This window comes from uncultured Chitinophaga sp., assembly GCF_902168175.1.
Classification (GTDB): domain Bacteria; phylum Bacteroidota; class Bacteroidia; order Chitinophagales; family Chitinophagaceae; genus Chitinophaga.
In genome coordinates, this window is sequence record NZ_CABHOU010000097.1 from 1 (window position 1) to 56,181 (window position 56,181).

39 protein-coding genes are annotated in these 56,181 nt (G+C 48.2%); 23 read left to right on the forward strand and 16 right to left on the reverse strand.

Translation table 11 applies throughout. The features are described 5' to 3' along the window. From QZT80_RS23460 to QZT80_RS23490, 7 genes are all read right to left on the reverse strand, one after another. Window positions 1–547, reverse strand: a 547-nt coding sequence (locus tag QZT80_RS23460; protein WP_295128138.1) for a hypothetical protein, incomplete at its 3' end; no start/stop codon positions are given. A 70-nt stretch (window positions 548–617) separates the two neighbouring features. Further along, window positions 618–1,775, reverse strand: a complete 1,158-nt coding sequence (locus QZT80_RS23465; RefSeq protein ID WP_295128141.1) for an NAD(P)/FAD-dependent oxidoreductase — start codon at window positions 1,773–1,775, stop codon at window positions 618–620. Window positions 1,776–1,789: 14 nt separating this feature from the next. Next, window positions 1,790–2,386, reverse strand: coding sequence for a TetR/AcrR family transcriptional regulator (locus tag QZT80_RS23470; RefSeq protein WP_295128144.1), 597 nt, complete (start codon window positions 2,384–2,386; stop codon window positions 1,790–1,792). Between the two features lie 153 nt (window positions 2,387–2,539). Then, the gene (gene xth / locus QZT80_RS23475; RefSeq protein WP_295128146.1) at window positions 2,540–3,313 is read right to left on the reverse strand and encodes an exodeoxyribonuclease III; all 774 of its coding nucleotides are present in this window, start codon (window positions 3,311–3,313) and stop codon (window positions 2,540–2,542) included. Then, window positions 3,313–3,894 carry an O-methyltransferase gene (locus QZT80_RS23480; protein ID WP_295128149.1) on the reverse strand — a complete coding sequence of 194 codons (582 nt, stop codon included), beginning with the start codon at window positions 3,892–3,894 and terminating at the stop codon, window positions 3,313–3,315. Before QZT80_RS23480 ends, xth begins: the two co-directional genes overlap by 1 nt. Window positions 3,895–4,020: 126 nt before the next feature. Continuing rightward, complete coding sequence (locus tag QZT80_RS23485; RefSeq protein WP_295128152.1) at window positions 4,021–4,557, reverse strand: pyridoxamine 5'-phosphate oxidase family protein; 537 nt, start codon at window positions 4,555–4,557, stop codon at window positions 4,021–4,023. 117 nt (window positions 4,558–4,674) lie between these two features. Continuing rightward, window positions 4,675–7,155, reverse strand: coding sequence for a DNRLRE domain-containing protein (locus tag QZT80_RS23490; RefSeq protein WP_295128154.1), 2,481 nt, complete (start codon window positions 7,153–7,155; stop codon window positions 4,675–4,677). 338 nt (window positions 7,156–7,493) lie between these two features. On the opposite strand from QZT80_RS23490, the gene QZT80_RS23495 reads away from it, so the two are divergent. The 9 genes from QZT80_RS23495 (at window position 7,494) to QZT80_RS23535 (ending at window position 20,609) form a co-directional block, all read left to right on the forward strand. Further along, a complete protein-coding gene (locus QZT80_RS23495; RefSeq protein ID WP_295128157.1) occupies window positions 7,494–8,270 on the forward strand; it encodes an alpha/beta hydrolase in 777 nt (258 codons plus the stop codon). A gap of 79 nt (window positions 8,271–8,349) precedes the next feature. Beyond that, complete coding sequence (locus QZT80_RS23500; protein WP_295128159.1) at window positions 8,350–9,090, forward strand: SDR family oxidoreductase; 741 nt, start codon at window positions 8,350–8,352, stop codon at window positions 9,088–9,090. 713 nt (window positions 9,091–9,803) lie between these two features. Next, window positions 9,804–13,145 (forward strand): SusC/RagA family TonB-linked outer membrane protein, encoded by a 3,342-nt coding sequence (locus QZT80_RS23505; RefSeq protein ID WP_367112889.1) that lies wholly within the window; start codon window positions 9,804–9,806, stop codon window positions 13,143–13,145. Between the two features lie 11 nt (window positions 13,146–13,156). Next, on the forward strand, window positions 13,157–14,611 hold the full coding sequence (locus QZT80_RS23510) for a RagB/SusD family nutrient uptake outer membrane protein (protein WP_295128163.1): 1,455 nt from the start codon (window positions 13,157–13,159) through the stop codon (window positions 14,609–14,611). Between the two features lie 21 nt (window positions 14,612–14,632). Beyond that, entirely contained in the window at window positions 14,633–15,541 is a 909-nt protein-coding gene (locus tag QZT80_RS23515) for a putative zinc-binding metallopeptidase (protein ID WP_295128166.1), read from the forward strand. An 18-nt stretch (window positions 15,542–15,559) separates the two neighbouring features. Continuing rightward, window positions 15,560–16,867, forward strand: a complete 1,308-nt coding sequence (locus QZT80_RS23520; protein ID WP_295128169.1) for a DUF4302 domain-containing protein — start codon at window positions 15,560–15,562, stop codon at window positions 16,865–16,867. A 44-nt stretch (window positions 16,868–16,911) separates the two neighbouring features. Then, window positions 16,912–17,502: a hypothetical protein gene (locus QZT80_RS23525; protein WP_295128172.1), complete on the forward strand. Its 591-nt coding sequence runs from the start codon at window positions 16,912–16,914 to the stop codon at window positions 17,500–17,502. A 226-nt stretch (window positions 17,503–17,728) separates the two neighbouring features. Beyond that, window positions 17,729–20,071, forward strand: a complete 2,343-nt coding sequence (locus QZT80_RS23530) for a mechanosensitive ion channel domain-containing protein (RefSeq protein ID WP_295128174.1) — start codon at window positions 17,729–17,731, stop codon at window positions 20,069–20,071. 85 nt (window positions 20,072–20,156) lie between these two features. Beyond that, complete coding sequence (locus tag QZT80_RS23535; protein WP_295128177.1) at window positions 20,157–20,609, forward strand: GNAT family N-acetyltransferase; 453 nt, start codon at window positions 20,157–20,159, stop codon at window positions 20,607–20,609. Window positions 20,610–20,710: 101 nt separating this feature from the next. Here QZT80_RS23535 and QZT80_RS23540 read toward each other — a convergent pair whose 3' ends face one another. From QZT80_RS23540 to QZT80_RS23550, 3 genes are all read right to left on the reverse strand, one after another. Further along, complete coding sequence (locus QZT80_RS23540; RefSeq protein WP_295128180.1) at window positions 20,711–21,073, reverse strand: hypothetical protein; 363 nt, start codon at window positions 21,071–21,073, stop codon at window positions 20,711–20,713. Then, complete coding sequence (locus QZT80_RS23545) at window positions 21,070–21,687, reverse strand: dienelactone hydrolase family protein (RefSeq protein ID WP_295128183.1); 618 nt, start codon at window positions 21,685–21,687, stop codon at window positions 21,070–21,072. The genes QZT80_RS23540 and QZT80_RS23545 overlap by 4 nt, the downstream gene beginning before the upstream one ends. A gap of 547 nt (window positions 21,688–22,234) precedes the next feature. Continuing rightward, entirely contained in the window at window positions 22,235–22,648 is a 414-nt protein-coding gene (locus QZT80_RS23550) for a response regulator (RefSeq protein WP_295128187.1), read from the reverse strand. A 173-nt stretch (window positions 22,649–22,821) separates the two neighbouring features. Between QZT80_RS23550 and QZT80_RS23555 the strand changes: the two genes are divergently transcribed. Continuing rightward, a complete protein-coding gene (locus tag QZT80_RS23555; RefSeq protein WP_295128189.1) occupies window positions 22,822–28,917 on the forward strand; it encodes a HAMP domain-containing protein in 6,096 nt (2,031 codons plus the stop codon). 37 nt (window positions 28,918–28,954) lie between these two features. Further along, window positions 28,955–30,214 carry a response regulator gene (locus QZT80_RS23560; RefSeq protein ID WP_295128192.1) on the forward strand — a complete coding sequence of 420 codons (1,260 nt, stop codon included), beginning with the start codon at window positions 28,955–28,957 and terminating at the stop codon, window positions 30,212–30,214. On the opposite strand, the gene QZT80_RS23565 is transcribed toward QZT80_RS23560, so the two are convergent. The 3 genes from QZT80_RS23565 to QZT80_RS23575 form a co-directional block, all read right to left on the reverse strand. After that, window positions 30,211–34,245 (reverse strand): DEAD/DEAH box helicase, encoded by a 4,035-nt coding sequence (locus QZT80_RS23565; protein ID WP_295128195.1) that lies wholly within the window; start codon window positions 34,243–34,245, stop codon window positions 30,211–30,213. The genes QZT80_RS23560 and QZT80_RS23565 overlap by 4 nt on opposite strands. A 165-nt stretch (window positions 34,246–34,410) precedes the next feature. Further along, window positions 34,411–35,190, reverse strand: coding sequence for a response regulator (locus QZT80_RS23570; RefSeq protein WP_295128198.1), 780 nt, complete (start codon window positions 35,188–35,190; stop codon window positions 34,411–34,413). A gap of 10 nt (window positions 35,191–35,200) precedes the next feature. Continuing rightward, window positions 35,201–38,347, reverse strand: a complete 3,147-nt coding sequence (locus QZT80_RS23575; protein WP_295128201.1) for a two-component regulator propeller domain-containing protein — start codon at window positions 38,345–38,347, stop codon at window positions 35,201–35,203. A 159-nt stretch (window positions 38,348–38,506) separates the two neighbouring features. On the opposite strand from QZT80_RS23575, the gene QZT80_RS23580 reads away from it, so the two are divergent. From QZT80_RS23580 to QZT80_RS23615, 8 genes are all read left to right on the forward strand, one after another. Beyond that, window positions 38,507–41,683: a SusC/RagA family TonB-linked outer membrane protein gene (locus QZT80_RS23580; protein ID WP_295128204.1), complete on the forward strand. Its 3,177-nt coding sequence runs from the start codon at window positions 38,507–38,509 to the stop codon at window positions 41,681–41,683. 23 nt (window positions 41,684–41,706) lie between these two features. Beyond that, window positions 41,707–43,614, forward strand: coding sequence for a RagB/SusD family nutrient uptake outer membrane protein (locus tag QZT80_RS23585; RefSeq protein WP_295128208.1), 1,908 nt, complete (start codon window positions 41,707–41,709; stop codon window positions 43,612–43,614). 25 nt (window positions 43,615–43,639) lie between these two features. After that, a complete protein-coding gene (locus QZT80_RS23590; RefSeq protein WP_295128211.1) occupies window positions 43,640–44,344 on the forward strand; it encodes a DUF3823 domain-containing protein in 705 nt (234 codons plus the stop codon). Between the two features lie 65 nt (window positions 44,345–44,409). Continuing rightward, on the forward strand, window positions 44,410–46,848 hold the full coding sequence (locus QZT80_RS23595) for a glutaminase family protein (RefSeq protein WP_295128214.1): 2,439 nt from the start codon (window positions 44,410–44,412) through the stop codon (window positions 46,846–46,848). A gap of 22 nt (window positions 46,849–46,870) precedes the next feature. Continuing rightward, entirely contained in the window at window positions 46,871–47,902 is a 1,032-nt protein-coding gene (locus QZT80_RS23600) for a LacI family DNA-binding transcriptional regulator (protein WP_295128217.1), read from the forward strand. An 86-nt stretch (window positions 47,903–47,988) separates the two neighbouring features. Next, window positions 47,989–48,753 (forward strand): patatin-like phospholipase family protein, encoded by a 765-nt coding sequence (locus QZT80_RS23605; RefSeq protein WP_295128219.1) that lies wholly within the window; start codon window positions 47,989–47,991, stop codon window positions 48,751–48,753. Window positions 48,754–48,774: 21 nt separating this feature from the next. Further along, entirely contained in the window at window positions 48,775–49,605 is an 831-nt protein-coding gene (locus tag QZT80_RS23610; protein ID WP_295128223.1) for an MBL fold metallo-hydrolase, read from the forward strand. Window positions 49,606–49,649: 44 nt separating this feature from the next. After that, complete coding sequence (locus QZT80_RS23615; protein ID WP_295128226.1) at window positions 49,650–50,567, forward strand: carbon-nitrogen hydrolase family protein; 918 nt, start codon at window positions 49,650–49,652, stop codon at window positions 50,565–50,567. Between the two features lie 61 nt (window positions 50,568–50,628). Here QZT80_RS23615 and QZT80_RS23620 read toward each other — a convergent pair whose 3' ends face one another. Together QZT80_RS23620 and QZT80_RS23625 are read right to left on the reverse strand one after the other, a co-directional pair. Further along, a complete protein-coding gene (locus QZT80_RS23620) occupies window positions 50,629–50,964 on the reverse strand; it encodes a hypothetical protein (RefSeq protein WP_295128229.1) in 336 nt (111 codons plus the stop codon). A 45-nt stretch (window positions 50,965–51,009) separates the two neighbouring features. Further along, window positions 51,010–51,342: a hypothetical protein gene (locus tag QZT80_RS23625; RefSeq protein WP_295128232.1), complete on the reverse strand. Its 333-nt coding sequence runs from the start codon at window positions 51,340–51,342 to the stop codon at window positions 51,010–51,012. A gap of 681 nt (window positions 51,343–52,023) precedes the next feature. Here QZT80_RS23625 and QZT80_RS23630 point away from each other — a divergent pair. The 4 genes from QZT80_RS23630 (at window position 52,024) to QZT80_RS23645 (ending at window position 55,136) form a co-directional block, all read left to right on the forward strand. Further along, window positions 52,024–53,952, forward strand: a complete 1,929-nt coding sequence (locus tag QZT80_RS23630; protein WP_295128234.1) for a TonB-dependent siderophore receptor — start codon at window positions 52,024–52,026, stop codon at window positions 53,950–53,952. A 168-nt stretch (window positions 53,953–54,120) separates the two neighbouring features. Next, window positions 54,121–54,354: a hexameric tyrosine-coordinated heme protein gene (locus QZT80_RS23635; protein WP_295128237.1), complete on the forward strand. Its 234-nt coding sequence runs from the start codon at window positions 54,121–54,123 to the stop codon at window positions 54,352–54,354. A 38-nt stretch (window positions 54,355–54,392) separates the two neighbouring features. Beyond that, window positions 54,393–54,683, forward strand: coding sequence for an antibiotic biosynthesis monooxygenase (locus tag QZT80_RS23640; RefSeq protein ID WP_295128239.1), 291 nt, complete (start codon window positions 54,393–54,395; stop codon window positions 54,681–54,683). Window positions 54,684–54,758: 75 nt separating this feature from the next. Next, window positions 54,759–55,136 carry a DUF1801 domain-containing protein gene (locus QZT80_RS23645; protein WP_295128242.1) on the forward strand — a complete coding sequence of 126 codons (378 nt, stop codon included), beginning with the start codon at window positions 54,759–54,761 and terminating at the stop codon, window positions 55,134–55,136. Window positions 55,137–55,213: 77 nt separating this feature from the next. Here the strand turns inward: QZT80_RS23645 and QZT80_RS23650 are convergent. Beyond that, window positions 55,214–56,181 (reverse strand): SusD/RagB family nutrient-binding outer membrane lipoprotein (locus QZT80_RS23650; protein WP_295128245.1); only part of this gene is annotated, 968 nt, incomplete at its 5' end.

Below are 56,181 nucleotides of genomic sequence, written 5' to 3' on the forward strand. Positions count from 1 at the left end.
CATTGTGTACCTGCACCATCCAGTCGTCGGCCGCATTATCGTCGGCCCCGTCCGAAATATATTTAAGGCACAGGAAAGGAATGTTCTCTTTCTTGGCGATGAGCGCCAGCGGATACGCTTCCATGTCAAGCACATCGTATTCTACCGTACTATGGCCCATTTCGAAACTGTCGCCTGTACCGCAGATGCCTTCTGGTAAGCCCGGCAGTTGAATGCCATACGATAAAACAGGCTCCTGGCCCGAAAGTGGTGTTTCGTACTTCTGATAACCAAGTCCCGTAACATCCATATCGCGCTGGATGAACTTTGTACAGCACACTACATCGCCGCGGTTAAATTTGGTACTGCCTGCAGAGCCAATATTAACGATCAACCGGGGTCTCTTCTCATAAATCTTTTTAGTGAGATGATAGGCCGCACTCACTTTGCCAATGCCTACTACAACAGAGTTGTATTCATCAAACTCACCTGCCGCTTCGGAGTCGAGCGCAAACACGAGTAATGTCCCTTCTTCCAGTATTTTGGCCGCTGTTATTTTCTCTATCATCTTTTATTATTTGATACAGGTTTGAGCTGGCAAATGTAAAACATCATCTTTAAATACCGATGCTAAATCGCTATTCCTGTGGCCGCACGCCACTGAACATCGCCAGCAGGTTTTCCAGGCCTTCGTTGCAGTGCATCGATTCTGTTTGAATCAGTGTCATTTGGGCGGTTGCGGATGCCCGTGACAACATTTGCAGCTCGTAGACGGCTATGGCAGCGGCGGCATCGTGGAAATTATTGCCGGTAAGGGCTTTGGCTAACTCCAGCGCGTCCAGCATCGCCATATTTACCCCTTCCCCGGCATACGGAGGCATCAGGTGAGCGGCATCGCCCAGCAGGGTGAGGTTGGGTAGGGACGGCCAGTGTTGGTCGGTGGGCATACAATATTGCGGTCTGGGTATAAAATTGGGTTCAGCTTTGTCGAACAGCTCTTGCCAAATGTTGCTCCAGCCTGCAAACTCCTGCTTAAACCAGTTACGCACCTGCTCGCGGTCGGAGAAGTTGATGCCGCTTTCTTTTACCCAGTTTTCAGTTGTTTTACACCCTGTATAAAATACCAGGCTACCGTCACCTTTAGAACTTACGATCAGTGATTTCGCATCTCCCAAAGCAAAAATTTTACCACCAGCCAGCAGTGTATGTATGGCTGGTGCATTGTTGGCGGAATCGTAAACGGCCCCTTCAACAATGGTCATGCCTGCAAAAAAGGGCTTAATAGGGGTAATGTAAGGGCGTAGTTTGGAATTGGCACCATCCGCCGCAATCACGATATCAGCCAAGGCTGCACTGCCACTATGGAATTCGAGTTTCCAGCGGTCGTCCTCCTGTACCAGTTGTTTGAAGTGACTATCCCATACTACCGTGCCTTCTGCGAGTGATTCCAGCAATATTTTACGTAGGGGGCCACGATCTATCTCCGGGCGAAACAGTTCACCGGCTTCTACTTCTTCATCCAGTAATATAGCGCCGTGTTTATCTACTACGCGCGTTTTATCTGCACCCGGACGATAGTTCGCTTTAAATGCGTCCATAAGGCCCGCTTCCTGCAAGGCTTTTAAACCCGAATCTTCATGAAGGTCAAGCGTAGCGCCCTGTACACGTACGTCTTTGTTTATATCGCGCTCGTATACCTTTACCTCAGCGCCTTTCATTTGTAACAGGCGTGCCAGCGTTAATCCGCCGGGGCCTCCGCCTACTATGGCTATTTTTTTTTCGTGGATGGGTTTCATTGATACCTGTTTTATTATTTAATCATTCCTTTAATCACCGCCTCGCAACACTCCGTGAGTACTTTCGCAGTAATCACCTGTTTGGGACGATCGGTGTGTTCAAAGTATTCATTCACTAAGTCAAATAAGGGTGCGAACAGCATGGCACGCAGCGCCTGGTTTGGGAGTTTAGGAATAAGGCCTGCCCTTACATGGCTTTTCAGAAAAAGCCGGATCGGCGAAAAGTACTGCCCTTCCTGTATATTTTTTTCCCGGTAAGCATTATTCAGTAGGGGCGATGATTTACCATACTGCATCAGTGAAAACGCATGCTGGTTGTTTTTGAAGTACTGGAATGTATTCTTCCAGATCAGCTTCACACCTTCCGCAAATTCCATATCCTCGGAAAAATTCAGTAACACAGCGGCTTCGTAAGCACCTAACACTTCGTCAATAAACAGTTTTACCAGGAAGTCTTCTTTGTTCTCATACTTCAGGTAAATGGTGCGGGGCGATATGTTCGCTGCCTTCGCCAGCTTCTGCATGCTCAGGTTCTCCAGGCCTTCCGCCGCAATAATTTGCAAGGCTACGCTACGGATAGCTTCCTCTTTTTCTAAGCTTTTGGGTCGCATATAGATGGTTTGATGGCACAAAGTAAGTAAATGTTCATTTACTTACCAAATTTTATGTGCTAGCTAAAAACAGAACAGGCATCACCGTAGTCAAACGACGGTGATGCCTGTTCTTGTAAGAATTATAATGAAAGACCTGGGGTTATTTGGGCCTTACTCCGCCACCTCAATCCAAACCGGCCCATGATCGCTCGACTTCTCCCAACCCCTCACATGCCTGTCTACCCCGGCGGCCAGCAAACGTTTATCCATTTCTGCATTCAGTAAAAAGTGATCAATGCGTAAACCTGCGTTGCGTTCGTAAGCATTCCTGAAATAGTCCCAGAATGTGTAAATCGTTTCTTCGGGGTATAGTTTGCGGATGGCGTCTGTCCAGCCTTGGGCCATTAGCTTTTCAAAGGCGGCACGGGTTTCGGGGCGGAATAATGCATCCTCCGTCCAGCGCTCTGGTTTGTATACGTCTTTGCCTGTGGGGATTACATTGTAGTCCCCCAGTAGCACTACGGGCTTTTTGGAAGCTATCAGTCCGGCGGCGTGTGTAGTAAACCGCTCGAACCAGCCCAGCTTATAATCGAATTTAGGGCCGGGGGCGGGATTGCCGTTAGGCAGGTACAAACAGCCAACATGAATACCATCGATGATGGCTTCTATATAGCGGCTGTGTACATCTTCAGGATCGCCGGGCAGGCCGCGGCCTACTTCCTGTATTTCCCTGTTCTTCGCAAGTATAGCTACCCCGTTCCAGCTTTTCTGGCCATGCCATATAGCGTTATAACCTGCATCCCGTATGGCCTGCTCCGGAAATTTTTCCTGGGGGGCCTTTAGTTCCTGGAGGCAGGCAATGTCGGGAGCCGATTCTTCCAGCCAGCGAAGTAGTACGGGCAGGCGGCCATTCACGCCATTCACATTATAAGTAGCTATTTTCATTATTTAGTTTTTTTACTGGCGATGATTATTCCTGTAGCCCAGCATTGTTTGGTAATATTGATATCATCCCTGCTTTCGAGATCTTTTATCAACTTTAATGCCTTTTCCTCATGGCCATCGGGCCAGTTAGTTTGCGGTAGCATGTCGTCAATGATATACAAACCGCCGGGCGCCAACATCGACAAAGCTTCGTCGAGCATCAGGTATTTTCCATGCCAGGTATCTGCAAATATATAGTCAAATTGCAAATCACGGTGTGCGGTAATCCATTCGCCTCCGTCTGCCTGTACCAGTTCCAGGCGCATATCTGTTAAATGTTGTTGGGCGATAGTCAGGAAAGTAGGGTCGTTGTCTACGGATATCAGGGTAGACGAAGCATCCATGCCATCTAATATCCACGCAGCAGAGAGGCCGGTTCCTGTACCCAGTTCAAGGAATTTACCACCGGGCTTCAAACCCGCCAGTGTGCGTAACAATGAACAAGTCGTTACATCAGAGGCCATCGTAAATCCCGATTGTTTAGTGGCTTCATCAATAGTGCGGTAGGCGGCGGGGTATCGGGTTACTACTTCGTCAATCATCTCGTGGTGTTTTTAATGTATCTAATATTAAGCAGAAATTTCGGGGTATGCAAGCTGGCCGCTGCCAAAAGAGGAAGGGATGCACATCAGTACATCCCTCGTAACTATCTGATTTAAATTTGCGGGTTACACCTTTAACTTACCTTCAATGGAATCGTCGAGCGTCTTGCCGATGGCAGCACCAATCAGCGTTTTCGCGAAAGCCACTATTTGCCCGTGTTTAGTGTCCCAATAATAGCCGTCGCGTGGACTCACCCTGATAACTGTAATACGCGGATCATTTTCTCCTTCCGTGAACCAGGTTTTAAGTATCGGGTTCCATAACTCTTTTATCTGCGCCTTATCCCGGCTGATCGAAGCATGTCCGTACAGCGTCATAAAATCGGAGTGGGGGCTACCCTGGAACAGTAACTGTACGTTAGGGTCGGCCTGAATGTGTTTGTTCTTATAACTATCTGCGGCGCTGAGGAATAAAAGATCGCCCTTGTCATCTACTTTTTGTACCGACATCGGGCGGGTAGAAAACTGCTCGCCACCAATAATGCGTGTACAGAAAAAGCAGCTCTGGGCTTTATCTACCAGTATCTTTAGCTTTTTAACCGCTTCACTGCCCTGCAGGTCTTCGTGGTTTTCCTCCGGTTGTTGTTTGTTGATGCTGTCCATGGTGTATGATGTTTCCTGATACGGCCATAAAATCATGCCTGAACCAATAAACTCTGCCATAACAGAAAGGAGCGGCCCCATTGCTGGAAGCCGCTCCCGGTTTTACTAATAAACTGCTTACTTCACCACGGAAATAGTGAGCGCTGTTCCGCCTCCTTTCTCCATTTTGAGGTAGTAAATACCCGCAGGCAGGTGTTTTACATCGACTTCATTGTTCCCGTTTTTATCGAGCATTACCTGCAATACAGGTGTGCCGGACGAATTGTACAATATGGCTTTACCCGCAATACCTGAGCGTACATACACTACGGAGCTGCTGGGGTTAGGGTAGATGGTGGCTGCCAGCGGTGCTTTTCTTACTACTGCCAATGGCCCGGAAAGCAGGCTACTGCCTTCTGTAAGCATAAGTGATGGCCTGTTGCCTGCACTGGCCTCACTGCTTGCAAATGACAGGTCGGAGGTGCCTGCACCGGAGCCGCTGTAAACGCCGGAAATGTGAATGGTTATAGCCGTATCACCACGCTGGATACTGCTTAATAAAGTGTCGCGGCTCAGGTCCCATATCATCCAGCCGCCGCCGTAATAATAATTGGAGTACAGCGAGTCTACATGACTGCTGTCGGCAATGTAACTGTTCCAGGTAAGAGGATGGCTGCTGTTATCCCAGTTGGTTTTATTTAGCCAGCGTGCATATAGTTTTGTACCGCCCGCACCGGAGTTAACACCGGTTACTTTTACCGCGAGTTTAACGGAGTTAACATTTGCCAATGTTCCTCCATAGTCCGATAAACGGAACTTCAGGAACATTTCGCGTGTAAAACCGCTGGCCGGATCGGGCTTCACCGTCATCGATGAGTCGTTGCCATAATTGGTGGTAACATAACTGCCGTTACGGATATAAGTATCTGCAACCGGCGTTATACCTGCAGGCCTGCTCATGGGCTGGAAGTCGATGTCGATGACCGGCAGGTTATTGACGAAACTATACGGATAGGTAATATCGCGCGACGATCCGTTGGTGAACAGGAAACGCATGCGTAAGGTATATGTGCCGTACTTTTTCCAGAGTTCGGCCACAGGCATACTTACGAAGAAGCTGTCGGAACCAACAAGATTGGTTACCCAGCCCACCTGGTCGTAGTTAGCGCCGTCATCATTATTATCATTATAAGCCAGTATCGAGCTTACGTTCTTCGTGGCGGTGTAACGCCCGCTTAAGATAATATTGCCGCCACTATATGAGGAGTGGAAGGATGTAAATGTGGAGGTGCCGCCGCCATACAAATCTGCAATGGTATCTTCCGAACGGAAGGTTTCGGATACATGAAGGGTGGCACATTCTACGGCTGTTAGAAAAGTAGGTGTTTCCATGTAAGTGGTATTACCTGATCCCATCAGCGCAGTGCCCATCGCAGGATTGGCCTTTTCGGAAACTTTTTCTTTATCGTGCGGCAGGTTTAATCCATGCCCCAATTCGTGTACCAGTCCGCCAATGTAATTGGAGCTGCCAACGTAGTTGGTGTCGATATTTGGATTGTCCAATGCAAAACAATACCTGCCTAAACCATAAAATGGATTGTAACCCATTTCGGGCAAAAGGACCAGGTAATGAGAACTGGTTTTTTCTTCGGGATGCGCTGCGTAGTACGCATTGATCTCAGGGATAATGAGCGAGCCGCCTCCCTCATAAGGATAGTGTGTTTTATCGTACAGGCCATTGATGATGGTGAGTTTTACCATGCCGTTGGACTCTTTGTTCAATCCGAATGTTTCGCCGGTATACCCCCAGTGGTTCATCCACTTACGATAAAAGTTTTGTGCAGCGAGCATAATGCCATTCAGTCGCTGGCGGTAATTCACAACGGTATCTACATCGGTGGGCAGGAAGTAGATGAGGTTGAGATTGTGTTTGCGGCTTTCGGCCTGTGGTAAGGTTGGCGTTACTACACTGTCTAGGTGATAGTACACGGTGAGCTTTGGCCGCAGACTGTCTACACCATGCTCCCGGCTGTAGGCCGATGTATTGGCGCTGCTGTTAAGCCTCGTGTAAATAGCGAGCGAAAACTTGTTGCCCAGGGCCTTTGCTGCGCTATAGGCTGGCAGTATGCCACGCCAGGTGGCGCGATACGGAGCGGCTTCGGAAATGGTGCCCGCTGGTTTGGGCACGGTGCCTAATGTGTCGCTGCCCAGCGCGGGTTTGTTGTTCCAGTTAATGCCTGTTTCTGTCCAGGTAGTGTCTGTAACACGCAACGCATGCCAAACGTGGCCGCTGCCCGATTGGGAATAATAAACAGATGCACCAAGTGATACAGAATCGACCAGCGCATTATACGGCAGGTTAAGGTCGTTCAGGTTAAATCTCAGGTAGGTAATGAGATTGTATACCGACGAGCTGCTGCTTTGTGAATAACGGAAACGTAATTGCGTGGAAGTGCCGTAGTTAGTGTACCTGCCGCTGTCCGCCGTATTACTGTTTACGTACGAGTCGCCGGATACGGTAATTGTTTTTGAATAAGTTTGCCCAATACAATAAGTGCCTGCCGCCAACAGTAATGCGGTAAGCATGAGCTTTCGTAATGCCAATTGTGTTTTTTGCATGTAATGAAAATTAGGGTTGAAGTGATTTTGGTCTTAGGAAAATAGGTAAAAGGTGTTGCTATTCATATCAAGTGCGTTAAGCCGGGTAGTGTACAAACAGTATTTTTTTTGACGTTGATGAGATAAACTGCGCCTGCAAGTAACTGATAACCGGTAGGTTACAGGGATGGTTGAATGTTTACTGCCGTTGTTTACGCATTTCACTATATCGATGTAATAAAAGCCGCAATAAGATATCCAACTAATGCCTGCTATTATCCATTGTCCACGGTGCGGGTCTGCGGTAGCTTTACAACATCAAACCTCATCTCTCCTCATCACATAAATAAAATTTAAAAATGAAAAATGTATTCGTAATGCTACACCCCGGGAAAGCGTTAGCCCTGTTAATGCTGCTCTGTTTTTCTTTCACCGTTGCACAGGGGCAAACGGGCATCAAAAATATAGTACTGGTACATGGCGCTTTTGCCGATGGCTCGGGCTGGCAGGGCGTTTATAACGCGTTGTCGAAAAAAGGTTATAATGTAAGCGTAGTAGGCAATCCTAATACGGGTTTTGCGGATGATGTAGCGGCTACCAAACGGGTACTCGACAGGCAGGACGGCCCGGCTATATTGGTTGGGCACTCTTATGGCGGCGCTATTATTACGGAAGCAGGCAACCACGAAAAAGTAGCGGGCCTGGTATACGTAGCTGCATTTGTACCTGCGGATGGTGAAACATTATTGCAGCTATTGCAGGCTGGTCCGCCCGCCACGGAATCAGGTATTCTTCCTCCGGATGCCGCAGGTTTTGTATGGTATGATCCGGCCAAGTTTCATGCTGGCTTCTGCGCCGATCTGCCGAAAGAGCTGGCTTCTTTTATGGCTGCTTCGCAGGTGCCTGTATCGGCCAGCGTGTTTGGTACTTCGATTAAAGATGCTGCCTGGAAGAATAAGAAGTCATGGTACGCGGTGTCTACCGAAGACAAAACAATTCCGCCCGACGGACAAAGGTTTATGGCTAAACGCGCAGGTGCTACTGTTACTGAAGTAAAGGGAAGCCATTGTGCATTTATCTCCAAACCAGCAGAAATTATTAAAGTAATAGAGGCCGCAGCAAAAGGTGTAAAATAGATAAGACATTTGGGGAGCAGGGAAGTCCGCCCGAGGGCGGTTTCCCTGCTCATCCAGTTTGTCAGCTTAAACTTTGATTATGAACCTTGAAGGGAAAAATGTACTGATTACGGGCGGCGGCTCGGGTATTGGACTGGAAACGGCGTTGCGTTTTGTAAAATTGGGCTGCCGTGTACTGATCACTGGGCGCAACTCCGAGAAGTTAACTCAGGCGGCCGGCCTCGACGATGCTTTGTCGTACCAGGTGTGCGATGTGACCAATACTGCCGATGTAGCGAAACTGGCGGAATATGTGAAGAATGACTTCGGCGGTATCCAGGTATTGATGAACAATGCGGGACTGGCCTTTCTTCATCAGTTAGACGACCACACCTCCGCCTACGACCTTGCCCGCCAGGAAATAACGACCAACTATCTTTCTGCGATTAATATGATATCTCACCTGCTGCCTGTATTGAGAGAACAGTCGGAAGCCGCGATCATCAATGTATCGTCTATCACAGGTTTTAGTCCTGCGTTATCGCTACCCACTTATTCGGCCAGTAAGGCAGCCCTGCATGCGTACAGCCAGGCGCTTCGTCATTCCCTGGCCCTGGTATCGGCCATCAAGGTATTTGAGGTAATGCCATCACTGGTAGATACCGATTTTGCTAAAGATATTCCCGCGGTAAAGATCAGTGCGGCGGAAGTGGCGGAGGCTATTATTAAAGGTGTGAGTAACGATATAGGAGAAATACATGTGGGTGATGCAGTGGGCTTCTACGATGCTTTTTTTAGTAAATCGCCGCAGGCAATGCTGGTGCTGAACAGGCTGGCCTGATGAAGTATCCGTCCGGAAACCGCAGTAGTGCTGTTATTAACAGATATAGGCAATATGATACATTTAATATTGACTGCCGGTGAAAGCCGGCTTTAGATTTTGTCGTGGCGGATGTCCTGTTGCTGCACATTTGGACATCCGCGGCCGGCAGACCGCGATAAGTTACTGCCTGAAAATCGCCTGGCGCCAACCTTCCTTGAACAAACAGATGGAACCATATCCCGGTGCTTTCGCCGCCCGGCCTTCAAATTGATAGGAAATTAACCTTCTTCTCTACAGTCTATTGTCACTCTCTCCTAACTCTCTCCACACTCTCAGGTAACTCCAGGGTACTTTGCTAAAATAACATCAGTGGTTTTTGCCTTTGGCAGAGTACGGCAAACTATCTAACGTACACGCCCATCCGATACATTATTTTTTACGTTTCTAAATGATTCAGTTTCATACTCATTCCTGATACATATGGGGGATTTTACAATTGTTAAAAAAAAGCTAAACATTGATTATTATTACGTAACTTATGTTCAGCTAGGCTGTAACCATCCTACCTGTTTATTTGTTGTTGTGAAACTCAAAGCCGCAGAGGCCCCGGACGAAGAATGAAATTGAGCGCTGACAATATCAACCATAGATCGTAATATCCAAAACCATGTATGCCCATGTATTTAATGGTACACTCCTATTCTATTCGGGGATGGCTTAAAAAGTTCCCGTTGGTCTTATTTTTTTTGCCTGCACTGGCCGCTATCCCTACTGAAATGCATGCTGCAACGGGAACTATCGCCTTCCAGGATTCCTCCCGGCTGCCACAGGCCCGCGGTAAGGTTTTGGACGCAGAAGAAAACATTCCACTCCCCGGCGTTACGGTCGAGAACCTGGTAAATCACCGGGGCGTTCTGACCACCGTTAACGGCGACTTTGTAATTAATGCCAATAGCGGCGACAGCCTCCGTTTCTCTTACATCGGCAAAAAATCTTTCGTCACGGTGTTCCGCGGCAGTGCCATTACAGTCAGGCTGACCAAACTGGAAGGCGTACTGTCTGAGGTGGTGGTAACCGGTTTCCAGGACCTGGACAAACGTAAGTTTTCCGGGGCGGCCGTTACCCTTAAGGCCGACGATGTAAAAATGGACGGTGTGGTAGATGTAAGCCGTATGCTTGAAGGCCGCGCTGCCGGCGTATCGGTACAAAACGTATCGGGCTCGTTTGGCGCTGCTCCGAAACTGCGCGTACGCGGCGCTACCTCTATTAATGGTGATAACAAACCATTGTGGGTAGTCGATAACGTGGTGCTGGAAGATATCGTCAACATTTCCAACGATCAGTTGTCCAGCGGCGACCCTACTACTTTGTTAGGTTCTGCAGTGGCTGGCCTTAATGCCAACGATATCGAAAGCTTTGCCATCCTTAAAGATGCTGCGGCCACCGCCCTTTACGGTGCCAGAGCGATGAACGGTGTAGTGGTAATCACTACTAAAAAGGGCCGGGTGGGTAAACCCCTGGTTACGTATACCGGTAACTTCAGCACGCAGCTAAAACCCAATTACCGCGAGTATAACATTATGAATTCTGCGGAACAGATGGGTGTATACTCCGAGCTGGAAGATAAAGGGGTACTGAGAATGGGCATTCTGGATGGCGGTAATTACGGCGTGTACGGTAAATACTGGAACGGCGTTACGCAACTGGACGCGAACGGTAATTTCCTATACGAAAACACACCCGAAGCGGAACTGGCTTACCTGAAACGGTATGCAAAGATCAATACCGACTGGTTCGACCTGCTGTTCAATAATAACTTCCTCCAGGAGCATTCCCTGGCCATTTCCTTTGGTACCGACAAATCACAGTCGTACTTCTCCACCTCTTATTATGGAGATAATGGCTGGGCGGTTTCAGACAGGGTGAGCCGCTACACGCTTAACTTCCGTAATAACTATACGTTTTCTGACCGTTTAAAAGTGGGATTCTCTACCCTGGCTTCTGTAAGGCAGCAGCGGGCAGCGGGCTCACTGGGCCGGCAGGCTAACCCGGTAGAAGGACAGTTTGACCGTGATTTCGATATCAATCCCTTCAGCTTTGCCCTTAACAGTAGCCGCACCTTGAGCGCTTTTAACGACGATGGCAGCCGCGAGTTCTTTACCCGCAACTTCGCCCCGTTTAACATCCTCTCGGAGCTGGAGAATAATTACCTGGACATTAATGTAATAGACCTCCGCCTGCAGGGCGATCTTAGCTACAAAATCACCAACGACCTCCGTTATGAGTTTGTGGGCGCGTTGCGTTATGTGAAGTCCTCCCGCGAACACCAGATTACTGAAGATGCTAACATGGCCAACGCTTATCGTGCCGCGGGCAACTCCACCATCAGGGCCAATAATAAATTCCTTTACCGCGATCCGGAAAACCCTGAAGCGGAACCAGAGGTAGTACTGCCCTACGGAGGCTTTTACAACCGGGTAGAAGATCAGCTGGTTAACTACGATTTCAGGAACAGCCTGAATTATACAAAAACGATCAACGAGCTGCACTCCTTAAACCTGCTGGCAGGTATGCAGGTAAAATCTGCCGACCGCCAAAACTTTAATAACACAGGGTTTGGCTACCAGTACGATAATGGTGGGGTGCCTTTTATAGATTATCGCATCGTAAAGCAAACTATCGAGAGCAATTTCCCGTATTATGGTATGAGTAAGGACTACGATCGTTTTGTGGCCTTCTATGGTTCTGCCGGTTATTCGTTCGATCAGAAATACAACTTTACCGGTACGGTGCGTTACGATGGGTCTAACCGACTGGGTAGCTCACGCACGGCACGCTGGCTGCCTACCTGGAGCGTGGCAGGGTCGTGGAACGTTGACAGGGAAAAGTTTATGGAGAATGTTTCCTGGACCGACTATCTCACACTCCGCGCCTCGTATGGTTTAACGGCGAGCCTTGGGCCTGCTACGAACTCGACCATCGTATTGCGGAATATCAACAGCGCCCGGCCTTTCCTGACCGAATCGGAGTCGGTTATCCAGCTTGCCAACCTGGAGAACTCGGAACTTACCTGGGAAAAGTCTTATACGGCTAACGTCGGACTGGATGCAGGGTTCTTCGGCCAGCGGGTGAATATGAGCCTGGATGTTTATCAGCGTAAAAGCTTCGATCTTATCAGCATTATCCGCACTTCCGGCATAGGTGGAGAGTCCGAAAAAGCAGCCAACTATGCAGATATGGATTCATGGGGTGCGGAAGTACTCATTGGCGGAAATATCATTAAAAAGAAGGACTGGGGATGGCGCACCAACTTCACCTTCGGTTATAATCAAAGCGAAATTACAAGGGCCTCCAACCGTCCCAGGATATTTGACCTGGTAGTGCCGGAAGGTGGTAACCTGAAGGGGTATCCGGTACGCAGCCTGTTCTCGATTCAATACCAGGGGCTGGACCTCGTAAATGGCATGCCGCTGTTTACGGACGAAACAGGTAAAACTGCCGGTGGTGTGTATCTGCAGGACCAGAACATCAGTTACCTGAAACACGAAGGACAGATAGACCCAACTATTACGGGCGGGTTCTCCAACACCTTTAACTATAAAGACTTCTCCGTGAATTTCTTCCTGACCTACCAGTGGGGAAATAAAATAAGATTATACCCGGCATTTAAAACCAGCTATTCCGACCTGGATGCGCTACCCAGAGAGTTCAATAATCGCTGGAGAATACCGGGTGATCAGGCGTTTACAAATGTACCTTCTTTATTGGGTGCTATGGAACAGTCGAGGCTGGGTGGTATTTATCCTTATAACAACTATAACTATTCTACAGAAAGAGTGGTGAAGGGTGATTTCATCAGGCTGAAAACAGTATCGCTGAGCTACCGGGTGCCGCCTAAATTCCTGAACCGGATAAAGATGAACAGCGCCAGTATCACCGCAGCCACTACCAATCCATGGCTTATTTACTCGGATAAGCGGTTGTACGGCCAGGACCCTGAATTTTTTAACGCGGGTGGCGTGGCACTGCCTATCCAGAAACAATATACACTCTCGCTGAAAGTTGGTATTTAATCTGTTTGACTATGAAGAAATTATCGATATATATATTGACCGGCCTTGCTCTTGTGGCAGGTAGTTGTAAAAAGTTCCTGGAGCAGCAGCCAGATAACCGGGCCTCGCTTAACACACCGGAGCAGGTATCGCAATTGCTGGGTACAGCCTATCCGCAGGCTAACTATATGGCATTTTACGAATCGGCTAGCGATAACGCGTTTGATAAAGGTCCGGGGTTTCTGGTGGAAAATTTTAACGTGGACGCCTATTTATATAATGTGGTGCGCGACGACCAGGAAGATACACCTGAATTTTATTGGAACGCCTGCTATGCAGCAATAGCCGTGGCCAACCAGGCACTGGAGGCCTGTGAAAAGGCGGCTAATCCGGAAGCCTATACTGCGCAGAAAGGAGAGGCTTTGCTGGCCAGGGCTTATGCGCACTTTATGCTCGTAAATACCTTCTGTGAAACTTACGACCCTTCCACCGCAGCTACTGATCCGGGTATACCTTATGTAACAGTTCCGGAAAAGGTAGTCATAAAACAATACGAACGTAAAACCGTAGCGTATGTATATGAAATGATCGAAAAGGATGTGCTGACTGGTATTCCGCTGATCAACGATAATGCATATGCTGTACCGCGTTATCACTTTTCAAAAAATGCTGCTTATGCTTTTGCTTCCCGCTTATACCTCTTTTTGCAAAAATGGGATCAGGCGGCCAGTTATGCCAGCATGGTGTTTTCTACCGGAAACATTGCCAATGTGTTAAGACCCTGGAACAGTACTTATCTTACTTATACCTATAACGAGTTATGGGCAACGTACGCAAAAGCTACTGAACCTGCTAACCTGCTGCTGGTACAAACAGCGTCGTACTGGGGCCGTTATTACTTTAATGTGAGGTATGCGATGACCAATAATATAAGGGATGATATTTTTGCGAGCAACGTTACTGGTGGGGTCTGGTCTTTCACCAACCATATTTATACCTCCGGCACTAATAACTACATGATCCCGAAGATAAATGAACATTTCATCCGCACTTCGGTAAATGCTACCATTGGTAATGGGTTTGTGGTGGTGCCGCTGTTTACTACAGAAGAAGTGTTGTTCAACCGCGCGGAGGCCAATACTTATCTCAATAAAACAGATGCGGCTATTGCAGATTTGAATGTATATGCCTCTACCCGTATCAATAATTATAATGCGACAACGCATGTGATTACCGCGCAGCGGCTGCGGAATTTTTACCAGACCAATAACCTGCAGTTGGCATTAATCAGTTGCATACTTGATTTTAAACGGGCAGAGTGGGTGCAGGAAGGTAACCGCTGGTTTGATATACTCCGGTACCGTATACCGGTTACACACACCACCTTCGAAGGTAATGTGGAAATACTGGAGTCGGACGATAAACGCCGCCTGTTCCAGATACCACAATCGGCCACCATTTCAGGTGTTGAACAAAATCCCCGTTAATCCTTTATAAAGTTATTACGCATGAATATGAAACATCTCGTTATACTTTGCTTCCTTTTCTGCAGCGTGCTTGCCGCCTGTAAAGAAGATGCGCTTACCGATGCCGATGCAGACATCCCGGGCCTGGGCAGGGACACCTGGCCCGAAGGTCCGCTTGATGTATGGATCAAAGACAGTCTCACTAAGAATTACAACGTAGCCGTTAAGTATAAATGGGACCAGGGCGAACTGGATTTCGGTAAAAACCTGGTGCCGCCCGATGAGTCTAAGATCATACCGGTGCTGAGTACTATCCGTAGTGTTTGGATCGATAACTATGTGGCCGAAGCGGGTGTGAACTTTATGAAGCGCTACATCCCCAAGTATTTTGTGATGGTGGGCAGCCCCAGTTTTAATACCGATGGTACTATTACATTGGGAACAGCCGAAGGCGGACGCCGCATCGTATTATATGTGCTTAACTACTTCCGTGTAAAAGGAATGCCGGGATATATGCCCAGCGATTCGTTTAACGTAAAAGAAATGTTTCACACCATACAGCACGAGTTTGGGCATATCCTGCACCAGAACATATTGTATACGCCCGACTTTAAACGTATATCTGTAGGTATGTACACCTCCAACTGGAATAACGTAAGCGATGCGCAGGCTAATTCGGACGGCTTTATCACCGCTTATGCAATGAGTGCTGCCGATGAGGATTTTGTGGAAATGATATCTATGATGCTGGTAGAAGGCAGGGGAGGGTTTAACGCCATGCTGGCCGGTATTACCCAAAATGGCCCGGCAGGCACTACGCCCGATCAGGCCAGGGCAAAGCTTAGGGCAAAGGAAGCTATCGTGGTAAGTTATTTTAAAACCGTGTGGAACATCGACTTCTACAGTTTACAGGCGCGCACCAGGGCTTCTGTAGAAGCCCTGATCAAGTAACCGTTAAAATTGGAAAGGATGAAACGAATTCTATTATATACGATGATGGCTCTTGTAACACTCGCTGCCTGTAATAAGGAGAGTAACGATGTGTTTGACAAAACGCCCAACGAACGTATGCAGGAAAAACTGGCCGCTTACCAGACTGCCCTGCAGGGCGCCCAGTATGGCTGGAATGCAGAACTCACCACGGAATCTGGCGCTATCTACAATTTTCACTTCAGCTTTAATGACGCCGCCCGCGTAAAAACGTTTGCGGACATCGATACCGGTACGGCTTCTGTAGAAAAGGAAAGCAGTTACCGCCTCAAAGCGCTGCAACAACCTGCACTGCTGTTTGATACGTACACCTACCTGCACATACTGGCCGATCCGGATGGCAGTGTAAATGGCGGTGATAATGGAATAGGCCTGGCCACAGACTTTGAATTTTCGCTGGATACGCTGGCTGCTGATAGTATTAAACTTACCGGCAGGCAGCATGGTACAAAAATGACTTTAAAACGCTCTACGCAGGCCGATTACCAGGCCTGGACCGGCGGTACCTGGCGTTCGTCTGTACTGTTCCAGGCTACGGGCGCCTATATACAGAACTACTTTAAAAGACTTACGATTGGCGCGAAGCAATACGAAATGCGTATTAATCCTACTGCCAGGACAGTAACATTTATCTGGATAGATGGCGTAACGACTAAAACACATACCACTTCGTATTACTTTACTTCTACGGGAGTGGAGTTTACCAATCCGTTGGTGGACGGGACCACCACGATTAACTACCTGGCAAACCTTAGCTGGAACAGTGGTTTGGTTAGTTTCCAGCTGAATGTGAATGGAGCAACAGCAGCCAGCATTGGCGGAGCCATTGCACCGATCAGTAATGATGTTAACGCCCCGCAACGCTGGTGGCAAACAATGGTAATCAGCGATGGTTACTGGGTTTCATTAAACGGTTTTCATGTAAATGGTGTGGACGATGCGTATAAAGTCAGATCAATTCCTAACTTTTATTTCCTGGCTTTTTTCCCGCGTTTCGGTACCGATCAGGGCATAACATATGATCTGGCTGGTTACGTAATGCTTGAAAATGGAGGTTTGGCGCTCAACTTCGGCTCCGCGTTCAGTCCACCAGTTTTTGCCAATGGCAGGGTGAGGTTTAATTATATAGGCGACCTCGGCGATTTACCGGCTGATATCAATCCCTACGTGGGCACAACTTTGCAGTTCATGGACACTGCTGGCTTTTACCTGGTGCAAACCAGCGCTACCTCGTATGATATGGTAAGTGCCAGGGATGCAAAAGCCTGGATTACCTGGGTTCAATAGCTTTTACTAAACACTAACATTTTAAATAACCTAAACCGAGTTTTATGAAAAGGATTTCACTCAGGATTTTATACATCCCCTTTATGTTAATGGCCATTACTGCATTTTTGGCTTCTTGTGGAAAAGAAGGTAGTGCTGGTGCAGATGGTCCTGCCGGCCCTGCTGGTCCCGCTGGTCCTGCCGGCCCCGCCGGTCCTGCGGGCCCTGCTGGTTCCGCTAACGTAATATATTCCACCTGGCTGGATGTTACGTTCCTGTATGATATTGAAAATCCCGGTACGCCACAGGCTGATACCTTCGGCATGTATGCCACTATCCCGGCTCCTAAAATCACCAATGAGATACTGAACGCCGGGGAGTTACGTACGTACATCAACCTGGGTACACCCGCTAACCTCGCTGTAGAAGCGCTCCCATATTTCGACCCTTATTCAGGTATTTCGATTACCGCTACTTATGTGCTGGGCGGCATACAACTGTATGCCAACATCAACGCCAGCACCGCTACGGTAACCGGTGGTAAAACCTTACAATACCGGTACGTTATTATTCCGGGAGGCGCGGCAGCCAGAAAGGCACCCATCGACTGGAAGGATTATAGTGCTGTTCAGAAATACTTAGGCATCACCGACTAGCTAGTATAAATGTTTGACAAATGAGGGCCGGCGCAACGTTCTGTTGTACCGGCCTTTTTTATATTGATCATGATATGATAATCTTTTAGATTATTATATTTTTCCATATTAATAATTATCTTCGCCGCAGAACTTACACCTCCCTCTAACTGATTCACTGTTCATTGTGGCATTCCAGTCGCGGTTAAAGACCGTGCAGCAGTATTTTTTTTGACAACATATCTTTATGAAAAGAAGTATTCTCTCTTTTTTTGCACTGCTCTTATGTATGTACGCAGTTGCCCAGGATTCTGCCAAACGCCGGTTTAACGGTCCGGCCATGTCATTGTTCGCCGATTCGGGTAAATTATCTACCGGCGATTACATGCTCCATCTCGAAGAGGTTTACCAACTGGTAGACCGTGTACAGGCAGCAAGTGAACTGCGTTTCGAGATCATCAACATCAAAAGAGAAATAGATGAAAACGATACGGCCTTAAAAACTGTAAGCGAAAGCCTGAACGTGTACGCCAGTACCCTTAACATCCGCAACCTGCAAACTTACCGGATATTGTTGCACAGTATAACAGCCGACCTCGACCGCCACCAGGGAGAGATTGATACGGCTTCTGTAAGGATGGAACGGTTGAAAAAGGAGATGCTTTCGCTTCGTAAAGATACGCTGCTGCGCCAGCTGATGCGCGATTCTGCCTTACGTGCTACATTTAGTCCACAGCTTAAAGATCTGCGGAAGAAACTGAGGTTTACCGACAGTACTTTGCATAACAGTATTACTTATGTGAACCAGCTGAAGCTGCATGCCTCTTTCTGCGCCATCACAGCCTCGGAACTCACCAATAAAGTGAACGGGCAACTGACCCGCCTTAGCGTTCGTGCTTTTGGTAAAGAGTACGGTTATTTATGGGAGATAGATGCGGATACCTCGTCTCCCGCGCTGGAAAAGCAGTTGCGTAAGTCGTACAAGGGCGAGAAACGTGCGCTGGATTACTACCTCGCCGACGCCGGTATGAACCGCCTGCTGCTTATCCTGTTCGCCGTAGCATTTTTCTGGTGGCTGCGTCGCAACCTCCGCCGCATGAAACGCATGAACGCAATGGATGAACTGGACAACCACGGCATTGTATATATCATTAAACAACCACTGGCCAGCACCTTTGCATTCATGTTATGTATGGCGCCGTTGTTCGATCTGGATGCACCGGCAGGTTATGTAGGTTTCATCCAGTTTTTGCTGCTCATTGCCCTAACCTTCCTCTTCCGTAAGCAGTGGCCACGTACACTTTTTTACTACTGGCTTGGCGTTGTGGGCTTGTTTATCCTGTACTCATTCTCGGGCCTGGCTGCCGTCCCTTCTTTTGGACAGCGCATCTGGATAATCATACTCAACCTTTTATCGGTGGGACTGTGGCTGTTGTTTTATTTCAGGGTTACAGAGCAGGTGCCGTTAAAAAGGTTTGTGAAGATGGTACTCATCATCAATATTATATTAAACCTGCTGGCAGTCACCTGTAACCTGTTCGGCAGACTTACCCTGTCGCAGATATTCAGTACGGCCGCGATATTTACCTTTACGCAGGCCATTGCACTTTCCGCCTGTTACCGCATATTTACCGAATCGCTTTTGTTGCAGGTAACATGCAGTCGCCTCGAAAAAGACATCCGTAACCCGTTCGATGCCAAAGAGGTAATTGAAGGGTTCAGAAAGATGGTATTAATGATGGCGGTGTTTATATGGCTGATCGTATTTACTACCAACCTCAGTATTTATAATTCAATATACAATGGTCTGTCCAAACTGCTGGCTACTCAGCGTACCATTGGCAGTATTTCATTTTCGCTCGGAAGTGTGGTGTTGTTCTTCATCATTATTTGGGTAGCGCATATGCTGCAACGTTACATTAGTTACTTTTTCGGGGATGTTAATGATGAAGAGGAAGGAGTGAAAGGTTCGCGTTCGAAACTGGTGATCACCCGCCTGATCGTACTGGCAGGCGGTTACCTATTAGCCGTGGCCGCATCCGGACTGCCTGTAGACAAAATCACCATCGTACTTGGTGCATTAGGTGTTGGTATTGGTATGGGCCTTCAGAATATCGTAAACAACTTCGTTTCCGGCATCATCCTCATATTCGATCGTCCCCTGCAAATCGGTGATGCTATTGAAGTAGGCGATACGGCGGGCCGTGTGAAAGAAATTGGTTTACGTTCCAGTACCATATATACAGAAGATGGGGCAGAAGTAATTATCCCGAACGGTGATATCCTTTCGCAACAGATCACCAACTGGACACTCAGTAACAACAACAGGCGTGTAGAACTTGACCTTTCAGTAGCCACCGACATGCAGAAAGATGAATTATCGGCCCTGCTTAAAACGACCATTCTTTCCTCCGAACAGGTACTGCGCAAACGGGAGCCGCTGGTATTAATAGAATCGGTTACAGAAGGAGAATACGGGCTGAAGATCTACTTCTGGTGTACAGATGTGCAGAAGTCGGATTGGATACGGAGTGAGGTGAGGTATTTGGTGTATACGGTGTTGAGGGAGAAGAATGTAGTGGTGAAATAATTGTGACGATCCTCCCCCGCAGCAGAACGGCTTTTTTACACCACATTTTTATCTTTAGAACAACTAACTTGGCTATAAAAAGAACATGCTGCAACTGGTACGCACGGACTCTTCGAACCAGGACTTTCGGGACCTGGTACAACTGCTGGACGCCTATCTTTCGGTGAAGAATGGCGACCAGGACGCCTTTTTTTCTTCTTATAACAAAATTGACCAGATCAAAAATGTAGTGGTGGCATATGAAGATGAGAGGGCAGTTGCCTGTGGCGCTTTTAAAGCCTGCGAGGGCATGGCGGAGATAAAGCGGATGTACGTTCGCGAAGACTGTCGTGGTCGTGGACTGGCAGGGCAGGTGCTGAAGGAGCTGGAACTGTGGGCTGCACACTCGGGCTATTCGTTTTGTATACTCGAAACTGCGAAGTTTATGCCCGATGCGGTAGGCCTTTACCGCAAACATCAGTATGAAATAATTCCTAATTACGGGCAGTACATAGGTGTGGAGGATAGTGTGTGTATGAAAAAAGCCGTACGTCCATAAACCAGGTTATGGAATGATGCCCAGGCGTTTTTATACCTGCAGGGAGCAGCTCAAAGGTTAATAGTAAAGCGTCAAAACTAAACCGGGCACCTATACATTCATCACAACGTAATAAACAGAGATTTCCGCCGCATGGGGATGATGTTCTTCGTGCGGTGGCCTTTCCCTTCTGTATCTTCCAGCAGCAGTACGTCCCCGCCCTTAAAACGTCTTATCTCCCCTAAAGAAGTTTCAATTTCAATCTCCCCGTCGATCAGTACCAGGTACTGGCGTTGTGGTGCATTGTGAAAGTCGTAGTCGTACGAAGGTTCTACTTCGCGGAAGATGATCGACTTTACGGGTAAGCCACTCGACAACCAGCCGATTTCGCCGGCTTCGTTCATCGGTACGGTCACATCCTCAAAGTGGCTGTCGCCGTTCGCATCGCTGTAAATGCCTGTTACGGGATATAATTGTGTGTTCATTTGAATACAAGTTGGTTTGCGAGATTAATTTCGTCCTGCGAAATGGTATGGCCCATGTTATCGTATATCCGATCGGTAACGTCGGCATTCATGTTTTTAAGAATGTTAACGGTGGCGTGTACCCTTTCCACTGGCACATGTGGGTCTGGATTACTGGTGCCGATGAATACCGGGGTTTGGCCGAAATCGCCTTTATAGTTGTCGGGGTAAATTTTGTCGCCGATCAGTCCGCCGGTGAAGGCCACCGCACCGCCGTACTTCGCCGCGTTGCGGGTAACGAACTCCATCGTAAGGCAAGCCCCTTGGGAAAAGCCGAGGAAGTAAATGTTCTCTTTCATGATGCCCGCAGCTTCCACTTCCTTCACCACATCGGTCAGTACTTCCAGTGCTGAGCTTAAGAAAGGCTCATTCTGGGCAGGCGGCGCCATAAACGAGTAAGGGTACCAGGTATTGTTGGTCGCCTGTGGCGCCAGCAGCGCATATCCATCAACGTTCAGGTAATTGGCGATCGATAATATATCTTCTGCCGATCCGCCTCGTCCGTGAATCATGATCAATGCCTTTTTCGCTTCGTTAATGTCCGTTCCTGCGGTAACTATTTTCTTGCTGTGCATACCTTTTGTTTTTACAGATACGAATTTCAGCTATTCTATTGATAGTAAGTACAATAGGGATAATCTGTGTAACAGAAACGGAGATTTGTCCATCCGGGGAGGTAGCATTTTGTGAGAAGCGATCAGTTTTGGCTGTTTTTTAGGGTGTGACCACTTCGGGCCTGCATCTCTTGCTGTTTAAATAGTCTGCGGATAGGTCACGTCCTGAAATAGGTTTACACTGGTTATTAAATACTCCTGATTCGGGTTTACATGACGGCTGCTTGGTCCTGTTTTCGGTTTGCCAGCCTGTTACGCTTTGTTTTCCATTTCAGGCTTAGTTTTCCGGTAGCCTTGCTGTAGATCTTGTCCAATATTATCAGTTTAAGGGGTGGATGTGATGCGTTCCTAAAGTATGGATAGAGTAAGGAGAGTGTATGGTGAAGCGGAGGGTAAGCGGACGGTGAGCGGACGGTGAGACATGTTTTTGGGTGCGTGGGTGTAATTGCGACACTGATCCGAAGACCAGCGTCCCATGTTACGGCTTATATTTTAAAGTAGCGTTGGTCTATTTACCTATGAACGAAAGCATGTGGTGCGCGATATCCTTAAACGAAGCAAGGTCGCTTGGCTTAATTACGTAATCGGCTACCCCTAGTTCAATACTTTTCGCTTTGTAAATGGGGGAACTTGATGTACTCCAGATGATTTTGGGAATACCAAGGTAGCGGCCGTGGTGGTTCAGGGCTTCTACTACCTCTACCCCGGTCAGTTCCGGTATGTTGTAGTCAAGTATAAGAAGGGCAGGCAACTCTCCGTCACTTATCTGCTCCAGGTAGTTCACGAACTTTTTACCATTCGTTATGCATACTATCTGCCAGCTCGGGTCAATTTCGGTGAAGGCGTTTCTTAATAATTCATGGTCGTCGGAATCATCTTCCGCCAACAGGATCAGCCGGTTTGAGTGGCCTAAAAATTGCATGTAATGGTAGAGTTTAAATCAAAATTACGCATAAAAAAGAATTACTGATATATAACTCGTAAAACCAATGTACTTAAGCCAATTAAAATAGTGTTTGAAGTTGTACCATAATCCATCTTCATACTGATTGTTAGACTTATATCGTAACGTCCTCGTATTCTAATACCTCTATCATGACAAGCCGAAAGAAAAATCCCGGTAAAAATACTGTGCCCGGAGAAGTTGTGGAAATAATTCCACGAAAATCCACAATGTCTGCCCGGAAAGCAATTAAGCCCGAGCCCGAAACGCTGTCCGACGATCTGGACCTCCGTAACTTATTACAGGTATTGGCGGAGGTAAAGAATGGTAACTTCAGCGCACGTATGCCGATGGATAACCTTGGCATCAGCGGCAAAATATGTGATACCCTCAATGATATTATAGCCCTCAACGAAACCCTGGTAGAGGAGTTGAACCTGGCCCGTAATACAATCGGCATCCAGGGTAAACTTAATCACCGTGTTACCCTGCCCCGTACTGCCCGTGGCTCATGGAACACGGCGGTAAGTTCTATCAACACCCTCATTTCCGACTTGGTACACCCCACTATCGAAATCGCTCACGTAATCAGCTCGGTGGCCAAAGGCAACCTCTCGCAGGAAATGACCCTTCAGATAGAAGGTCACGTGCTGCAGGGGGAATTTGCGCGTATTGCCACGGAGGTAAACGGGATGGTGAAACAGCTGAACCTGTTTAGCCGTGAGGTAACACGTGTGGCGCGTGAGGTAGGTTCGGAAGGTAAACTGGGAGGACAGGCAAAGGTAAAAGATGTAGCAGGTGTGTGGAAGGACCTTACCGATTCGGTAAACCAGATGGCGGGTAACCTTACCGCGCAGGTGCGTAACATCGCGGATGTAACCACGGCGGTGGCTAAAGGCGACCTTTCCAAAAAGATCACGGTGGATGTACAGGGTGAGATCCTGGAGCTGAAAGATACGATCAATACGATGGTGGACCAGCTGAACTCCTTCTCCTCCGAAGTAACGCGTGTGGCCCGTGAGGTGGGTACGGATGGTAAACTGGGCGGTCAGGCTGAAGTAAAAGGGGTAGCCGGTACCTGGAAAGATTTGACGGACTCTGTAAACCAGATGGCCTCGAACCTTACCGGCCAGGTACGTAACATTGCCGAGGTAACTACCGCGGTAGCACGTGGCGACCTGTCGCGCAAGATTACGGTGGACGTAAAAGGAGAGATCCTTGAGCTGAAGAATACGATCAATACGATGGTGGACCAGCTGAACTCTTTCTCTTCCGAAGTTACGCGTGTGGCGCGTGAGGTAGGATCGGAAGGTAAGCTGGGCGGACAGGCTACGGTAAAAGGCGTAGGTGGTGTGTGGAAAGACCTTACCGATTCGGTAAACCAGATGGGTGGTAACCTTACCGCCCAGGTACGTAACATTGCGGATGTAACTACGGCCGTGGCCAGCGGCGACTTATCACGCAAGATTACGGTGGACGTTAAAGGAGAGATCCTGGAGCTGAAGAACACGATCAATACGATGGTGGACCAGCTGAACTCCTTCGCATCGGAAGTAACACGTGTGGCACTGGAAGTAGGTACGGAAGGTAAACTGGGCGGCCAGGCGAAAGTGCAGGGTGTGGGTGGTACCTGGAAGGATTTGACAGAATCGGTAAACCAGATGGCGTCGAACCTTACCAACCAGGTGCGTAACATCGCCGAAGTAACAACGGCGGTGGCGCTGGGTGACCTTTCTAAAAAGATTACGGTGGATGTGGCAGGAGAGATCCTGGAGCTGAAGAAGACGATCAATACGATGGTGGACCAGCTAAACTCCTTCGCATCGGAAGTAACGCGTGTGGCACTGGAAGTAGGTACGGAAGGTAAACTGGGCGGCCAGGCGAAAGTGCAGGGCGTGGGCGGTACCTGGAAGGATTTGACAGAATCGGTGAACCAGATGGGATCGAATCTTACCAACCAGGTACGTAACATCGCCGAAGTAACCACCGCGGTGGCGAAAGGTGACCTGTCGCGTAAGATTACGGTGGATGCGAAAGGTGAGATCCTGGAATTAAAGAGTACGATCAATACGATGGTGGATCAGTTGAACTCATTCGGTTCCGAAGTATTCCGTGTGGCACGTGAAGTAGGTTCCGAAGGTAAACTGGGTGGACAGGCAGACGTACCAGGTGTGGAAGGACTCTGGAAAGATTTGACGGACTCTGTAAACATCATGGCCTCTAACCTTACCTCACAGGTACGTAACATCGCCGAAGTAACAACGGCGGTGGCTAACGGTGACCTGAGCCGTAAGATTGAGGTGGACGTAAAAGGAGAAATATTAGAGCTGAAGAATACGATTAACACGATGGTGGAACAGTTGCGCGCATTTGCTTCGGAAGTAACGCGCGTGGCCCGTGAGGTAGGTACAGAAGGTAAACTGGGTGGGCAGGCACACGTGCCGGGCGTAGGTGGTACCTGGAAAGACTTGACCGACTCTGTAAACCAGATGGCCGGTAACCTTACTGACCAGGTGCGTAACATTGCCGATGTGGCCATTGCGGTGGCGAATGGTGACATGAGCCGTAAGATTACGGTGGACGTACGTGGAGAAATATTACAGCTGAAAGAAACGCTGAACACGATGGTGGACCAGCTGCGCGCCTTCGCATCGGAAGTAACGCGTGTGGCCCGTGAGGTGGGTACCGATGGTAAACTGGGCGGCCAGGCTTTCGTACCGGGTGTTGCAGGTACCTGGAAGGATTTGACGGATTCTGTAAACCAGATGACCGGTAACCTTACCAGCCAGGTGCGTAACATTGCCGAAGTAACCAAGGCGGTGGCATCGGGTGACCTTTCCAAGAAAGTAACGATCGACGTAAAAGGTGAGATCCTCGATCTGAAAAATACGATCAACACAATGGTGGACCAGCTGAACTCCTTCGCCTTCGAAGTAACGCGTGTGGCGCGTGAAGTAGGTACGGAAGGTAAGCTGGGCGGTCAGGCCGAAGTGCAGGGCGTGGGTGGTACCTGGAAAGATCTGACGGACTCGGTGAACATGATGGCCTCCAACCTTACCAACCAGGTGCGTGGTATCGCGAAGGTGGTAACGGCGGTGGCTACCGGTAACCTGAAACAAAAACTCTCCATTGTATCACGTGGTGAGGTGGCGCAGCTTACAGAAACGATCAATGAAATGATCGATACGCTGGCACTGTTTGCCGACCAGGTAACAACGGTGGCGCGTGAAGTAGGTGTGGATGGGCGACTGGGTGGACAGGCGAGTGTGCCGGGTGCATCTGGTATCTGGAAAAACCTGACGGAGAACGTAAACCAGCTGGCAGAGAACCTGACCACGCAGGTACGTGCGATTTCCGCGGTGGCCTCAGCGGTAACTAAAGGAGATCTTACCCAAATGATACGGGTGGAAGCGAAAGGTGAGGTGGAAGAGCTGAAAGATACCATTAACCAGATGATCGCCAACCTGAAACAAACAACCCTGCGTAACCAGGAACAGGACTGGCTGAAATCGAACCTTGCTACGTTTACACAAATGCTGCAGGGCCAGAAGGATTTGAACACGGTAACCCGCCGTATCCTCTCCGAGCTGGCGCAGGTGGTAAACGCGCAGAAAGGTATGTTCTATATCCTCGAACAGGAAGAAGAACTGAGAAACCCCAAACTGAAACTATTTGCTGCATATGCCTTCGGCGACGAAATGCAAAGCTCCCGCGAGTTCTCGCTGGGTGAAGGACTGGTTGGGCAGTGTGCTGTGGAGAAAGAACGTATCCTCATCACCAATGTACCCGGCGATTATATTAAAATAGGTTCAGGTTTAGGACAGGCGCCGCCGGTAAACCTGATCGTACTGCCGGTATTATTTGAAACAGAAATTAAGGCGGTAATCGAACTGGCTTCCTTCGACTCGTTCTCTGAAACGCATCTGGACTTCCTTAGCCAGCTGACGGAAAGTATCGGTATCGTACTGAACACGATCGAGGCCAACTCCCGTACAGAAGATCTGCTGGAACAATCACAGTCGCTGGCCGATGAGTTGAGAAGAACGAACGAAGAGCTGCAGGATAAAGCGCACCTGCTGGTGAAACAAAAGGACGAAGTGGAAGAGAAAAACAAAGAGGTGGAAGAAGCACGTAAATCGCTGGAAGAAAAGGCCGAACAGCTGCAGCTTACCTCCAAGTACAAATCTGAGTTCCTTGCAAATATGTCGCATGAGTTGCGTACACCGCTTAACTCGCTGCTCATCCTCGCACAGCAATTGTACGAAAACCACGATGGTAACCTTAATGAGAAACAGGTACGTTACGCCAAAACGATCCACAGCTGCGGTGACGACCTTATCCAACTGATCAACGACATCCTCGACCTGTCGAAGATCGAAAGCGGTTACATTTCTACCGACTTCATTAAAGTAAGGTTCAACGAAGTAATCGGCTTCGTGGAAACCACCTTCAAACATATCTCTGAAAGTAAAAACCTGCGTTTTGGTATTGAGGTAGAAGATAAGCTCCCGCAAACACTCGAAACAGACGTGCAGCGATTGAACCAGATATTAAAGAACCTGCTCTCCAACGCGTTCAAGTTCACCGAAAAAGGCGAGGTGAAACTCCGCATCTATGAAGCACACCGTAACTGGAAAATGGTGAACGACAGTCTTGAAAAAGCAGATCGTGTAGTAGCATTTGAGATCAGGGATACAGGTATTGGTATTTCGAAAGATAAGCAAGGCATCATCTTTGAGGCCTTCCAGCAGGCCGAAGGTTCTACGAGCCGTAAGTATGGTGGTACAGGCCTTGGTTTGTCGATCAGCCGTGGTTTGGCCGATCTGTTAGGAGGATCAATAGAACTGGAAAGTGAAGCGGGTTTTGGCAGTACGTTTACGCTCTTCCTGCCGCTGGCTTACAACCCGGCTGCTATTAAGCGGGAAAAACAAAGCAGCCTTACCGTGTCGGAATATCATTTAAGCGAAGGCAGTTCTGTGCAAACGGTGAAGCTGGCCGAGGCGAAGGAACTGGAAGGCATGAATGAGATCATCAACGAAATTGGCGATGACCGTACCAATGTAATGGATACAGATAAAGTGGTACTGATCGTAGAAGATGATGTGCGTTTTGCGAAGATCATGCAGGAGAAAGCACACGAGATGGGATTGAAAGTGGTGGTAGCTACGGGCTTCGGCGACGTATTCGATCTTACCAATAAATTTCAGCCCATTGCCGTAACGCTCGATGTAAAACTACCCGATGCGAGCGGCTGGAGAATTCTTGATCTGTTTAAAAATGATGTAAACCTTCGTCATATTCCTATCCACCTGATATCTGGTGAGGAAAACCGCTTACTGGCTATGCACCGCGGTGCCCGTAGCTTCAACCTTAAACCGTTGAAAACGGAAGACCTGGCAATATTGTTCAAGAGCATCATCGAACAAAGTCAGCGTAAGAAAAAGCGGGTGCTGGTTATTGAAGATAACGAACCCGATGCTTCGCAGATAGCACGTATTCTCGATAATGGAGAGTTAATACAGCTGGAGTTTGTGGATAATGGAAAAGCAGCATTGGACAGTTTGAGCCAGGGCGCGTTCGACTGTATTATTGCAGATTATATGTTGCCCGATGTGGAAGGTGCCGATCTGTTTTCGAACATCCAGTCGCTGAACAGGTATAATTCTACGCCGGTTATTGTATATTCGGCAAAGGATTTCTCTACCAAGGAAAAAGCGAAGCTGAAGCAATATGCCAATAAGATACTTTTGAAAGACGTAAATTCACTTGATCTGTTGTTGGAAGAAACGGTACAGCAACTCCATATTCATCATGAAAGCCTGTTGCCCGAGAAGAAAAAGCTGATAGAAGATCTCCGTTCACAAAGGGATGTATTAAGCCATAAAAGTGTGCTGGTGGTGGATGATGATGTACGTAACCTCTTCGCCCTTACCACGGCCTTTGAACGCTACCATATCAATACCATCACCGCGGAAAGCGGCCAGGAAGCAATGAATATTTTAAGCGAGAATAATGAGATCGATATCGTGTTAATGGATATTATGATGCCGGAAATGGATGGCTACGAAACCATGCAGAAGATTCGCCGCGAACATAAAAACAGCGCATTGCCCATTATTGCCGTAACCGCGAAAGCGATGAAAGGTGACCGGGAAAAATGCCTGGAAGCCGGCGCCTCCGACTACATTACGAAGCCGTTAAAAATAGATCAGTTATTATCGCTGATGAGAGTTTGGTTGTACAGATAGCATAAATTGGCAAATGGATCAATAAAAAACAATCAGTTTGCAGGCAAAAGACGCAATAAAAATTCTGGTAGTGGACGACAGGCAGGACAACCTGATGTCGATAGAATCCATATTGGAAAAAGAGAACTACAGGATCATAAAAGCGAATTCGGGCAGGGCCGCGTTAAAGGTCCTGTTGCGTGAATATGATTTTTCTCTTATCCTGATGGATGTCCAGATGCCGGACATGAACGGTTTCGAAACCGCGGAACTCATTTATCAGCGCGATAAACTGAAGAACATTCCTATTATCTTCATCACCGCTCATAACGAGGATGAAGCGATATTTAAAGGGTATAAAGTAGGGGCGGTAGATTTTATTTACAAGCCCATCAACCCGGAGTTATTACGGGTAAAGGTGGGCCTGTTTGTTGAACTCTACCGTAAAACCCACTCTCTCATAGAACAGGAAAAGAACCTGCTCCATACCAACGCATCTTTACAACGCGAAATTGAAGAAAGAGAAGCTTCAGAACAAAAGGTGCGTGAACTCAATAGTCAGCTTACACAAAGCAATGCGTACCTCAAAGCGGTGAACGAAGAGCTGGACCGCTTCGCCTTTGTAGCTTCCCACGACCTGCAGGAGCCACTGCGTAAGATCCGCGTGTTTAGTGATATGCTGCTCCAGAAACGCGCCGATCCGGAGGAAGTACACCGCCACGTACAAAAAATTACGAATGCCGCGGCCCGTATGCAGCAGCTGGTAAACGACCTGCTTCGCTTCTCACGGCACTCCGTACAGGGCGGTGATTTTGTGCAGGTAGATTTAAACGAGGTGGTAAAAGATGCGATGAGCGAACTGGAAATGCAGATACAGCAAACTGGTGCGGTGGTACAAATAGACAGATTACCGGTGCTGCTGGCCATCCCTACCCTGATGCAGCAGGTTTTTTACAACCTGTTAAGCAACGCACTTAAGTTCCGTAAAAAAGATATAGCGCCTGATATATCTGTTCGTTGTGAACAGGTAGATGCGCCAGATGCGCAGGCGAACGGCAACACGTTATTCTATAATATTTATGTAAAGGATAATGGTATTGGTTTCGATCATCAATACCTGGAGGATATTTTCATGGTGTTTAAACGGCTGCATAGTTACCACGAAATAGAGGGTTCAGGTATTGGGCTGTCTATTTGTAAAAAGATCATGGAACAACACCACGGCTTTATTACCGCCACCAGTGAAGTAAATAAGGGCGCTACATTTGTGATCGGTATTCCGGGCAAAATAGCGAAGCCCGATGTTATACCCGCTTAGGACCCTGCGATAAGCGACACCAGTTCCTGCATGGTAAGATTGGCGCTTTGATCGGTACCTTCCAGCAGCTGGTCGGCCAGGTCACGTTTGTTGTGATGTAATTCAATAATTTTTTCTTCGATCGTATGTTGTGCCACGAGCCGGTACACGGTAACCGGTCTTGTTTGGCCAATACGGTGAGCCCTGTCCGAAGCCTGTTCTTCCACCGCCGGGTTCCACCATGGATCGAGGTGGATCACGTAATCGGCGGCCGTAAGGTTCAATCCTAAGCCACCCGCTTTTAAACTGATAAGAAACAAGGGTGCTTTACCGCCCTGGAATGATTTTACCAGTTTCTCCCTTGCCGGGATAGGTGTGGAGCCATCAAGGTAGAGGTAATCGATACCCCAACTGTCCAGCGCTTTACTGATTAAGCTGAGGTGTTTCACAAACTGGCTGAACACCAGCGCACGGTGCCCATTCTCCGTTAGCTCCTCCACGATTTCTTTAAACACCAGCAGTTTCGATGATTCGATATCCGATTCCGTTTCGATGAGTTGTGGATTACAGGCGGCCATACGCAGCCTTGTTATTTCCTGCAAAGCTTTAATATGTTGCTGGCCTGCACTTAACAGGTCGCGTTCCTGGATATGCTGAATAGCCTGCCGGCGAATAGCTTCGTAGAACGAGGCTTCGTCGGTAGACAGCGTCACCAGTTTTACAATTTCTGTTTTCGGCGGCAATTCTTCCAGCACGTCAGATTTAAGACGGCGCAGCATGAAGGGGGCGATCAGTTTCTTTAGATGTTTTTTCGCCATGCTCTCCGGGTTGTTGGCTGCGGGCGTAATAAACTGTTTTCTGAAATTAGGCAGGTCGCCCAACAGTCCGGGGTTAAGGAAGTTGAACAAGTTCCATATTTCACCGAGGTGGTTTTGTATGGGCGTGCCCGTGAGCGCCAGCCGGAAGTTGCCTTTCAGCTGCATCGCAGCTTTGGATGTGCGTGTCTGGTAGTTTTTGATCGTATGCGCTTCGTCCAGCACGATTGTGTTCCAGTTCACTTCGGCGAATATCTTCGCGTCCGACTGTAGTATGCCGTAGGTGGCGATCACTACGTCGAAAGCGCCTGCCTGTTGCAGTTGTTCTTCGCGGAGGCCATTTTGCAATTGTACTACGCGCAGTTCCGGTGCAAAACGCATCAGTTCATTCGCCCAGTTTGGTAGTACCGATGCAGGGCTTATTACCAGCGCCGGCCCATCAGCTGCGCGGTGTAATAAAATGGAGATGGCCTGTACTGTTTTGCCCAAACCCATATCATCGGCAAGGCAGGCACCAGCACCCCAGGCGGCAAGTTGCGCCATCCATCTGAATCCATCTTCCTGGTAAGGGCGTAGGGTTTGTTTAAGTGATGCGGGTACTTCCGGTTTAAGTAGCGCTGCTTTCTCTTTCTTCTTTTTAAACTGCTGCCAGGGCGTATCGGTTTGCGCACTTCCAGCCTGTAAAAGCATATCATCGAGTACATGCGAGGCGAAGTAGGGTACTTTGATTTCGTTGTGATCGGCCACGCCAACACTTAACAGTTCGTTAAGCCTCGCCCGCAAATCGGCGGTGAGCGCAATGAACTCTCCATTTTCCAGTTCTACAAAACGGCTGTTGCGTTTCGGCATTACATCCAGCACCTGCTTCAGGGAAATAACCGTCCGTTCATCTATTTGGAGGTCGCCGTGGCAGGTAAACCAGTGGCCTTTTTCTTTTACCATGAGGCGCAGCTGGGGCAGGCCTGCTTTGCCCTGTAGTTTGTAACGGATGCCTTCGGGCCATTCCACCGTTACTTTATCGGGCATCGACTGTATAATTTCCAGCAGTTGCAGGCAGTCGGCGGGGTCTTCGAATATCAGTGTATCATCTTCCTGTACTTCCTGCACGATAGATTGTTGTATCTGCGCCATCAGTAAAGCCAGGTTGGCCTTCTCCGTTTCTATGTCGCGCGAGGTCTGGCAACGTTCGCCGTTTACGATGCCGATGATGTTGCGTGCGCCCATGCCTGGCCGGCAATAGGTGGGTGTATCGCCCAGTGGTTTTACGAATAGCGAAGCTTTTAGTGCATCGCCCATCGGTTGTAGTTGTATACGGATGCGGCTGTCGCTTTCCAGTTTGCGGATGCTTAGCGCCGTTTCGTCCATATCAGAATGGATCGTAAGATGTGCGCCAATCTTTTTCACCGCTTCCAGTAATTTCTCTTTGCCTTCTGCAGGTATTACGCGTAACTGTTTCAGCATTTGCAGTAACGTGCGTTGCTGCTGGTTCAGGCGGATTACTTTCATCCGGCTGTCCGTTTCTTTCAGTAACACATAGTCGCCATTGGCTTCTACAATGTTAGTGCTGAAAGTATAACCGCGGTTGGTGGTATTGATAATCAGTTCCGCCTCTCCCGATACAACTTCTGCAGGTGTGGCCGGGTCGTGTACGAGGTAGAGGTTAGGGTGATGGATAAGTGCTGTCCATATATTGTCATCGAACACGTAGTGGTCGCCGCCATAATAGTTAAAGTGTGTTTCTTTGAGAATGGTGGCGGCTATGCGCTGGTCCTGCTGAATCATTCCTGGTACAGCGCCTTCTTTCAATTTCTTTAAAGCTACGTTGCGGCCCGGGCTCCAACTGGTGCCCTGCATGGTTTGCAACATGGGTTGTACCTGCAGTTTATCGAAGTCTACGAGGTATACCAGCCTGTTAGCACCCACGGTTTTATCTTTCTTTTGCGGTGCGTCGTTGGCGGCTATTACGGCGTTCAACAGGCGTTCCCATTCCGGCATCTTCTGCATTTGTGTAAACGCCGGCTGGTGAGGAATGGCTGCACTTAGTAATGCAAACTGCTCTTCGTCTTTATCGTCCTCCTGCAGGAAAAGATATTCGTAGGCCAGTAAGCGGTATTCGTTATCGATGCTTTTGTGTAGTAATCTTTTGGCCAGGTGCGCGTGCAGTATCAGTAATTTACTTTTGGGCGAAAAGGCCATTAGTAAAATAAAGGCCAGCAATGCCGGTAAGTCTTTCCCATCAGGCAGCGCGTTCGATTCTATGAGTATCCGCAGCAGGTCGTCGGCCCGGTCTTTTTTACCATTATGATAATGCAGCAGGCAAATAGCCGGTATGTTCGCCGGGGCGAGTTTCTTTTCGTAAAACGCTATAAGTTTGGCCAGTAGCTGGTTTGTTTGCGCTACAGGCAACAGGCTTATGGTATAAGCGTAATAAAAAGCCATGGTGGCCGAGGCAGGCAGCATGTTCTTTTTATCCGTTTTGCGTTGTTGTTTGATGCCCAGTTCAAAAGCCGCGAAAGCTTGTTCGGGCTGGCGCTGGTATAGTTTGGTAACGGCGTGTTCGAAATGAAATGTGGCTGCTACATCGGTAAGCTGGCCTTGCAGCAGTGGTAGTTCTTTATTAGCGGGTTGGGAAGATGCAGCTGTTTTCTGATAAAAATCCTTCAGCGCTTCTATTGGCTCCATTTCCAGCAGGTTTTGCTGTACGGCACGTGCCTGTATCTTTAACAGGCTTTCTTCGGCAAATAGTTTTAAGAAATTCTGATAAGCAGGATAATAAAGTAAATAGGGGAGATAGGGAAGATACTCTTCCAGTTCCAGTTCTATGCGACGTACCGGCAGCGACATCAGCGATAACTCACCCAGGCAATAGGCCATGAGCGTTTGCTGTAGTTCCGCCAGTTTAAAACTGGTATTGTAAAAAGAGGGGCGAACTTTCCGGTTCCATTCTAAAATTTGCTGATAGTCGTGGCGGATGATGTTTTGCGGGAATAACAGGAAGCTAAGTTCCGGCGTTAATGCAAAATTGCCTGCGGTAGTAAAGGCACCCAGCTTTTCCTTTTGCAGCAGTTCCAGTATTTCGTCTACCCGTTTAGGTTCCATTTTGCGCAGCAAATTCACGGCATCCACCACCCGGTAACGCTCCAGCGGGTACAGGTAAATGCTCAGGATATCAGCCACCAGTCTGGTGTCGGCCTCCTGAGAGATGTATTTTTTGCGGTAAAAGGCTTCGTTAAGCATAAGTTGTAAAAATAGGGGATTCCGGGCACTGGCGAAAGGAGTGCATTAACGGGAAGGCATAAAACGCCCGATATGGTTCCTGAAGTTGCAGTGTGCGACGCAACGGCGGCCATATCGGAGTACGGGAGCCGGGTCCATAATTGATGTAAACGTTTACATAAGGGTCTAAATTTTTTTATGCTCGGCCACCTTTAACTGGATGTACTCGGAAGGCGTCATATTGAACTGTTTGGCGAAGTTGCGTGAGAAGTTGCTTTGAGAGCTGAAACCCAGCATGCCAGAGATTTCGTTGATGCGGTACTCTCCCTCGGCCAGCAATTCGGCGGCCTTTTTTAAGCGGGTGATATTGATGAGTTCAATGGGGGAGAGGTCGGATACTGCCTTGATTTTACGGTAGAGCGTTACGCGGCTCATATTCATGGCTTTGGCCAGTTTTTCCACGTCGAGTTCCGCGTCTTCCAGGTTGCGGCAAATGGTTTCGTTGAGGCCTTCGAGGAAGCGTTCGTCGGCCTTGGAGTGCGCCATACTTTTAATATGGGCCAGCGGTGATTGCGCAAAATATTCGCGCACTATATTGCGATTGGCCAGCAAACTCGCCATTTGCGCCTGCAGATGTTCTTTGGAAAAAGGCTTTTCGATATAGGCGTCCGCGCCCAATTCCAGTCCATGAATTTTGGCGGTCAGCGTATTCTGGGCGGTGAGCAGTATCACCGGTATATGAGAAAATTCAAAATTAGATTTGATGAGGGTGCAGAGCTCGAAGCCATCCATGTCGGGCATCATCACATCGCTCACCACCAGTGCCACGGCTTCGCGGGTCAGTGTTTCGAGCGCTTCTTCGCCACTTTCGGCCGTAAGCACATTGTACCTGGGCGCCAGCGTACGCGCCAGGAATTCGAGGATTTCGTCGTTATCATCAACAATCAATACTGTAGGCTGCAGCATAACGTGCGTTTTAATGCGAGGCGGTTTTATACGTTTTAGTTTCTTTTGATTGTTTGTCGTCGGCTTTTAAGGGCAAATTAAGTATAAATATGTTTAGTCCGTCACTGTTGTCATTAAGGTACAATCGTCCCCGGTGCAGTACGGCCAACGATCTTGCTATTGAGAGTCCTATGCCCGAGCCGGTTTGCCGGCTGGTTTCCTTCATGCGGTAGAACGGTTCGAATATTTTGTCTTTCATCTCTGCGGGTATCAGATTTCCGTCGTTCTGCACTTCTATTGTAAAGGTAGCATCTTCCGCCAAAAGCGGCCGTAATATTACAGTAACGGTTTGGGCAGCGTACTTCACCCCATTGTTGAGCAGGTTGCTTAGTATTTTCCGTAAAGCCTCTTCGTCCGCTACTGCTGTAATGGGCATTTCAGGTAATACTAACTGGTATTGCAGTTTCTTTTTGTTGGCAGGGGGTATAAAGTTCTCATACTCCTCCTGCAACAGTTTATCGATCCGCACTTCCGAGAAGTTGAGGCTGAACCCGCGGGCCTCCGTTTGCCTGAAATCCAGGATTTGCGTGATAAGGGCGATGAGGCGGTTGGTATTACGTTCCAGCGTTAATACATCGGGTTTAATGTCCGGTACTTCCTCCACTTTCTCCAGCAGGTTTTCTACCGGACCTTTGATGAGCGTAAGTGGCGTGCGTATTTCGTGGGTAACGTTGGTAAAAAACTCAATCTTGGCCTCGTATATTTCCCTCTCTTTTTTGTCCTGCGTGCGTTTATGATAAAAGCTGATCACGTAATAACAAATAGCCGCCAGCACTGCGAAATATAGCAGGTACGCCCATGTAGTGGCCCAAAACGGCGGCAGTATATGGATGGTGAGTTGTTTTTCGCCCCCGCCCCAATTACCGTTTGTAGATGCTTTTATCCGGAAGGTGTAGGTGCCGGGCGATAAATTGGTGAAATATACTTTACGGTTGGTTTTCAGGAAGGTCCAGTCTTTATCCAACCCATCCATCATGTATTTGTAGGCCGTAATATCGGGCGCATTGTAACTAAGTGCGGCAAAGTCAATACTGAAGCTGGATGCGTCGTGCGCCAGCGTTATATCATCCGTGAGTACGATCGATTTTTTCAGTGTGTTGCTGTCTTTATTGATAGCCAGTTCATTATTATGTACCTGGAAGCCTGTTACATATACCGGTGGTTCAAAGGTGTTGGGGATGAATGCGTCGGGATCGAAGCTGATCATGCCTTTGATACTACCAAAGTACAAATGCCCGTTAGCATCGCGGTAACCGGAGTTGTAATTGAACTGATCGTTAAGCAGTCCGTTTGCCTGGGTGTATACGGCCAGCACTTTGCCGCGGGTATCGAACAACACCAGTCCTTTCGAGGTACTCACCCACAGTCGGTGGTTTTTATCTTCCACTATTTTAAAGAGGAAGTTGCTCGGCAGCCCGTCTTTTACGGTATAGCGGGTAAAATGCTGCCTGTCTGCCCCCATTTTACAGAGGCCGCCGCCCTCGGTGGCAAACCAGATGTTGTGCGCGGCATCTTCGCAAACGGCGTTGGAGGTATTGGAGCTGATGCTCTGTATATCCTCCGGATCGTAGTGGAATTTGCGGGAGCGGCCAGTCACGGGGTCGTATGAGAATACACCGTCCTGGTGAGTGGTGCCCCAGATAACGCCGCTATGGTCTTCGATAAGGCTGGATACCGTATAGTTTGCCGGCCCGTTCACTTTGTCGAAGCCTTTTGCCGCGGCGTCGTAACGCTCCAGCCCGGCACCGGTGCCCAGGTAAATAGTATTGTTCCTCGTTTTGAGCAGCGATACGATAAAGTTGTGCTTTAGGTCTTTAGGGCCTTTACCCGCGTAGTAGTGCCGCAGCAAACGACCCGTTTTACGGTCGATGATGTCGAGTCCGTGTTCATGGGTACCTGCCCACACTTCGTTCCCATTTACCAGCACGCCATGTATATTGCTGTAGGTAATGCTGTTTGGTGTTTCTAACGGGGTAAAACGGCTAACTGAGCCGGTAACAGGGTTCAGCCGGTTGAGGCCTGCGTCCTCGGTGCCAATCCACAACTGTCCCTCGCTGTCGGCTTGTATTTCGCGTACGGCGCTGCCACTAATGGCGTTTTGGGAATAATCGGGATAATATTTGCGGAAAGGTGTGTAAGGGCGGGCGTAATAGTTTACGCCGCCGAAGTAAGTACCTACCCAAATGCCTCCTTCATTATCGCGCGAAATGGTGTATACCGCGTTATCAGTAAGCGAATAAGGGTCCAGGAATTTTTTATGCAGATTGATGGATTGGCTTGTAGCGCTGTTTAATATATGTACGCCCGATTCGCTGGCTACCCAAAATTCGTTCTCACCGGTTTGCAGGATGTCATGTGCGTAAACGTTTGTATGATCTGTATTATAGGTAAGCAGGTCTTTGTAGGTACGCGTTGCCACGTCAAATTCTTTCACACCTTCACACGAAGTGCATACCATGATACGCATACCGGCAGCCTTAATACGGTGAATGTAACAATTAACCATTCCTGGCGGGGAGTGGGAAAACATGTCGTAGGGAGTAAATACGCCGGTGGCGGTATCGAACTGGTGAACGTATCCATTATCTGCGGCTGTCCATACTGCACCGTCGCTGGTAATACATACGGCGGTGAGGATTTGACCCTGGGGGTGTCTGAATCGTTTTACGGTTTTAGAAACAGGATTGTAACGGCAGAGCGTGTTTTGTGCCACGAACCAGAGTTGTCCCCTGTTATCGGAGGTCAGGCTCCATACCTCGCGCAGCGTGTCCGACAGGTTAACCGGTTTTTCATTGATTGCATCAAAATAATACAGACCTTTTTGAGAACCGATCCATAGGGTACCTCTGGCGTCTTTATATAAGTTATAGATCTGGTCCAGCCGCTGTTCTCCTCTTTCATCCAGGCGATACAGTTTAAAACGGTAACCGTCGAAGCGGTTCAGCCCCTCCTTGGTGCCAAACCACATAAACCCTTGCTCGTCCTGCACGCTGCTGAACACCGTATTATTGGAAAGCCCGTTTTCTACCTGGTAATGGCGGAAATAATAGGGTTGAGCGTTCACTTTCGCAACGCACAGTAAACAGCATAAAGCAACTTTCAGCCAAAAATGAAACATTTTGAAAAGAATATGAAACGTGGTGAATGGCCTGGTCTTCAAATATGTTTTTTCTTCACAGTACGATTTAAAAGTAGTATTTGTTTACTTAAAAATGTACATGTAAACGTTTACAGAAACTAAATTCTGACATTTTATTAACCACAATAGTTCCCGTTTATGAAAATTTTTACCAGGCGCACAATGGCGGCTGCCGGTTCGTTAGCGGCAAGCCCCAAGCGCAAGATTCCCCTTTTTATTACAGCCCTGCTATTGTTATGTGCCTTATCAGCCTCTTCACAGGAGAAGATAACTGTGAAAGGGATCGTGAAAGATGGTGAGGGTGGTGTAATGCCAGGCGTTACGGTTTTGGAAAAGGGTACCAGGAATGCCACCAATACTGATGGTGACGGTGCGTTTACATTAAATGTAGCCGGCGAAAGTTCAGTACTCGTATTTACATCAATTGGTTCTACTTCCCGCGAAGTGGCGGTGGGCACGCAACGTACGATAAGCGTATCGATGCTGCAACAAAACAGAGATATTAATGAAGTGGTGGTAATTGGTTATGGACAAACTAAAAAAGGAAGTGTGACGGGTTCCGTGGCATCCATATCGTCGGACGATATTTCCAGCGTTAATGGTATTTCTACCGTGAGCGCCGCCCTGGCAGGTAAACTGCCTGGCGTTAGTTTCCGTATGCCTGATGGTCGCCCGGGTGCGAGTGCAAACATACAAATTCGTAACCTCGGCAACCCTTTGTACGTAATCGATGGTATTCAGCAGGACGCGGGTCAGTTCAACAACCTTTCTGCTAACGATATCGAGAACATCACTGTACTGAAAGATGCATCGGCAGCTATTTATGGTTTGCGTGCGGCCAACGGCGTAGTGGTGGTTACAACTAAACGCGGTAAGCTAAATTCGCGCAATACCATCGGCGTAAACGCTTATTGGGGTTGGCAAAACTGGACTACCTTCCCTAAAGTGCTGAATAACTCGTATGACTATATGAGGGCTAAAGCGGAGGCGGAACTGAATGAAAACGGCAGCACTTCCATTACAAAAGAGGAGCTGGAAAAATACAAGCAAGGCACTGAGTATGGTTATAAAAGCTTCGATTGGGCGGATTTCATTATCAAAGGAAATGCACCTGTTGGCTCTATCAACATCAACGCACAAGGTGGCGGCGACAAAATAAACTATTACATGTCGTACAGCAAACTGACCCAGAACTCAGTATTGGGTCGCGAGTTCCGCTTCGATCGTAATAATATCCAGTCGAATGTTACTGCCAGGATCGCGGAAGGTCTGAAAGCCAGTATCAATATTAATGGCCGTATCGAAACACGTCAGAACCCCGGTGTGCCCGATGTAGACGACTACTGGCAGGCAAGGTTCGCGCTTTTGCGTAATACGCCTATGGAAAGACCTTACGCCAACGATGATCCCCGTTACCTCAACAACATCGGTCACAACGAAACCAACTGGGCATTTCTGAACTATGAGAATTCCGGTAAGTTTAAAGAAGACTGGCGCGTGGTACAATCCGACTTCAATCTCGAATACCAGGTGAGAGGCGTTAAAGGGCTCTCCGTACGCGGCGCTTACTCCTACTACCTGGCAGATCGTTTGCTGAACAACCACGAGTTTACTTACAAAACATACACTTATTATCCTGCGGAGGATACCATCCGGGAGAATGGCGGTAGCACCAACCCATGGCGCGAACGTATTCAGGCGAAGGTGATTAACGTAAATATGCAGGGACAGGTTACTTACGCCAACAGTTTTGGTAAACATAACATCAATGCTACACTCGTAGCAGAGAGGATTAAATGGCAGCGGCTTACAAACCGCGTACACTCTGTACCGACCACTAACTCACTGCCACTGATTTATTTCAGCAACATGGATACTTATGAGGATAATGATGAAAGGCAAACCAGGCTTGGTTATGTAGCTCGTCTGACTTATAACTATGCGGAAAAATACTTCATCGAACTGGCAGGCCGTCGCGATGCATCTTACCTGTTCCCACCGGATGACCGCGTAGGTTATTTCCCTTATGGTTCAGCAGGTTGGCGTATTTCCAGTGAGCCGTTCTTTAAAGATCTGATCGGTAATTTCCCGCTCAGCGATTTGAAATTCCGTGCCTCATACGGTATTACGGGCGATGATGGTTCCGCACTGTCGCTGGCCGAGTATTCTTACCTGGCAGGCTATAACTACAACTCCGGCGTAGGTGTATACGATGGTGCTGTAGTGGTAGGCTCCCAGGACAGGGGCGAACCTACTACGAATATCTCCTGGCTGAGAAGTAAGATGACCAATATTGGTGTGGATTATTCCTTCTTCAATGGGAAACTGTATGGTACTACCGAGTATTACCGCCGCAAACGTACGGGACTTAAAGCGGGAAAATACGATGTATTGGTGCCTTCAGAACTAGGCTACGGCTTACCTGCTGAAAACCTGGAAAGCGATGCACAGCGTGGTATTGAAACCTCTCTGGCGTTTGAAACCAAGTTCGGCGACTTTAACTTCCGTTTAGGAGGTAACATTTCTTACTCCCGCTCAAGATTCATCGACAGGTATGACAAACGGTTTTTCAATTCCTGGGATGTATACCGCAGTTCCAATATCGACAGGTACACCAAAACCAACTGGGGCCGTCACGTAATCGGTCAGTTCCAGTCGCAGGAGCAGATTAATAACTACCCTGTAAATATTGATGGTCAGGGTAACATTACCCTGCTGCCAGGCGACCTCATTTACGAGGATGTAAACAAAGACAATAAGATCGATGGTTACGATGAGCGCCCGATCGGTTTTGGCGTGGGTACACAACCGAACGTAAACTTTGGTTTCCAGTTGGGACTGGGTTATAAAGGCATCGACTTCCGGGCAGACTTTTCCGGTGCAACCGGTTATACCTGGTACCAGAACTGGGAAATGAAATGGCCTTTCCAGAACAATGGTAACCTTAATAATATCTTCCTTGACAGGTGGCATCGTGAAGATATGTGGGACCCCAACAGCAAATGGATACCTGGAAAATATCCTGCGTTGCGTTACAACAGGGGCGGCCACTCCAACTATAATAACAGCAACGACTTCTGGGCACACAACGCACGTTACGTAAGGGCCAGGACCATCGAGCTGGGTTATACCATTCCACAAAATATTTTAGACAGGATCAAAATGAACAAATGCAGGATCTATGTAAACGGTAACAACCTTTTCACGTTCAGTAACCTGAACGAGTTTAACGTAGACCCTGAGGTGACAGAAGAAAATGGTCTGCAGTTCCCGCAGAACAAGACAGTGAACGTGGGTGTCAACCTTGCTTTTTAATCTAACCTGTTTCAATTCCAATTATGAAAAAGTTTCTTAGCATCATAGCAGTAGCAACCATGGTTAGCGCCACCGGTTGTATAAAAGATAAAGACTTCCTGAACCAGAAGCCACCGGCCATCCTGACGCCAGACGAGGCATTCAGAACACCAGCCGATGCGTTCTCTGTATTATCTAACCTCTACGTACGTCAACTCGATTTTTCCTCGCTGGACAATGGTTGGGAGTCGTTCGTGGGTTTCGGCGAAAGTTTTCCTTCCAATGCCGGATCTGCATGGATCGTGCGTGATAGTGAATGGGGGTATGGAGACTGGGGCAACTGGGACTACGGTTACATTCGTGAAATGAACCTTTTCCTGAAGAGGTGCGAGGAATCTAAAACACTCGAAACGAAAGATAAAACACAGTTGCTGGCCGAGGGCCGTTTGCTTCGCGCCAACTTTTATTTCGAGCTCACTAAAAGAATGGGTGGTGTGCCGTTAATCCTGGAGCCATTGCGTTACGACTTCAGCGGCGATCCTACCTACCTGCAATATCCAAGGTCGAAAGAGTCTGAGATGTACGATTTCGTGATCAGCGAAATGGAGGCCATTAAAGATCAGTTGCCGGTAAGGGCTATTACAGCTAATCCCGTAACCGGCCGTGCCACGAAAGGAGCAGCTTTAGCCATACAGGCCCGCGCCGCTTTATACGCGGGTTCTATAGCAAAATACGGCGCTAAAGCACCAGAAGTAACGTTGCCGGGCGGCGAAATAGGCATTCCTGTCAACCTGGCCAATGGTTATTATACAAAGGCGCTGGCTGCTGCGGAGGCTATTATCAATGGCCAGGCCGGAGAATATGGTTTGTATAAAAAGAACACGACCAATCTTTCAGAAAACTTTGCCAGCATGTTCCTCGACAAAAGCGGGAACCCCGAAGCTATCTGGGTGGAAGATTATAAGTTGAAGAGTGGCCGCGTACACGGTTATACTCTTTCTAACCAACCACGTTACGGTTCTGAAGAGGAAGAAGGTGGTCGCATTAATCCTTCGCTTAACCTGGTAGAAGCATTCGAAATGCTTGATAACAGTTTTGCTCCGCTGGCAGTAAAAGATGGAGGTGGCAATCCCATTCTTTATACAAATCCGCTGCAACTGTTTGAAGGAAGGGACGCGAGGTTGCATGGCACCATCATTACACCAGGCAGCACATTCAAAGGTCGCCCGGTTGATATTTGGGCAGGCTACAGGCTGGCAAACGGTACTATCGTTACCAGCGATCAGCGCGGTGGTATTAAGGATTTGCCAGGCCGCGAAAAAGTGCCGGTAGTAGGTCTTGATGGTCCTATTGATGGGCTGGAGTTCGTTGCCCAATCAGGCTTCTATATTCGTAAATATTTAGATCCGGCTGCCGGTGCAGGTTCCCGTGGTACACAAAGCGAGGTGGCGTTTATGCGTTATCGCTTCGCTGAAGTATTGCTGAACGCGGCAGAAGCTGCATTTGAACTGGGTCAGCCAGATGTTGCTGCAGGGTACCTGAACCAGGTACGTGCAAGGGCGGGGCTTACCACAGCACTTGTTGGTGCCAACGTCACTTTTGATCGTATTGTACACGAGCGTCGCATAGAACTTGCTTTCGAAGGACATACGCTGTTCGATATGAAACGTTGGAGACTGGCGCATACAAAATGGGATGGTACGCCGCTTAGCGAGGCCGAACTGATCTCGAACCTGGGCAGTGCTACACGCAGAAATACACAGCCATGGGCACTATGGCCTTACAAGGTTTATAATCCGGGTAGTCCTGATGATGGAAAATGGTACTTCCAGCGCAAACTGTTAAGTTGGGTAACCGGCGCCCGCAGGTTCCGCATGGGCAACTACTATTCCAATATCGGTACTGGTATTCTCGCCAACAACCCGAAGATCGTAAGACAACCTAACCAGTAAGCCTCATCAACTTAAAACATTTGTTATGAAAATCAGATTTCAATATATAATAGCACTGGCCATTGGTACTTTACTTTTTGCGTGCAAGAAAGATAACTACGATCCGCCAGGCTCACGCGTGTCGGGTAAAGTGTTGTACAAAGGCGAACCCATAGGGCTCAAGTTTAACGATGTTACTTTTGAACTGTTTCAATATGGCTTCGGCAAAGTAGGTGCCCTGGGGCAGGTATTTGACCAGGAAGGCAATTTCAACCTATTGTTGTTCAATGGGGATTATAAATTAGTGATACCTAATGGTCAGGGCCCTTGGCTGCCTAAAGGTACTGGTGGCAAACCCGATAGCCTTGATCTTCGCGTAAATGGTGCGGGGGAGCTTAATCTGGAAGTGACGCCTTATTACATGATCCGCACACCACAACTGGCAGCAGCCAACGGAAAGATAAATGCGACTTTTAAGGTTGAACAGGTAGTAACCGGTGTAGATGCCAGGGCTATCGAAAACGTAGCCCTGTATGTAAATAAAACCTCTTACGTAGGCCAGGGCGGCGACTTTAATGATGGCGAAACCGTATTGGCAGGCGGCGCTATTGTTGATTTGAACAATATCGCATTAAGTGTAAATGTTCCAACTTACCCAACTACGCAGAATTATGTATATGCCCGCGTAGGATTAAAAATAGCGGGTTTGGAAGACAGGATCTATTCACCGGTGGTAAAAATCAACCTGTAAATACACGGCTGTTGTTATACATTGGATAAGGAAAGTATTTTTTAAACATAGCATAGAAACGAAGAATGAAGAAAGTAGTAATTGCAGCTGTTGCGCTCATGAATTTTTCCGCAGCAAGCGCCCAGGAACGAAAGGCGCCTGCTTATCCGCTCATCACGCACGACCCGTATTTCAGTATCTGGTCTAACACCGACGAACTGAACACCTCGCCCACTAAACACTGGACAGGCGTTACACAGTCGCTGGTAGGACTCGTTAAAGTTGATGGAAGTATTTACCGTTTCCTCGGTGAAGAAGATAAATCCTGGATATCTATTGCCCCCACTTCGGATGAAAAGGACTACACCGTAGCCTACACCGAAACTGCACCGGCCGATGGCTGGCAGCAGGCAGGTTTTAACGACAGCCAGTGGAAAAAAGGTGGTGCGCCCTTTGGCGATAACCGCAGCACGGCTAAAACCTATTGGAAAAGCAATAACCTGTGGACGAGAAGAACGTTTAACGTCGCTTCGCTTCCTACCAGTGATGTATTCCTGAAACTTAGCTACGACGATAATGTGGAAGTATACCTGAACGGTGAAGAAATCTACGCCCATAAAGGATGGAATTCTAAATTCCAGTACTTCCCCATCAAAACCAAACTGAAAAAAGGACAAAACGTGCTGGCCGTACACATTGCCAATACCGCAGGCGGCCAATGGCTGGATGCAGGTATAGTGGCGGAAAAAATAGTGACGCCTGACGCAGCAATTAAACTCGCGGAGCAAAAGAGCGTACACCTCAATGCCACGCAAACCATTTACGAATTCACAGCAGGTAAGGCCGACCTTACCGTCACCTTTACATCGCCACTGCTCATAAGCGATTTACACCTCATATCACGCCCGGTTTCGTACGTGAACGTGCAGGTGAAGTCGAACGATGGCGCTGCACATGATGTGCAGGTATATTTTGGAGCATCCACGGACATCGCTGTAAACACTGCCTCACAGGAAGTGAAGGCAGAAAAGTATGCCGCCAAAGGATTATCTATCCTTAAAGCTGGCACCACCGCACAGCCGGTATTAAAGAAAAAGGGAGATGACCTGCGCATAGACTGGGGTTATGTGTACGTTGCTGTTCCAACAGCGGCGAACGTGAAACAAACAGTAGCTTCTCCGGTAAACTATGCGCAGGCTTTCCAATTGCCTGCCAGCAACACCCAAACCGGCAAACAGTTGATGCTTAGCACCGCTGCTGCCATGGGTAAAATTGGCGCCACACCTAAAGAACAGCTGTTCCTCGTTGGTTACGACGATCTGAAGAGCGTACAATACTTTCATCAGGACCTCAAAGCCTGGTGGACACTCGGTCAGCCTACTTCCATTGAGAACGAATTGTCGCTGGCTGCAAGAGATTACAAATCCATCTTGGCCCAATGCATTGCTTTGAACGCGCAAATACGTAATGATGCATTAAAAGCAGGCGGCGAGAATTATGCGAAACTTTGCGAACTGGCTTACCGCCAGAGTATTTCCGCTCACAAACTGGTAAAGAGCCCTCAGGGTGAGATCCTGTTCCTTTCTAAAGAAAACTTCAGTAATGGTTCTATTAATACAGTAGACATCACCTATCCATCGGCGCCGTTGTACCTCGCGTACAATCCCGAGTTGCTGAAAGGTATGCTCAACGGTATTTACTATTACAGCGAAAGTGGTAAATGGAACAAACCTTTCCCTGCGCACGATTTGGGTACCTACCCGATCGCAAACGGTCAAACGTATGGCGAAGATATGCCCATTGAAGAATGTGGTAACGTGGTAATACTAACCGCTGCTATCGTAAAAGCAGAAGGTAAAACCGACTACGCAAAGAAACATTGGAAAATACTGAATGTCTGGGCCGATTACCTGGCCAAAGAAGGGCTGGACCCGGCTAACCAGCTGTGTACCGACGACTTTGCCGGTCACCTCGCCCGTAACGCCAACCTGTCTGCAAAAGCAATCGTAGCACTCGGCGGTTACACACAAATGGCGCAGCAGCTTGGCGAAACGGCTATTGCTGAAAAATACGCTGCCATTACTAAAGAAATGGTGCGTAAATGGATGGAAATGGCCGACGATGGCGACCACTATTCCCTCACCTTTGGAGGTAAAGGAACCTGGAGCCAGAAGTACAACCTCGTATGGGACAAGCTTTTAGGGCTGAATCTGTTCCCGAAAGAAGTGTATGAGAGAGAAATGAAATACTATCTCTCCAAACAAAATAACTACGGTTTACCGCTGGACAGCCGCAAAACCTACACTAAATCCGACTGGATTGTATGGACAGCTGCACTGACTGATAAACCAGGTGAGTTTAATCAGTTGGTAGACCCTGTATATAAATTTGCCATCGAAACCAGCAGCCGCGTGCCACTGAGCGACTGGCACGAAACAACAGATGGTAAACAAGTAGGTTTCCAGGCGCGTAGCGTAGTGGGAGGTTACTTTATCAAAGTGCTGGAGGATAAGTTGAAAAAGTAACAGGAGTTATAAAGTCCCGCCGATGAGCCAGAGCATATCCAAAGTAACGATAGAAGATATTGCGCGTGCGCTGAATATCACTGCGGCAACCGTTTCGCGGGCCCTGCACAATCATCCTGCCATTAAAGAGGCAACGAAAAAGATCGTGAAGGAAACCGCCGAACGGTTGAATTACCGGCCCAACAAAATAGCCTCTTCGCTGCGCCTCGGGCGTTCAAACATCATAGGCGTCATTATTCCAAGCGCGGAGATCAACTTTTTCGGATCGGTGATACATGGGATAGAAAAGATTGCGAACATCAACGGGTATAATGTACTCATTTACCAGAGCAACGAGTTGTACGAAAGTGAGAAGAAAGGAGTACAAACATTTTTACAGTCGCAGGTAGACGGAGTGCTGGCTTCTATTTCAAAAGAGACCATTAACCTCGACCATTACTCGGAGATCAGGCGCAGGGGCATTCCCCTGGTGTTGTTCGACCGGGCCAGCGACAGTCTCGGCGTGTCGTCCGTGGTGGTAAACGATTACCGCGGCGCCTTCGATGCTACCCGCCACCTCATTTCACAGGGATGCCGGCGTATTGCACACATCGGTGGCCAGCAGCACGTAAGCATCTTTAACCAGCGATTGAAAGGTTATATAGATGCGCTCAACGTTCATAACATCGCGCTCAACGACGACCTGATCGTATACGGAAAGGTGAGCATAGAGTCGGGCCGGGAATGTATGAACCGCTTACTGGCAGGGCCTGATGTACCGGACGGCGTATTTGCGGTTGAAGATTTTACAGCCCTCGGCGCGATGCAGGCCATTAAAAGTGCGGGTAAAAAAATGCCGGACGAAATAGCGCTCATTGGTTTTGCCAACGAGGCGTTCGGCGAATACCTTACCCCTTCGCTCAGTACCGTGAACCAACAAACGGTGGTGATGGGCGAGGAGGCCGCCAAACTGTTCTTCGAAATGCAGCGTACAGGCAACGCACTCAATGCCCAGCCGCAAAAGCTGGTGCTGGAGCCCGAACTGATATGCCGGCAGTCGAGCAGTAAGTATTAGTCTATAATAGAGTTCTATTGCATAAAAAATACATTGCGGGCCTCCCATTCCTGGGAGGCCCTCCTGTTTTTATTTATATTAGCCGCATGGAACAACAGATCGTAAAACGGCCTTTCGTATTATCCGGCGGCGGTGCCCGTGGTTACGCGCACCTGGGTGTGTTAAAAGCTTTTGCAGACAGGCAAATATTTCCCGAGGCGATTGCCGCCACCAGTGCAGGCTCTATTGCGGCGGCTTTTATTGCAGATGGTTATAGTACGGACGAGGTGCGCGAGATATTCCATCGCAGTAAAATAGGTTTGTCGATGGAGTGGCGCAACTGGAGTACCGGTGTGCTGTCGCTTAAAACAGTGGAGAAAGTGCTGAAACAAACCCTCCGCCATCAAAACTTCGAAGCACTTCAGTTTCCGCTGTACATTACGGCTACCAATTTTATTAACGGCGCGCAGTCCGTGTTTGACAAAGGGCCATTAATTCCTGCTATACTCGCAGCCTCTTCCATTCCCATCTTGTTTACTCCGGTGGAGATGGACGGGATTCCTTATGTAGATGGCGGTTTGTCCGGCAACCTGCCGTTGGAACCGTTGTTGCCCCTGTACAAAAACATTGTGGGCGTACACGTAAACCCTATTGTACCTTATAATCCAGCAGGCGGTTTTCTCGCCAATGTAGACCGTACTTTACACATGGCCATACAGGAACCGGTATTGAAAAACAAGCAATTATGCAGCACATTTATTGAGCCGCAGGGGCTGGGCCGTTTCGGGATGTTCGACTTTAAAAAGTTCGATGAAATTTACGATGCGGGCTTACAGGCGGCAGAGGAAACGCTGAGGCTTTCAGTTGGATAATACAGGCAAACAGTTGACGGATTGGCGGCAGCCACTACATTTATCCGTTGGCAGGGTGTACATTCAGGCATGGACATCCACATCACCCACATCGATACCGCCTGTATACTGCTGGAAATTGGCAGTTTTCGTATACTCACCGATCCTACGCTGGATAAGGGCGGGCATTTGTACTATCATGGTTTTGGCGCACTGTCCCGTAAAACCGGCGATCCTGCATTACCCGAGCCGGGGTTACCTTTCATCGACCTGGTATTGTTAAGCCATCATCAGCATAAAGATAATTTTGATAAACAGGGAAAGGCCTTTACTGGCAAAGTAGATAAAGTATTATCTACCAAAAATGCCGCTCACGATTTGCCCGGCGTAATTGGTCTCGATAACTGGGAAACCTATGCGGTGGATACACCGAAAATAAAAGGACTTCGTATTACTGCTACACCTGCGCAGCATCGTCCCTGGTGGCTGCCCGAATTTATTTCTGGTACAGTAATCGGTTTTGTGATCGAGTACGAGGGGCAGGAAAATGGCGTGATCTATATTTCCGGCGATACGGTGTATTTCAGGGGAATTAATGAGGTGGCGAAAAGGTTTAAGGTGGATGTGGGCATCTTTCACGTGGGTGCGGTGCAGTTCCGCTATCTCACAGGTTTAGGGAAATATACGATGGACAGTAAAGATCTTATCAAATCTGCTAACATTATCAACCCCAAAAAAATAATACCCATACACCATAAGGGTTGGAGCCACTTTAAGGAACGCGAGCAACAGTTGAAAAGCGCACTAAGCAGTAATGCATTAACCTGCGAACGTACCATCTATTTACGCTCTGGCAATCGCACTTACATCTAGTTTTTTTGCAGGATTTTGCCGATATTGGCTAAAAGTCCGGGCATATGACACTTAAAATTGCCACTAGCCAGTTTCCCGTTAGCAGGAACATTATCACCAATAAAGAAAATATTATCGGTCAGATGGAAGTTGCCAGCCAACAGGGCTGCGATGTTATCCATTTTCCTGAAGGGAGCCTGAGTGGGTATGCCGGCGTGGATTTCGAATCGTTTGCCGGTTACGGGTGGGATGTGTTAAAGGATGCGATGCTGGAGGTAATGGAGGCTGCAAGGCGATTCGGCATCTGGGTCATATTAGGGTCTTCGCACCGCCTGAGTGATGGGCATAAACCACATAACAGCCTGTATGTAATTAATTCTCAGGGCGCTATTACTGATCGTTACGATAAACTTTTTTGTGCAGGCGACGATACGGAACAAACCGGCGACCTCGCACATTATTCTCCCGGTACGCATTTTACCATGTTCGAAATAAATGGCATTTGTTGTACTGTGCTTATTTGCCACGATTACCGTTATCCGGAATTATACCGCGAATTGAAACAGCGCGATGCACAGGTGGTATTCCATTCTTACCACGCAGCCAATATAGATGCCGAACGGCTGAAAGCCATGCACGCAGAAGTAGGGGAGGAAAATTTTAAGTGGAACCATGGCCATACTTATCCGGAAATAACCATGCCCGCCTCTATGGTGTCGTATGCAAGCAACAACTACGTTTGGATTAGCTGTAGTAACAGTTCTGCCAAAGAAAGCAGTTGGGCCTCATTTGTGGTGAGGCCGGATGGTGTGATAACAGGCAGGCTGGAGAAAAATGTAGCAGGGATACTGGTAACAGAGATCGATATGGATAAGAAATATTATGACGCTACTAAGTTTTGGCGAAGCCGGGCAATTAACGGCTTTTATCATAGCGGAACGCGGGTAGACGATGCCAGATCGCTGAACAGGACGGATTTATAAAAGAGATTCTATTGCATAAAAAATAACGGAGAAAGCTGGTTAACTCATCCTCACTTTACTATTAGTAACTAACGTAGTACTGCGCGGTGGCTGTACCACCAGGCGTACTCCAGGCCAGTGCAATGTAATTTGCGCCTTCTGAACTAAACACCGTGGTTTCATAGCCAGGTACGGCAACACTCCAAAAAGACCATGGATTGTTCCTGATAAAATCTACCCTGTACAGGGTAGCGTTGTACGGGCTATACACTGTTACATTATTACTCCCATCTATCGTAACCGTGACCCAGGCCGGAGGCGTACCACTGTACAATGCTATGGATGCTGCTTTGCTGTTCAGGCTCATGCCAAGCGTGCCAGTCAGCAGCAGTAAAGAAAAAATAATCGCTTTTTTCATAATCGTTGTGACGTTAAATGTGGAGTTTCCACGGGTAAATAAATACTAGTAAGTGATGTAGTAGTGCGCATACATTTGTCCGGGATAACCGGGTGTAAGCCAGCCCAGGCTCAGTATGTTAGCGCCTTCGGAATAGAACGTAGACGGAGGCATAGCTACGCTCCAGTAAGCGTAAGGACTGTTCCTCGTAAAATCCGCCCGGTAAAGTGTATAACCATAGGAACTGGTTACGGTGATATTATTGTAACTGTCGATACTCACCGTTACACCAGGAGGCGGTGAGCCACCGGCGAGGCCGATAGTAGCTGCTACGGACTTCAATGAAAGTCCTGCACAGCAGAGTAACATCATCAAAGGAAAAATGATCGCTTTTTTCATAAATGGATTTTTAAGTGATGAAGAATGCATGTTTCTATATGGGCTTTCTCCGGTTTGCGGAGCGTGAGGATTAACGAAATTGTTACTGACGTGGAAACACGGGGCCGAGGGTCACAAATACACTTGTCTAAGATAAGAAGATATCACCGGAAAAGAAAAATTATGCTGCCGTATTATTGCCTTTATGATGATTATTTTCGCTTAATAATTAGATAAGACACAGTTAACATCGTTCACGTTTTGAAAGCTATGGAAACCTTTACCTTCGGCCACTTAAACTCCGGGTTTATCGAGCGTGGACTTCAATAATTCATTCTATGAAACGAAAAATGTATGCGCCGGGAGCGATCTCCAGTTTTTCCTCTTCTGCATGTTCCCAAAACGGAACAAGTTCCTTTATTCATAAAGCAAAAATCGACGCTGTTACTTATTGCAGTTTTTTGCCGGCCTTTCATCCGATGTTATAAACTCCCCTGATTGACTGAATCTTCAGTAGTGGCGATGGCACCTGCTGAAAATTTCTCGTTCCAGATTAAAAAGCATACCGTTTTTTGCGGTATGCTTTTTAATTACTCATATTTCAGATAATTATTATGCCAACCCTGGCATATGATAATCATCTCCAATTGCCCTACATTTGCAGCCGCTTAAACCTATTTTTCATTAATCTGGCAATCAGCAATGTTTAACATCAAAAGCAGGCTTCTGTTAGCAGCAGCATTTGCAAGTCCGGCCATAGGGCTGGCTCAGGAAACACAGCAGCAGTTGGACCCTGTAACCGTAACCGCCACCATTCAACCCACCACCAGCTCCCGTACCGGAAGAAACCTGGTGATCATAAAGGGCGAGGATATTTCCCGGCTGCCCGTAAACTCCATTGACGAATTATTAAGGTACGTACCGGGCCTGGAAGTGCAGGCACGTGGCCCTATGGGTGCACAGAGCGACTTCGTATTACGCGGCGGTACCTTTCAGCAGGTGTTGGTCGTTATTGACGGAATGCGCGTAAACGATCCGAACACAGGGCATTTTAACAGCTATATCCCGGTAACACCCGGCGAAATTGACCGTATCGAAATACTGAAAGGCGCTGCTTCTGCCATTTATGGTTCCGAAGCGGTGGGTGGAGTAATCCATATTATTACCAAAGCGTTCGCTGGCATCACCAGGGCGCAGCAATCTTACAACGCCAGCGTAACAGGCGGCGCGTACGGTTTGTGGAACGTGGGCGGTAATGCTTTTATCAATACCGGCAAAACAGCCATCAGCGCAGGTGTACTGTCTAATAATACCGATGGGCAGGACCAGCGCGGCACCAAGGGCTTTCTGCACCTCAATACCTTTTCGCTTTCGGCCAGCCATCATATCAATGATAAATGGCAACTGGCACTGCGCAGCAGTTATGATACCCGTTACTTTGGCGCGCAGGGCTTTTACACGACTGCCGCTTCTGATACGGCCCGTGAAAACGTAAGCACCTGGTGGAACCAGTTACAGCTTAAATATCAAAGCGGGAAAGATAAATTCTCCCTGCTGGCGGGTTATAAATCTGTTACAGATACCTACCGTTTTAACGGCCTGGGAGCGGCTAACGCCAGCGATAGTAAGCTGTTCCAGACACTGGCAGTTTATGAGCATGCGTTTAGCGAGAAGACCGCTGTTACCGGCGGCCTGCAATTCCAGGATAAAAGCATTTCTTCGAACGACCGTGGTGATCATAACCTGCAACAGGCTGCTGCCTTCGTGGGTGTTACCCAAAAGATCGGCGAACGTTTCCTCGTAAATCCCGCGCTTCGTCTGGACTGGAACGAGGAAAGCGGTTACGAACTGGTGCCGCAGCTGAACCTCTCTTACCGTGCCGATTGGGTACAGTTGAGGGCGAGCGCCGGTAAAACCATTCGCGATGCGGACTTCACCGAGCGTTACAACAACTACGAAAAAGCGCTGGTAGCTACTGGTCAGCGTGTAGGCAACCCGGCCCTTACTTCCGAACACTCATTTAGTTACGAAGCTGGTGCGGATTTCTTCATCCACGACCGCATTCGTATTTCCAGCACAGTGTTCCGCCGCGAACAGTCGGATGTAATTGACTGGACACCTACGCCGTACGCAGATATGCCCCGACAGAGCAACCTTGCGCCCACAGGCACTTACGCCCTGGCTAAGAATATTTCCAAAGTAAATACCACCGGCCTCGAAACGGATGTGCAATACATTCAGCCGCTGGCCCATCAACATAAAATAGTATTGAACGCCGGCCTGGTATGGATGGATACGGAAGTGCCTTCCGGTACCGCCTCTTTCTATATCGTGTCTAACGCCCGTTTCCTGACCAACTTCTCCGCACAGTATGTTGCGCCGCGGTGGAGCCTGTCAGTTAACGGCCTTTATAAAGAACGAAATGCACAATCTGCACCCGGTATTAAAGCTTTTGTAGATAAATCTTACTTCGTAATGAACGTAAAAGCGGAGTACTTCGTGATTAAAGACAGGCTGGCTATTTTCGGTCAGGCCGATAACGTACTCGATAAATCGTACCAGGACTTGCTGGGCGCACAAATGCCCGGTGTGTGGCTGATGGGCGGAGCAAGATTCAGTTTGAATAAATAGTAAAGTAAGCACCGAACCCCGATAGCTACTATCTCACCAAATAAAAAGAGGCTGCTCATACTGATGGACAGCCTCTTTTTTGCGATGTAATACGCAATAGAAACCGTAAGCCGCCCATTTTTACAAGCCATCTAATTCACGACTTTTGAGTTGCTAACTAAGGAACTTATGAGTATTGAATTAATTCCCGGTAATACCCTCATTACCGCTGGCCCGGAAGAAGGGCGTGCCCTTGCTATTAAAATAGCCCGTTTAATTATTAAAGCCACCCAACCCGATGCCACTGTAAGAGAGCGCCTGCGGCCCGACTATGCAAACGATGCGGGTATGCTCATCAGCATAGGTCACGTAGTAGCCATTGAATTTGCAACGATTGCCGCGGCCAATAATTACTGGAGGTAGGCGAATATTATTTATATTGATGCGCTTAACGAACAGCTATGATATTAGAAGTCGCCATACTGCACATCAGACCCGGGCAAACCGCTGCCTTTGAAACTGCTTTTTCAAAAGCGCAACCCATTATATCCGGCATGAAAGGATATATCAGTCACCAGTTGCAGCATTGTATAGAAAACGATCACCAGTACATTTTACTGGTAAACTGGGAAACCCTGGAAGATCATACTGTCGGCTTCCGTGGTAGTGCGGAGTACCAGGACTGGAAGGCGCTGCTGCATCACTTTTATGATCCGTTCCCGGTGGTGGAGCATTACAGGCTGTCGTCGTAATCAACCCGTTAATCTGTCGCGCCGACACCGCTTTGTTTGCGCTAATTGTGCTAATTTTCGATAAAGAAAGTTCGTATGAAAAGTACACCTGTAACAACCATCGATCAATACATAGCCGGTTTTCCCGAAGAAGTACAGGCGCTCCTGGCGAAGATGCGGGAAGTTATACAAAAGAATGCCCCCGGGTCAGAGGAGAAAATCGGGTATGGTATCCCCACGTTTACGCTGAATGGCAACCTCGTTCACTTCGGCGCATATAAGCAGCACATCGGTTTTTATCCGGCCCCGTCAGGCATTGCAGCTTTCAGCGATGAGCTGTCAAAGTTCACTATGTCTAAAGGTGCTGTACAGTTTCCGCTGGATAAGCCGCTGCCGGTTACATTGATAGGGAAAATTGTGAAGTTCAGGGTGAAGGAGAACACGGAGAAGAAGGCGGTGAAAAAGAAGAAGTAGTGATAATCTTCAAAACAAAAACAGCGGCCAGGTAACTCCCGGCCGCTGTTATATTTAATACTCGAACATGAATACTATTAAGGCATTAACCAGATTTTTGTGCTGGATACATCGGTAGAACCGGTTTCTGTTTTCCAGTTCTCGAAGTTAAAGCTTGACTCCTGTTGTGGATACACGAAACGGGCGTAACTACCGAAGTTCTGCGTGTAGTAAACGGTGTTAGTGGCAGACATAGGTGTTTTGTCGCCGGTTCTGCGTTTCAGCGTCCAGGCGTCCCATGGCTGGCGGAAAGCGTCTATCCAGTACTGGGCGTAAATTTGCCTGAGTGCTGTTGCCGGAGTAGCCAGGTTGTAAGTGGTAATTGGGTTGGTAGTGATGGCGGCAATTTCACCAGCAGTAGCCGTGGCGGAAGCGGGCTTGTTAACCACCCACTCGGGTGAGGTAAACGCAATACCCTTCCACATATTTAAGGACGCAGCAATGCCCGCATCATATGCAGCCTTGGCCAGTGCCGGGTTGGCGCCTACACCAATACCCCTGTTGTATGCTTCTGCTTTCAGGAAATACACCTGTGCTGCGGTAAGCATCAGTTCAGGAATGCTGGTAATGTCTTTTTCAAAATAGAAATTAAAGGGAGAGTACACGTTGCCTGCCCCTTTATCACCCCAGGTAATGTTACGTTTGTTAAAGTCGTATGGAGCGCCACCTTCTGATGTAGTACCGGTTACAGGGTTCTGCGGATAAGCAGCCCATTCGCCCGCATTATTCCCCTCGAAAAAGATACCTGCCCGCACATCAAATATGCCACTGCCGTCTTTAGCCGCCGTGCTCGACATCAGGTTCCACATGGTAGAACCGAAACGCAGGTAACAGTTGGCGGAGAACGACCAGCGACGCCATTCAAATTTAAGACCAGTGATTTTTGCAGGCCACATACCTACGTCATTGCCTGCCTCCAGTAAAGGTTTGGCGAGTGCTTCGGTAACATGGGTGGTAGCCAGTGCGGTGTTTTTATCGTACATGGTAAGGGCAACCTGCAGACGAA

Excerpts from the sequence above, each read along its gene's own strand:
- QZT80_RS23565 (WP_295128195.1), bottom strand. The coding sequence starts at position 34,245 with ATGCTTAACGAAGCCTTTTACCGCAAAAAATACATCTCTCAGGAGGCC.
- QZT80_RS23510 (WP_295128163.1), top strand. The coding sequence starts at position 13,157 with ATGAAGAAATTATCGATATATATATTGACCGGCCTTGCTCTTGTGGCA.
- QZT80_RS23630 (WP_295128234.1), top strand. The coding sequence starts at position 52,024 with ATGTTTAACATCAAAAGCAGGCTTCTGTTAGCAGCAGCATTTGCAAGT.
- QZT80_RS23485 (WP_295128152.1), bottom strand. The coding sequence starts at position 4,557 with ATGGACAGCATCAACAAACAACAACCGGAGGAAAACCACGAAGACCTG.
- QZT80_RS23570 (WP_295128198.1), bottom strand. The coding sequence starts at position 35,190 with ATGCTGCAGCCTACAGTATTGATTGTTGATGATAACGACGAAATCCTC.
- QZT80_RS23640 (WP_295128239.1), top strand. The coding sequence starts at position 54,393 with ATGATATTAGAAGTCGCCATACTGCACATCAGACCCGGGCAAACCGCT.
- QZT80_RS23465 (WP_295128141.1), bottom strand. The coding sequence starts at position 1,775 with ATGAAACCCATCCACGAAAAAAAAATAGCCATAGTAGGCGGAGGCCCC.
- QZT80_RS23590 (WP_295128211.1), top strand. The coding sequence starts at position 43,640 with ATGAAAATCAGATTTCAATATATAATAGCACTGGCCATTGGTACTTTA.
- QZT80_RS23515 (WP_295128166.1), top strand. The coding sequence starts at position 14,633 with ATGAATATGAAACATCTCGTTATACTTTGCTTCCTTTTCTGCAGCGTG.
- QZT80_RS23550 (WP_295128187.1), bottom strand. The coding sequence starts at position 22,648 with ATGCAATTTTTAGGCCACTCAAACCGGCTGATCCTGTTGGCGGAAGAT.
- QZT80_RS23495 (WP_295128157.1), top strand. The coding sequence starts at position 7,494 with ATGAAAAATGTATTCGTAATGCTACACCCCGGGAAAGCGTTAGCCCTG.
- QZT80_RS23605 (WP_295128219.1), top strand. The coding sequence starts at position 47,989 with ATGGAACAACAGATCGTAAAACGGCCTTTCGTATTATCCGGCGGCGGT.
- QZT80_RS23555 (WP_295128189.1), top strand. The coding sequence starts at position 22,822 with ATGACAAGCCGAAAGAAAAATCCCGGTAAAAATACTGTGCCCGGAGAA.
- QZT80_RS23645 (WP_295128242.1), top strand. The coding sequence starts at position 54,759 with ATGAAAAGTACACCTGTAACAACCATCGATCAATACATAGCCGGTTTT.
- QZT80_RS23470 (WP_295128144.1), bottom strand. The coding sequence starts at position 2,386 with ATGCGACCCAAAAGCTTAGAAAAAGAGGAAGCTATCCGTAGCGTAGCC.
- QZT80_RS23585 (WP_295128208.1), top strand. The coding sequence starts at position 41,707 with ATGAAAAAGTTTCTTAGCATCATAGCAGTAGCAACCATGGTTAGCGCC.
- QZT80_RS23620 (WP_295128229.1), bottom strand. The coding sequence starts at position 50,964 with ATGAAAAAAGCGATTATTTTTTCTTTACTGCTGCTGACTGGCACGCTT.
- QZT80_RS23595 (WP_295128214.1), top strand. The coding sequence starts at position 44,410 with ATGAAGAAAGTAGTAATTGCAGCTGTTGCGCTCATGAATTTTTCCGCA.
- QZT80_RS23520 (WP_295128169.1), top strand. The coding sequence starts at position 15,560 with ATGAAACGAATTCTATTATATACGATGATGGCTCTTGTAACACTCGCT.
- QZT80_RS23480 (WP_295128149.1), bottom strand. The coding sequence starts at position 3,894 with ATGATTGACGAAGTAGTAACCCGATACCCCGCCGCCTACCGCACTATT.
- QZT80_RS23625 (WP_295128232.1), bottom strand. The coding sequence starts at position 51,342 with ATGAAAAAAGCGATCATTTTTCCTTTGATGATGTTACTCTGCTGTGCA.
- QZT80_RS23530 (WP_295128174.1), top strand. The coding sequence starts at position 17,729 with ATGAAAAGAAGTATTCTCTCTTTTTTTGCACTGCTCTTATGTATGTAC.
- QZT80_RS23575 (WP_295128201.1), bottom strand. The coding sequence starts at position 38,347 with ATGTTTCATTTTTGGCTGAAAGTTGCTTTATGCTGTTTACTGTGCGTT.
- QZT80_RS23600 (WP_295128217.1), top strand. The coding sequence starts at position 46,871 with ATGAGCCAGAGCATATCCAAAGTAACGATAGAAGATATTGCGCGTGCG.
- QZT80_RS23615 (WP_295128226.1), top strand. The coding sequence starts at position 49,650 with ATGACACTTAAAATTGCCACTAGCCAGTTTCCCGTTAGCAGGAACATT.
- QZT80_RS23525 (WP_295128172.1), top strand. The coding sequence starts at position 16,912 with ATGAAAAGGATTTCACTCAGGATTTTATACATCCCCTTTATGTTAATG.
- QZT80_RS23580 (WP_295128204.1), top strand. The coding sequence starts at position 38,507 with ATGAAAATTTTTACCAGGCGCACAATGGCGGCTGCCGGTTCGTTAGCG.
- QZT80_RS23490 (WP_295128154.1), bottom strand. The coding sequence starts at position 7,155 with ATGCAAAAAACACAATTGGCATTACGAAAGCTCATGCTTACCGCATTA.
- QZT80_RS23635 (WP_295128237.1), top strand. The coding sequence starts at position 54,121 with ATGAGTATTGAATTAATTCCCGGTAATACCCTCATTACCGCTGGCCCG.
- QZT80_RS23545 (WP_295128183.1), bottom strand. The coding sequence starts at position 21,687 with ATGCACAGCAAGAAAATAGTTACCGCAGGAACGGACATTAACGAAGCG.
- xth (WP_295128146.1), bottom strand. The coding sequence starts at position 3,313 with ATGAAAATAGCTACTTATAATGTGAATGGCGTGAATGGCCGCCTGCCC.
- QZT80_RS23535 (WP_295128177.1), top strand. The coding sequence starts at position 20,157 with ATGCTGCAACTGGTACGCACGGACTCTTCGAACCAGGACTTTCGGGAC.
- QZT80_RS23540 (WP_295128180.1), bottom strand. The coding sequence starts at position 21,073 with ATGAACACACAATTATATCCCGTAACAGGCATTTACAGCGATGCGAAC.
- QZT80_RS23500 (WP_295128159.1), top strand. The coding sequence starts at position 8,350 with ATGAACCTTGAAGGGAAAAATGTACTGATTACGGGCGGCGGCTCGGGT.